43 protein-coding genes and 1 riboswitch are annotated in these 57,671 nt (G+C 56.5%); of the genes, 16 read left to right on the forward strand and 27 right to left on the reverse strand.

What is annotated here, in order from left to right; translation table 11 throughout:
• Positions 1-334: 334 nt before the first annotated feature.
• Positions 335-928, reverse strand: coding sequence for a thymidine kinase (locus JT718_RS17675; protein ID WP_205504121.1), 594 nt, complete (start codon positions 926-928; stop codon positions 335-337).
• Between the two features lie 285 nt (positions 929-1,213).
• Entirely contained in the window at positions 1,214-1,534 is a 321-nt protein-coding gene (locus JT718_RS17680) for a 2Fe-2S iron-sulfur cluster-binding protein (RefSeq protein WP_205504122.1), read from the reverse strand.
• A 34-nt stretch (positions 1,535-1,568) separates the two neighbouring features.
• Here JT718_RS17680 and JT718_RS17685 point away from each other — a divergent pair, with 34 nt between their 5' ends.
• Positions 1,569-2,603 (forward strand): DUF8457 domain-containing protein, encoded by a 1,035-nt coding sequence (locus JT718_RS17685; RefSeq protein ID WP_205504123.1) that lies wholly within the window; start codon positions 1,569-1,571, stop codon positions 2,601-2,603.
• Positions 2,604-3,303: 700 nt separating this feature from the next.
• On the opposite strand, the gene rodA is transcribed toward JT718_RS17685, so the two are convergent.
• Genes rodA through JT718_RS17710 form a run of 5 tightly spaced genes read right to left on the reverse strand, consistent with a single transcriptional unit; the run spans position 3,304 to position 8,860 of the window.
• Positions 3,304-4,578 carry a rod shape-determining protein RodA gene (rodA, locus tag JT718_RS17690; protein WP_205504124.1) on the reverse strand — a complete coding sequence of 425 codons (1,275 nt, stop codon included), beginning with the start codon at positions 4,576-4,578 and terminating at the stop codon, positions 3,304-3,306.
• Positions 4,579-4,588: 10 nt separating this feature from the next.
• Positions 4,589-6,424: a penicillin-binding protein 2 gene (mrdA, locus tag JT718_RS17695; protein ID WP_205504125.1), complete on the reverse strand. Its 1,836-nt coding sequence runs from the start codon at positions 6,422-6,424 to the stop codon at positions 4,589-4,591.
• Entirely contained in the window at positions 6,421-6,945 is a 525-nt protein-coding gene (locus JT718_RS17700) for a hypothetical protein (protein ID WP_205504126.1), read from the reverse strand. The genes mrdA and JT718_RS17700 overlap by 4 nt, the downstream gene beginning before the upstream one ends.
• On the reverse strand, positions 6,938-7,819 hold the full coding sequence (gene mreC, locus JT718_RS17705; protein WP_205504127.1) for a rod shape-determining protein MreC: 882 nt from the start codon (positions 7,817-7,819) through the stop codon (positions 6,938-6,940). Before mreC ends, JT718_RS17700 begins: the two co-directional genes overlap by 8 nt.
• Positions 7,820-7,831: 12 nt before the next feature.
• Positions 7,832-8,860 carry a rod shape-determining protein gene (locus tag JT718_RS17710; RefSeq protein ID WP_205504128.1) on the reverse strand — a complete coding sequence of 343 codons (1,029 nt, stop codon included), beginning with the start codon at positions 8,858-8,860 and terminating at the stop codon, positions 7,832-7,834.
• Positions 8,861-9,057: 197 nt separating this feature from the next.
• Here JT718_RS17710 and JT718_RS17715 point away from each other — a divergent pair, with 197 nt between their 5' ends.
• Positions 9,058-9,357 (forward strand): hypothetical protein, encoded by a 300-nt coding sequence (locus JT718_RS17715; protein ID WP_205504129.1) that lies wholly within the window; start codon positions 9,058-9,060, stop codon positions 9,355-9,357.
• Positions 9,358-9,874: 517 nt separating this feature from the next.
• Here JT718_RS17715 and purH read toward each other — a convergent pair.
• From purH to JT718_RS17745, 6 genes are all read right to left on the reverse strand, one after another.
• On the reverse strand, positions 9,875-11,404 hold the full coding sequence (gene purH / locus JT718_RS17720) for a bifunctional phosphoribosylaminoimidazolecarboxamide formyltransferase/IMP cyclohydrolase (protein ID WP_205504130.1): 1,530 nt from the start codon (positions 11,402-11,404) through the stop codon (positions 9,875-9,877).
• Between the two features lie 33 nt (positions 11,405-11,437).
• Positions 11,438-12,265: a retropepsin-like aspartic protease gene (locus JT718_RS17725; protein WP_205504131.1), complete on the reverse strand. Its 828-nt coding sequence runs from the start codon at positions 12,263-12,265 to the stop codon at positions 11,438-11,440.
• A gap of 12 nt (positions 12,266-12,277) precedes the next feature.
• Positions 12,278-12,889 (reverse strand): phosphoribosylglycinamide formyltransferase, encoded by a 612-nt coding sequence (gene purN / locus JT718_RS17730; protein ID WP_205504132.1) that lies wholly within the window; start codon positions 12,887-12,889, stop codon positions 12,278-12,280.
• A 385-nt stretch (positions 12,890-13,274) separates the two neighbouring features.
• Positions 13,275-14,111, reverse strand: coding sequence for a TIGR03915 family putative DNA repair protein (locus tag JT718_RS17735; RefSeq protein WP_205504133.1), 837 nt, complete (start codon positions 14,109-14,111; stop codon positions 13,275-13,277).
• An 18-nt stretch (positions 14,112-14,129) separates the two neighbouring features.
• Positions 14,130-14,279: a hypothetical protein gene (locus JT718_RS17740; protein ID WP_205504134.1), complete on the reverse strand. Its 150-nt coding sequence runs from the start codon at positions 14,277-14,279 to the stop codon at positions 14,130-14,132.
• A 77-nt stretch (positions 14,280-14,356) separates the two neighbouring features.
• Positions 14,357-15,622, reverse strand: a complete 1,266-nt coding sequence (locus tag JT718_RS17745; protein WP_205504135.1) for a putative DNA modification/repair radical SAM protein — start codon at positions 15,620-15,622, stop codon at positions 14,357-14,359.
• Positions 15,623-15,802: 180 nt separating this feature from the next.
• Between JT718_RS17745 and JT718_RS17750 the strand changes: the two genes are divergently transcribed.
• The 10 genes from JT718_RS17750 (at position 15,803) to JT718_RS17795 (ending at position 31,176) form a co-directional block, all read left to right on the forward strand.
• On the forward strand, positions 15,803-17,698 hold the full coding sequence (locus JT718_RS17750) for a BamA/TamA family outer membrane protein (RefSeq protein ID WP_240337154.1): 1,896 nt from the start codon (positions 15,803-15,805) through the stop codon (positions 17,696-17,698).
• A gap of 161 nt (positions 17,699-17,859) precedes the next feature.
• Positions 17,860-21,684 (forward strand): PKD domain-containing protein, encoded by a 3,825-nt coding sequence (locus JT718_RS17755; RefSeq protein WP_205504136.1) that lies wholly within the window; start codon positions 17,860-17,862, stop codon positions 21,682-21,684.
• Positions 21,685-21,696: 12 nt separating this feature from the next.
• Complete coding sequence (locus tag JT718_RS17760) at positions 21,697-22,728, forward strand: PorP/SprF family type IX secretion system membrane protein (RefSeq protein ID WP_205504137.1); 1,032 nt, start codon at positions 21,697-21,699, stop codon at positions 22,726-22,728.
• A gap of 244 nt (positions 22,729-22,972) precedes the next feature.
• A complete protein-coding gene (locus JT718_RS17765; protein WP_205504138.1) occupies positions 22,973-23,806 on the forward strand; it encodes a CvfB family protein in 834 nt (277 codons plus the stop codon).
• A gap of 32 nt (positions 23,807-23,838) precedes the next feature.
• Complete coding sequence (locus JT718_RS17770; protein ID WP_205504139.1) at positions 23,839-26,343, forward strand: DUF5916 domain-containing protein; 2,505 nt, start codon at positions 23,839-23,841, stop codon at positions 26,341-26,343.
• A gap of 12 nt (positions 26,344-26,355) precedes the next feature.
• Positions 26,356-27,018 (forward strand): NAD-dependent epimerase/dehydratase family protein, encoded by a 663-nt coding sequence (locus JT718_RS17775; RefSeq protein WP_205504140.1) that lies wholly within the window; start codon positions 26,356-26,358, stop codon positions 27,016-27,018.
• A 305-nt stretch (positions 27,019-27,323) separates the two neighbouring features.
• On the forward strand, positions 27,324-28,109 hold the full coding sequence (locus JT718_RS17780; protein ID WP_205504141.1) for an SAM-dependent methyltransferase: 786 nt from the start codon (positions 27,324-27,326) through the stop codon (positions 28,107-28,109).
• Positions 28,110-28,247: 138 nt separating this feature from the next.
• Positions 28,248-28,757, forward strand: a complete 510-nt coding sequence (locus JT718_RS17785) for a hypothetical protein (protein ID WP_205504142.1) — start codon at positions 28,248-28,250, stop codon at positions 28,755-28,757.
• A gap of 312 nt (positions 28,758-29,069) precedes the next feature.
• Positions 29,070-30,215, forward strand: coding sequence for a fatty acid desaturase family protein (locus JT718_RS17790; RefSeq protein WP_205504143.1), 1,146 nt, complete (start codon positions 29,070-29,072; stop codon positions 30,213-30,215).
• A 178-nt stretch (positions 30,216-30,393) separates the two neighbouring features.
• Entirely contained in the window at positions 30,394-31,176 is a 783-nt protein-coding gene (locus tag JT718_RS17795) for an alpha/beta fold hydrolase (protein WP_205504144.1), read from the forward strand.
• A gap of 178 nt (positions 31,177-31,354) precedes the next feature.
• Here the strand turns inward: JT718_RS17795 and JT718_RS17800 are convergent, their stop codons facing one another.
• Positions 31,355-32,824, reverse strand: a complete 1,470-nt coding sequence (locus JT718_RS17800; protein ID WP_205504145.1) for a M64 family metallopeptidase — start codon at positions 32,822-32,824, stop codon at positions 31,355-31,357.
• A 207-nt stretch (positions 32,825-33,031) separates the two neighbouring features.
• A riboswitch (SAM riboswitch) is annotated at positions 33,032-33,139 on the forward strand.
• Positions 33,140-33,218: 79 nt separating this feature from the next.
• Here JT718_RS17800 and metH point away from each other — a divergent pair.
• Both metH and metF read left to right on the forward strand, forming a co-directional pair.
• Positions 33,219-36,908, forward strand: coding sequence for a methionine synthase (metH, locus tag JT718_RS17805; RefSeq protein ID WP_205504201.1), 3,690 nt, complete (start codon positions 33,219-33,221; stop codon positions 36,906-36,908).
• Positions 36,909-37,263: 355 nt separating this feature from the next.
• Positions 37,264-38,217, forward strand: a complete 954-nt coding sequence (gene metF, locus JT718_RS17810) for a methylenetetrahydrofolate reductase [NAD(P)H] (protein ID WP_205504146.1) — start codon at positions 37,264-37,266, stop codon at positions 38,215-38,217.
• 109 nt (positions 38,218-38,326) lie between these two features.
• Here the strand turns inward: metF and JT718_RS17815 are convergent, their stop codons facing one another.
• From JT718_RS17815 to cmk, 11 genes are all read right to left on the reverse strand, one after another.
• Positions 38,327-39,274, reverse strand: coding sequence for a DUF4249 domain-containing protein (locus JT718_RS17815; protein ID WP_205504147.1), 948 nt, complete (start codon positions 39,272-39,274; stop codon positions 38,327-38,329).
• A gap of 6 nt (positions 39,275-39,280) precedes the next feature.
• Positions 39,281-41,656, reverse strand: coding sequence for a TonB-dependent receptor (locus tag JT718_RS17820; RefSeq protein ID WP_205504148.1), 2,376 nt, complete (start codon positions 41,654-41,656; stop codon positions 39,281-39,283).
• A 160-nt stretch (positions 41,657-41,816) separates the two neighbouring features.
• The gene (locus JT718_RS17825; RefSeq protein ID WP_317195523.1) at positions 41,817-42,749 is read right to left on the reverse strand and encodes a succinylglutamate desuccinylase/aspartoacylase family protein; all 933 of its coding nucleotides are present in this window, start codon (positions 42,747-42,749) and stop codon (positions 41,817-41,819) included.
• Positions 42,736-43,671: a 30S ribosomal protein S6--L-glutamate ligase gene (gene rimK / locus JT718_RS17830; RefSeq protein ID WP_205504150.1), complete on the reverse strand. Its 936-nt coding sequence runs from the start codon at positions 43,669-43,671 to the stop codon at positions 42,736-42,738. Before rimK ends, JT718_RS17825 begins: the two co-directional genes overlap by 14 nt.
• Positions 43,672-43,688: 17 nt before the next feature.
• Positions 43,689-44,159, reverse strand: a complete 471-nt coding sequence (locus JT718_RS17835; RefSeq protein ID WP_205504151.1) for an ATP-dependent zinc protease family protein — start codon at positions 44,157-44,159, stop codon at positions 43,689-43,691.
• Between the two features lie 56 nt (positions 44,160-44,215).
• Positions 44,216-45,424, reverse strand: a complete 1,209-nt coding sequence (locus JT718_RS17840; RefSeq protein ID WP_205504152.1) for a PQQ-dependent sugar dehydrogenase — start codon at positions 45,422-45,424, stop codon at positions 44,216-44,218.
• 136 nt (positions 45,425-45,560) lie between these two features.
• Positions 45,561-46,373 carry an alpha/beta hydrolase gene (locus JT718_RS17845; RefSeq protein WP_317195524.1) on the reverse strand — a complete coding sequence of 271 codons (813 nt, stop codon included), beginning with the start codon at positions 46,371-46,373 and terminating at the stop codon, positions 45,561-45,563.
• 819 nt (positions 46,374-47,192) lie between these two features.
• Positions 47,193-49,775: a beta-N-acetylhexosaminidase gene (locus tag JT718_RS17850; RefSeq protein ID WP_205504153.1), complete on the reverse strand. Its 2,583-nt coding sequence runs from the start codon at positions 49,773-49,775 to the stop codon at positions 47,193-47,195.
• 340 nt (positions 49,776-50,115) lie between these two features.
• Positions 50,116-50,658, reverse strand: coding sequence for a DUF502 domain-containing protein (locus tag JT718_RS17855; RefSeq protein WP_205504154.1), 543 nt, complete (start codon positions 50,656-50,658; stop codon positions 50,116-50,118).
• A gap of 76 nt (positions 50,659-50,734) precedes the next feature.
• Complete coding sequence (locus tag JT718_RS17860; RefSeq protein ID WP_205504155.1) at positions 50,735-51,628, reverse strand: 4-hydroxy-3-methylbut-2-enyl diphosphate reductase; 894 nt, start codon at positions 51,626-51,628, stop codon at positions 50,735-50,737.
• Between the two features lie 63 nt (positions 51,629-51,691).
• A complete protein-coding gene (gene cmk / locus JT718_RS17865) occupies positions 51,692-52,408 on the reverse strand; it encodes a (d)CMP kinase (RefSeq protein WP_205504156.1) in 717 nt (238 codons plus the stop codon).
• Positions 52,409-52,706: 298 nt separating this feature from the next.
• On the opposite strand from cmk, the gene ade reads away from it, so the two are divergent.
• Together ade and JT718_RS17875 are read left to right on the forward strand one after the other, a co-directional pair.
• The gene (ade, locus tag JT718_RS17870; RefSeq protein WP_205504157.1) at positions 52,707-54,359 is read left to right on the forward strand and encodes an adenine deaminase; all 1,653 of its coding nucleotides are present in this window, start codon (positions 52,707-52,709) and stop codon (positions 54,357-54,359) included.
• A gap of 285 nt (positions 54,360-54,644) precedes the next feature.
• A complete protein-coding gene (locus JT718_RS17875; RefSeq protein ID WP_240337155.1) occupies positions 54,645-55,481 on the forward strand; it encodes a sulfite exporter TauE/SafE family protein in 837 nt (278 codons plus the stop codon).
• A gap of 331 nt (positions 55,482-55,812) precedes the next feature.
• Here JT718_RS17875 and JT718_RS17880 read toward each other — a convergent pair whose 3' ends face one another.
• Both JT718_RS17880 and JT718_RS20760 read right to left on the reverse strand, forming a co-directional pair.
• Positions 55,813-56,244, reverse strand: coding sequence for a response regulator (locus JT718_RS17880; RefSeq protein WP_205504158.1), 432 nt, complete (start codon positions 56,242-56,244; stop codon positions 55,813-55,815).
• Complete coding sequence (locus JT718_RS20760) at positions 56,241-57,518, reverse strand: sensor histidine kinase (protein WP_205504159.1); 1,278 nt, start codon at positions 57,516-57,518, stop codon at positions 56,241-56,243. Before JT718_RS20760 ends, JT718_RS17880 begins: the two co-directional genes overlap by 4 nt.
• Positions 57,519-57,671: the final 153 nt, after the last annotated feature.

Raw genomic sequence — 57,671 nt, forward strand, 5'->3', positions numbered from 1 at the left:
GCACGCATGGCAGATCACCCTTTTTTGTCATCCTGACAGGATCTTGTGAGCGAACAGTAGTAGCGTTTCTCCATTGCTTTTCTAGTTCGCTCACAAGATCTTTCCAAGATGACAAATGTAAGAAGAACGCTCAGGAATGCGTGCGGACACGAGCTGCAAGCTCGCGCCAGCGGATCTGCTTTATCGTTTCCAGCAGATCGGCATTGCGGTATTAAGTAATTGTTTTTTTGAATGAAACCGAAAAGCCGTTTTATGCCTGTTTTCATCAAAACAAGCATAAAACGGCTTTGCAAATCCTGACTCAAGACTCAGGACTATAGACTCAGGACTCTCTTTACAGTTTTCCCTTCATGCCTTCCACAAAGCAGTGGCGGCAGCGGGCTTCGTAGGAATCTGTTTCGCCCAGGAGGACTTTGTCCTGGGAAACGGCGTTGCGGAACGAGTAAGAGGCGATTTCGCCGCATTGCACGCAGACGGCGTGTACTTTGGTCACGTACTCGGCTACGGCCAGGAGCGAAGGCATCGGGCCGAAGGGTTTGCCCAGGTAGTCCATGTCCAGACCGGCCACAATCACGCGCACGCCGTTGTTGGCCAGTTGTACGCAAACCTCGGTGATGGCCTCGTCAAAGAACTGGGCCTCATCTACCCCCAAAACATCGCAACCGCTGCCGGGCAGCAGCATATCGGCGGCAAGCTGCACCGGTGTAGACCGGATGGCAGTGGCGTTGTGCGATACCACGTCAGATTCATGGTAGCGGGTGTCCATGGCCGGTTTAAAGATTTCTACCCGTTGCTTTGCGATCTTGGCCCGGTTCAGGCGCCGGATTAACTCCTCGGTCTTCCCCGAAAACATGGACCCGCAAATCACTTCTATCCAACCGCGCTTCTGGGCCTGTTGGCGGTTTCCCACCCGGGGCTCTATGAACATACTTTACTTAATGAGTGATTGAGTGAATGGGTGAATGAGTGAATGGGACTCAATCACTGAACAAAGGTACTAGCCAAGGCGCCTCTGCTAATGCACAATTTTTCCACACAGTTATCCAATTCACTATTTATCAATATGTTAAATCATGAGAAATGAATTACAGAAGAGAATTGGATCAATTAAGAATTTAAAGGGGGCGTTGAGTGGACAATGATTTTTGGCTGCACCTGACATCTTCCAATTTCCACATCTCCAAATCATCAAATCCATCATCCACTCAATCACTCAATGAGTATAAGAAAGGTGCGGGAGCTTCGTTTGGTTAGGAACGCGGCAGGTCACGGGACCGGTGAGTTGGGCCTGACAGGTGAGGCGCTCGTTGGGCTTGAGGCGGCCGTTGTTGCGGAAGCGGGTCTCGGGGGCGGTGTCGGGCAGGAGGTTCTCTGCGCCTTCCAGCACCACCATGCGGCAGGAAGTACAGCGCCCTTTGGCCCCGCAGGCGTGCATCCAGTCAATGCCGGCCACGTGCAGGGCTTTCAGCACCGTCTGCCCCGGCGCTACGTTTACCACTACTCCGCCCAGATTCTGAACCGTTAATTCGGCCATATTTCGCTATATTTACCAGCGTATGCTTCCTCCAATGAAAGACAAATATAATCAAATACGTCTGGCGCAGTACAGCCAGGCTTTGGCGCAACGCCTCACCGAAGAACATTTTGCTCAACATGAGGCGGTTACCGCGCAACAGCTGATATCCTTTACCCCCATCAAACAGGTAAATCTTTACATGATCCGGGAGCTGCTCACGCTCTGGAACCATGAGATGGCCAACCTGCGCAGCCCTTACTTTGATTTTGAACACCCCGAGGTGAAAGACGCCCTGGTGCAGTTCATGAACGTGCTGTCGCGCAAGATCTCCATCAAACGGCCGCACTTTGAGCCCCTGCTGGTGAAAGCCATCCAGGACACGTTCCGGGCGGTGCTGGAGCCCCTTACCGTGTTTGAGGAGAAGTTTCTGCGCCTGGATGAGCTCACGGTGGCCAAACTGCAGGAAACCCTCAAGTACCAGGACGTAGACAAAGAGCTGTACCGCCAGTTCCTGGAGACGCTCTCCCCGGGCACCCTGGACCGCGCGCAGATCACCTCGCAGCTGACCCGTTTCCTGGCCGACCGGGATGCCCAGCGCATGACCCTAACCGACCTGGTGGCGAAATTCAATGACCTGCAGCCCCTGCGGGCCGAAGAACTGTTTGCCCCGGCTCCGTTCACGGCCCCGGCGGTGAGCACCCAGGTAGCCCCGGCGCAGCCAACCTTCAGGCCAGCCCTGGCGGCCGAACCGAAACTGAACGAGCGCTTCCAGACCGAGCAGAAGCCCACGCTCAACGACCGCCTCAAGCAACCCACTTCCAGCACCCTCGCCGACCGCCAGCAAGAGCAGAAAATAGGCTCCCTGCGCGATGCCATCTCCATCAACCAGCGGTTCTCGTTCATCAACGAGCTCTTTGACGGCGATAACATGTCTTACCACGCCGTGATCAAGCAGCTGGATGAGTACAACAACCCTGACCAGGCCAAGCAATACCTGATCAAAGAAGTGGGCAGCCGCTACAACTGGAGCCGCAAAGAAGAGCACGTGCAAAAGCTCACCCGCCTCATTGACCGTAAATTCGCCTAGTCCGTTAACCGGCCCTTTCTAGGAAAACAGCCCCAAAACGCCCGGCCCCTTTTTGAAGAGGAGCCAGGCGTTTTTGTTTGGGGAATTTCTATGCTGAAAAGTTTACCACGAAAGGCGTTTCCGTCCCCTAGCAGAGGAGTTGGTGCAGACACGCGTAGGACCTGCGGACACTGCAAGGCCAAGCGGTAGTCCTGAGTCTTGAGTGCTGAGTCCTGAGTGGGAATGTGTTTTAGGGGGCTTTTTGGAGAATGAGGTGGGAACGAGGGAACCCACCCCTACCCCTCCCAGGAGGGGAATTGGGCTATTCCGCTTTGGACTTGCTTTGCCAAAAACAGGGGTAAAACAGTAAAGAAATACAGTTTAATGACGAGAAATCTGCTCCATCGTCTGCAACCGTCGCCTTCAGAATCTTTTTAGCCATGGGAGCTTATTAGGTGTTACTTTCACCTAACAGTAGCCGAAAACTCCCCTCCTCGGAGGGGCAGGGGGTGGGTTCAGATACGTTCCAGACCACTTTTTCCCAAATAAACCTAAATACCCATTCCCCACTCAGGACTCAAGACTCAGGACTAATTGGTTGACCTCATAGGGTTCGCAGGACCTGCGAGCGTCTTCCTTAGATTCCCGTTTTTAGACCATTTTCTAAAAAACAGCCTAATATTACGAAACTGCCTTGCTTCAAGCTACCTGATACAGAGTTCTATCTTCCCAGGTCCAGCTTGCGATGAGCGTCAATGGCCAGCAGGATAAACAGCAGGATGGTGAACGACCACAACGAGGAACCACCGTAGCTGAAGAAGGGCAGCGGAATGCCCACCACCGGGGCCAGCCCGATGGTCATGCCCACGTTCACCAGGAAATGGAAAAAGATAATAGACGCCACGCAGTAGCCGTACGTGCGGCCAAAAACCGACCGCTGCCTTTCTGCCACAAAGATGATACGAGTAAGCAAGGCCATGAACAGGGCAATGATGATGAGGCTGCCAATCCAGCCGTGCTCCTCGCCAACGGTGCAGAAGATAAAGTCAGTGCTTTGCTCGGGCACGAAGTCAAACTTGGTCTGGGTGCCCTCCAAAAAGCCTTTCCCGAAGAAGCCGCCGGAGCCAATGGCAATCTTGGACTGCGTCACGTTCCAGCCCACGCCCAGAGGGTCAATCTCGGGGTCTACCAGTACCTTGATGCGGTTCTGCTGGTGCTCCTGCAAGACGTTGTCAATGAAGTAGGTCACGCTGAAGACCATGGCCAGCACGGCCACCCAGATGCCCACGAACGTAGGCAGGTAGCGCTTCACCCGGTGGAAGTTCATCCAGAGGTATCCGCCCATGAGCAACGTGACAATGCCAGCCAGGTACCATTGCGGGATCAGCAGCGTGAGCACGAACACAAACACGGCCACCGCGCCAATGATCAGGATGAGCGGCGACATGCCCTCGCGGAAGAAGGCCAGCGTAAAGGCCGCGAACACCAGGGCCGAGCCGGTCTCGTTCTGCAGGATGATGATGCTGGGCGGCAACAGGGCCAGCCCTGCCAGTTTGGCCTGGTCTTTCCAGTTCTGTTGCCGCAGGTTGATGCTGCTCATGAACTTAGACACCGCCAGCGCCGTGGCAAACTTGGCGAACTCCGCGGGCTGCAACCGCACCGACTCTGTGATTACCAGCCAGGAGCGCGAGCCTTTGATCGGCGAAGCCAGCACCAGCGTCCCCAGCAGGACCAGGATCACAAACCAGTAGATGCCGTAGGCCAGCGAGTCATAGGCTTTGTAGTCAATGGCAAACAGCATGATAATGATCACCCCCGACGTGCCGATCCAGGCCAGCTGCTTTCCCGAGTTCAGCGAAAAGTCAAAGATACTGGTCACGTTCTCTGGGTTGTAGACGGCGGCGTAGATGTTCATCCAGCCCAGGATCACCATGAGGGCGTACAGGCCAATGGTGACCCAATCTATGTTCTGCGATATGTTATAGGAAGTGCGCATTTGTTACGTTCTAATCGCCCCACTTGTAGAAGCTTCCGGTCATCATGTCGTGCTCCCATCGCTTGCGAGAGGCGGTCTTGATGGTATCTGTGAGGTATTTCTCCACCACCAGACTGGCCATGGGCGCTGCGGCAATGGCCCCGCTACCGGCATTCTCCACGTACACGGCAATGGCAATCTTGGGGTCATCTTTGGGCGCGAAGGCAATAAACACCGAGTGGTCTTTGCCGTGCGGGTTCTGCACCGTGCCCGTTTTGCCGCAAATCACCACCCCAATATGATTTAAGCTGGCGTAGCGGGCCGTACCAGACTCCACCACCCGCTGCATGCCCTCCACCACCGGCGGAAAGTGCCTGGGGTCAACGGAAGTATAGCGTTTCACCGAGTATTCTGGCAGAGGCTTGCCGTTCTCGCCCACGGAGCGCACAATGTGCGGCGTGTAGTAGTAGCCCCGGTTGGCCAGAATGGCGGCAAAGTTGGCCATCTGCAGCGGTGTTACGCCGGTCTCGCCCTGCCCAATGCTGACCGAGTAAATGGTAGGAAACTTCCAGCCCTTGCTGCCATAGATCTTGTCATAGAACTGGGAGTTGGGCATCAGGCCCCGCTTCTCGTTGGGCAGGTCAATGCCCAGTTTGGTGGCAAACCCGAAGGTCTTGATGTGCTGGTTCCAATCGTCCAGGCCCAGTTTCACGTCTTTGTAGACATTGCTGGATCTGCCCCTGTTCACCACCGAGCGGAACACCTGGTAGAAGTACGGATTGCAGGACTGCTCAATGGCAATGCCCAGGTTGGCCGGGTACGGGTGCCGGTGCGAGCATTTCACCAAAGACCAATTGCAGGGGAATCCGGTATCTGCGCTAATGGTGCCCTCTTGCAGGGCAATGAGGGCCTGCGCCAGTTTAAAGATAGAGCCCGGCGGATAGGTAGCCATGAGCGGCCGGTTAAAGAGCGGCTTCACGGGGTCGCGGAGCAGCTGCATGTAGTTGTTGCCCAGTTCTTTACCCGTTAGCAAGGAGGGGTCATAGTACGGCGCCGACACCAGCGACAGGATTTCGCCGGTTTTAGGCTCAATGGCCACAATACTGCCGGTTTTGCCTTCCATGAGCTTTTCGGCGTACTCCTGCAGTTTCAGGTCAATGGTGGTGATCAGGTTCTGGCCCGCCTCTGACAGCGTGTCATACGCGCCGTTCTTGAAAGACCCTTTCTCAATGCCGCGCACGTTCACCATGGTGTACTTCACCCCGCGCTTGCCCATGAGGTACTGCTCGTACTCGCGCTCCAGGCCGCTGATGCCCAGGTAATCGCCTTGGCGGTAGCCGTGGTACGCCGTGTCTTCCAGTTGCCGCGGGCTGATTTCGCCAATGTACCCCAGGCCGTGAGCCAGGCTCTTATGCGGGTAACCCCGCACCGTACGCGCGTTGATGTAGAACCCCGGAAAGTCTACCAGATTGTCCTGGATGGCGGCAAACTCCACGTTGGTGAGGCGCTGCAGAAACGGCGAGGGCCTTACGTAGGAGTATTGCTTGGCCGTCGTGATTTTCTCGCGGTACTCGGGCAAGGTAATGCCCACCAACTGGCAGAATTTGAGGGTGTCAATGGCTTTGGCTTCCTTGGGCACCACCATGAGGTCATACACCGGCGTGTTTTCTACCAGTAGCTTCCCGTGGCGGTCGTAGATGAGGCCCCTAAACGGATACTGCACCACCCTGCGCAAGGCATTACTTTCGGCGGCCGTCTTGTAGCTGTCGTCCAGTACCTGGATGTAGAAAAGTTTGATGAGATAAACCGCCCCTATCGCTAAAAAGATTGCCTGGATAACGTATTTGCGGCCTTCTAAGTATTTCATCTAAAACCTCTTGCCCTTCGCTCAAAAAATAACATTTGGAAAATTACCAGCACCGTTCCGGTGAACAGGGTACTGGCCAGTATCTTGGCTAACGTAAAACCTATCAATTTAAATCCGTTGAGCTCCAGAAAAAATAGGGTGAAGTGGTGCACAAAGATGAGCGCCAGGCCATACGTCAGGAACCAGCGCCACCCCATTGACGTGAGACTGGCGTGGTCTGAGGGCTCATACCCATCGCGCGGCGTGATCAGTTTCAGCATAGACGGGCGCAGGTACGCCAGGAGCACGGTAGCGGCAGAATGCACCCCAGACGTGTCATAGAACAGGTCAATGGTGAACCCGCAGATAAACCCCAGCAAGAGCAGCAGCACCTTGTCTATCTCAATGGGCAGGAACAGGATAAACCCAATATAGACAAAGCAGAACCCGGTCTCAAACAGCACCAGGTTGCGCATGAGCAGCACCTGCAGGCTCATTAACACCACAAACTGGACCAAGTGTATGAACCTAAAACTATTCATTGGCTTCGGTTATGCCTGACCTGAGCAGGAGGCTGTCTAGTTCAGGCTTGCGTTTGTTCTCCACCACGTACACGTACGACAGCTTTTCAAAGTCAACGCTCAGCCGTACCACAATGGTGTAAAAGCTTTTATCCAATTCCTTTCTCACACTGATGACCCGGCCCACCATGATGCCCGGCGGATAGATGCCTCCGGCCCCCGAGGTGATCACGGAGTCGCCTTTGTAGACTTTCTCGCTCAGCGGAATGTAGTGCAGGCTGGCGGTCTCGGGGTTTTCGGTGTCCCACCGGATGGAGCCCAGGCTCTTGTTGCGCTTCAGCTTCACCGAGATAAGGGTCTGGGAGTGCAGCAAGGAGGTCACCGTGGCATAGTGCTTTGACACCGCCTTTACCCGGCCCACCACGCCGTTGGCCGTTAACACGCCCATGCCCGGCCTAATGCCGGCATCAGCGCCCACGTTCAGGGCCAGGTGGTTGTTGAGCCCGCGCACCGAGTTACTGGTCACCCGGGCGGGCCGGTACACAAACACGGCCGGCCCCAGCGAGTCAAGGGCGGTGGTATCTGCGGGCACAAAAACAGAGTCTTTCACCGCGCCCAGACTGTCGTTGAGCTGGTGTTCCTGCAGTTGGGTGAGCTGCGCCCGCAGTTGGGCGTTCTCCTGCGCCAGGCTTTGGTTTACCTCCGTCAGGCGGAAGTAATCGGCTACCTGGCTCTGGATTTCCAGCACCTTGCCCACGTAGTAGTTAGAAGACTGGTAGAACGCGGCATTGTGGTACGCGTTGCTGCGGTACAGAAGGTACAGTGAGAACCCCTCCAACAGCAGGAACAGCAGAAAAGCCCTAATCCGGAAGATGAAAATAAAGAGTTTCCGCATGGGCGCGCGTGCTTAGCTCAACAGCACGTTGCGGAAGCCCTCAATGTTTTTCACGGCCGCTCCGGTACCGCGCACCACGGCTCTCAATGGGTCCTCGGCAATGTGGATGGGCAGTTTGGTCTTGGCCGCCAGGCGCTTGTCCAGGCCACGCAGCAAGGCTCCCCCGCCAATGAGGTGAATCCCGTTGTCGTAGATATCGGCAGAGAGTTCTGGTGGGGCAATCTCCAGGGCCTTCAGTACCGCTTCCTCAATCTTAGAAACTGATTTATCCAGCGCGATGGCGATCTCCTGGTAGGTTACTTTGATCACCTTCGGGATACCGGTCATCAAGTCACGGCCTCTGATCTCAAAGTCGGCCGGCGGGTTGTCCAGTTCGGTCAACACGGCGCCCACCTCAATCTTGATCCGCTCGGCAGAACGCTCGCCAATCAAGAGGTTGTGCTGCCGGCGCATGTGGTCCAGGATGTCTTTGTTGAACGTGTCGCCGGCCACCCGGATGGACTGGTCGCACACAATCCCGGACAGGGCGATCACGGCAATCTCGGTGGTTCCGCCCCCTATGTCCACCACCATGGTCCCGATGGGCTGCTCCACGTCAATCCCAATTCCTATGGCGGCGGCCATCGGTTCCTGAATCATCCAGACCTCACGGGCATCGGCGTGCTCGCAGGAGTCCTTCACGGCGCGTTTCTCCACCTCAGTGATGCCCGAAGGAATGCACACCACCATGCGGTAAGAAGGCTGGAACAAACGCTTTTTGCCTTTGTCAATCATCTTGATCAAACCCCGGATCATCATCTCGGCCGCAGTAAAGTCCGCGATCACGCCGTCTTTCAGGGGGCGGATGGTCTTGATGTTCTCGTGGGTTTTCTCGTGCATTTGCTGAGCCTCGCGCCCTACCGCCAACACCTTGTTGGTTCTGCGGTCCAGCGCAATAATGGAAGGCTCGTCCACCACTATTTTATCGTTATGAATGATGAGGGTATTGGCCGTACCCAAATCAATCGCTATATCGGCAGTGAAAAAATTAAATAATCCCATTCTTAGTTTGTGGTGCGCCCTCTGAAGAACACTATATATGAAAACTAATTTCTTTACGAAGTATTACAATGGCGCAAAATTACGTATTTCCCGCTAATTATTACGCTTGAGCTTGAGACAGTTCCGCTTTTTGCTTTTTTTCCCGGAAACGGGCAAAAAGCGCCCTGCCCCGCCCCGCCTTCTCCAACGGCGGCAAGGTGCTTCTTGTTTTCTTCTGCGCCGCGGCTTGGCAGTTAGCCAAAGGGGTATCGCCTGGTGCTTCCGGCAAAAGTTCTATTGTTTTTGATGATGTGTTGGTCTTTCTGCAGGCGTGTGGTGTGTTTTTGCTGGCATGGCAGCAGCTTGTCTATGAACTGCCGTTTGTCTATGAACTGCCGTTTGTCTATGAACTTATGGGCTTAGTTGTTTCATCTTTTCTGATAAGCGCTCATGGCCGCGGGGCCCCGTCTTTGCCCCTCGCACTGCCCTTGCGGCCCATGCTTGCAGTTTACTCTTAGCTTCTGCCCTTCAAGGGCCACAAGCGAGGCGCTCGAGCCAAAGACTGGAATCGGGATCTTCCAACTGTGGACTTGCATAGTGGCGATCTCGCATTGACGCAGTGCGCTTCAGAACGCCAGACCCCACAAGTTTTGAAAACCTGTGAGGTCTCCCCTTTTCGCCACGGTACTCAGCAATAGATCTTACTTTCTATGGCGCGGAAGTTACTTCCGTACCTAACATGCTCCTACAGAAAGTAAAAAGGCACGGAAGTGCCATAGGTTCTTCCATTTCCTTTATACATTCCATGGTTCAAGTCTTTGACTTGGACCTACCATGCGGGCAGTTTGCAACTGCCTTGCTTTCGCTGGCGCGAGCTTCCAGCTCGTGTCCGCACGCATTTCTGATCTGGTGCAAGTTTATAAATGAACCTTCCGAAGTTGCAGGTTTTAGCCCTATTTTCCCGAAATCAGCCCTAAAACAAAAAGCCCAGCCTCTCAAAGAGAAGCCGGGCTTTTATCATCTGTATGGGTGAGATTAGTGTTTAAAGTGTCGTACGCCGGTCATGACCATGGCCATGTTGCGGGCGTTGCAGGCGTCAATGGAGTCTTTGTCTTTGATGGAGCCTCCGGGCTGTACTACGGCGGTGATCCCGGCTTCGGCGGCAATCTCTACGCAGTCCGGGAACGGGAAAAACGCGTCTGAGGCCATCACGGCACCTTCCAGCTCAAACCCGAAGCCTCTGGCTTTCTCAATGGCCTGGCGCAAAGCGTCTACGCGCGAGGTCTGCCCCACGCCGCTCGCCAGCAACTGGTTTCCGCGGGCCAACACGATGGTATTGGACTTGGTGTGCTTGCAAACTTTCAGGGCAAACTCCAGACCTTCCACTTCTTCTGCTGACGGAGCGCGGTCGGTGACGGTTTTGAAATCAGCGGCGGTCTCGGTGGCCAGGTCTTTGTCTTGCTCAATTACGCCGTTCAACAAGGTTTTGAACAGCTTGGTTGGCAGTTGCACCGGTTTCTGGCGCAGCAGGATGCGGTTTTTCTTGGAACGAAGCAGTTCCAGGGCATCGGCATCAAACTCCGGCGCGATGAGCACCTCGAAGAACAGTTTGTTCAGTTCTTCGGCGGTAGCCAGGTCTACGGTTTTGTTGGTAATAATCACCCCCCCGAAGGCAGAGACCGGGTCGCAGGCCAGGGCATTTACGTAGGCTTGTTGCAGGGAATCGGCTACGGCCACGCCGCAGGCGTTGGTGTGCTTCAGGATAGCCACGGCAGGCTGATCGGCGAATTCAGCCATCAACAACACGGCGGCGTTTACGTCTACCAGGTTGTTGTAAGACAGCTCTTTCCCGTTCAGTTTGTCAAAAAGAGCATCTAAATCGCCGTAGAAGAAACCTTTCTGATGCGGGTTCTCGCCGTAACGCAGGGTCTGGCTGGTGCGCTCGCTCTGCTTGAAAGCCGGCGCCAGTTCCTGCCCCTGGCTCATGTAATGGAAGATGTGGGTATCATAGTGCGACGACACATCAAAGGCTTTGGCGGCAAAACGCTTACGGTCAGCGATGTCTGTGCTGCCGTCTTTGGCTTGCAGCAATTCCACCACTTCGCCGTACTGCTCGCGCGATGACACGATCAACACATCCTGGAAGTTCTTGGCCGCGGCGCGGATAAGGGAAATACCCCCGATGTCGATTTTCTCGATCACGTCTTCCTCTGAAGCGCCGGAAGCCACGGTTTCTTCAAACGGATACAGGTCCACAATCACCAGGTCAATAGCCGGAATCTGGAACTGCTCTACTTCCTGCTGGTCTTGCTCGTGATCACGGCGGTGCAAAATTCCCCCGAAAATCTTCGGATGCAGGGTTTTCACGCGCCCTCCAAAGATGGAAGGATAATCGGTCACGCTGTCCACGGCCACCACCTCGGCGCCCAGGCCTTCCAGGAACGTCTGCGTACCGCCGGTAGAATAAAAGGTAACCCCTTGTTTCTGCAGCTCACGCACCAAGGGCTCCAGGCCATCTTTGTAGTAAACAGAAATCAGGGCTGATTTGATTTTAACGGAATTCATATAGCTAGTGAATAAATAGGTTCTGTTGAATGGTTAATCTCTCCACACCTGAAGCTTTTTCAGGTCCAGGTAATAGGTGTTCTCTTTGATGAAGCTGAAGTTGAGCGCTCCGTCGTACAGGATATCTTTTACCGTGGCGGGTGCCGGCAGGGCTTTTCGGTGCAGGGTCAACGGCACGTTCTGCAGCTCGGTTCCCGGGGCCGACGAAGCCTTGAGGCCCAGCACCTGCACCGTAGAGGGGGAAAGCAGAATATGGCCCAAATTTCCCGAATCAAAGAGAAACCATAGCTTTTTATTGGAGCCCTGCACTTCCAGGAAAAGGCTCAGCTCATTTCCGGCCAAGCCATTGGCAAACCGGCTGTTCAGCAAAGTCAGGTTCTTACGCCTGGCGGCGAAGCTCTTCTCGTCTTCTACCGTGAGTTGATTGTTCTTGAGATCGATGCCCAGAATCTTTCCGGAAAAAGTTTTGAGGGAAATAACGCCGTCTAGTTGCGGCAAGCCTTTGGGCAGGATGCTCATGAGGTCCCAAACGGCCACTTGGTTCTGGAACAAGAGTTGTCCGCTCAAAGATAAGGTTACGCTGTCGCTTTTCTGGAATACCACTTTCTCGCCGCTCATGCGGTACGCCGAAAGCTGGCCGTACGGAGTTTTCCCTAATGCTTGGGCTATCTGGGGGGAAATGATGGTTTCGCCGCCGCCCGTATCAAACAGGAAGCGGTAAGGCTTGCCTTCTATGGTTACCCGCACGGCTTTGAGGTTTCCGGCGTACACCTCCAGCGGAATTTTACTTTGCGCGTAGGTCCGCAGTTGACACACCAAAACCAGCAGGAGCAGGAGAAAGGGGCGTGCCAGGTGCGTCATCACAGTTATAGGTTAGGCAGTGGGCGTTTTAGGGCTGTTTTTACCAGACGTGAGCAATTCCTCTACTACGCGGGGCAGATGCCGGTGCTCCAGCGTCAGGACCCGGGCGGCCAGGGTCTCGCAGGTATCATCGGGCTGTACGGGGCAGCGCTCCTGGTAAATGGGCGCGCCTTCGTCGTAGTGCTCGTTCACGTAGTGGATGGTAATACCCGACTCGGCTTCCTGCGCGTTGATCACGGCCTGGTGCACGTGCTGCCCGTGCATGCCCTTGCCCCCGAACTTGGGCAACAACGAAGGATGAATGTTGATGATCTTGTTGGGGAATGCCTGCACAAACCCCGACGGCAGCAGCCAAAGGAAGCCCGCCAACACAATCAGATCTGGGTTGTAGGCCTGTACCTGCTCCAGCACCTCGCCGCTGCGCAAAGCCGCGCGGTCAAATACCCCCGTGGGCACCCCAAAGTTCTGGGCGCGCTGCAAAGCGAAAGCATCTGGGTTGTTGGAGAAAAGCGCCGCCACCTGAATCTGCGGGTGGTGCTCAAAGTGCTCCAGCAGGCGCTGGGCATTACTCCCGGAGCCGGAAGCGAAAATAACGATGTTCTTTTTGTCTGAAGAGGTACCCAAAACTGCCTGTGCTGTCAATGGAAGAGCAAAGATAGTGTTTCTGGGGTATTTTCAGGAAAATAGCTAAAAAACGTTCTAAAATGCTTTATGTCAATTGATACAGAAAATTCGCCGCTGCTTTGCTAAGTGCTCCTCGCTCGCCTCTGGCGAGTGTGGGTTATTGGGCGGCGTCTCGCCGCCAGGCACATTGTACTTCATTAAACAAAATACCCCAATGCGGCCAGAGGCCGCCCGATAGCTCACACTCGCCAGAGGCGAGCGAGGGAGAAAGCAATGCAGAAACTAGGCTTAAGGAGGCTAGCCACAATTCATCCCTATTCCTAAGAAGCAACTTAATCCCGTTTTGGCCTGATTTCTAGAAAACAGCCCTAAAACCATCCACAACCTACGGGTTCAACTGCCTAAGCTCCGTGGGTACCTGTTTGTTCTGGATGGGCTGATGCGCTTGTTGCCGGGGCTTTTTTTCGGTGAGGTATTTCCAGTAGCGTTTGGGCATGTGGAGCAGGTGCAGCTTTTTGTTCTTCCGTTCCGGGATGTTCACATGGTCAAAGTAGGTTTGCCAGAGTTGCTGGTACAAGGGTTCCACTTCGGTGAGGATATCCGGGGAAAGCTGGCCTTGCCGTAGCCCGCGTGGCGCTTCCTCTAGGGAGACCAAACTCACTTGCTCCAGGTCATAATAGGCTCCGTACTGGCGGCGCACGTCATAGATGAGCCAGGGCTGATCGGCGTAGCGTTTCTCAAAGTGGGTGATGATGAGCGGCAGCACGTTGAAGTCTGGGCTGATGGGCGCCAGAAACAAGCCATCCTGGGTGCGTTGAAACCGGATGAAGGCTTCCATGCGGTGTTTTTCCCGGAACATCTGCTTGCCAATGGCCGCGATCTTCTGCACGCACGCATCCGCGAAGTTCTCTTCCACCCCTTTCTGCTGGCTAGAGAATACCAGTCGGGCGAACCGAAAAATCAGCATCTCAAAGCCGGGCTGCTCCCAGAGGTACGTTTTGTACACGTTTTCCCAAGCTTCTTTGGAAAGCTTCCTCCCCAGGCCTTCCCACACGCGTTTGGCTTTAGCCTCATCAGTAGGCACAAAAAGATGCGTGGCGAAGATACCCGGCGGCGCCTCCCCTTCTCGGCCAATCTGGTCAGGCCAGGCTTTGCGCTCATACGCCTCAAACACCACCGTCAGGAGGCCTTCAAAGGAACCGTCGTAGGTATAGAAATGCATGGCGCGGTGTTTACTTTGTTAGGAAGCGATGCGGATGGAAGTGCGTCGGCCGGTTCCGTTGTTCTCGTGGCGTTGGGCTGAGATCTGGCGCAGATACGGCACCAGGGTGCTCAGTTTGCAACGGAAAGAAACAGGGGCTACGGTTTGGCGGTTGGTGATGGCTGGCATAGTGATAGACGTATGAGGTTTTACAAATACAATTCTTTTTCTTTTGGTTGGCGGGAGAGCAGCGGGCGGGTGGTTTCTTAGCCCGCTTGCTGAAACAGGTCCAGTTGGCTGCCCCATAGGTTGGCTCGGCTCCCCTTCTCCCCGAAAATGATTCTTCTCCGGATTGCTTCTTCGTCCCATTCTCTCGTTTCCAAACTGCGCCCTCCGCAGGTGATAAAATACTTGGCCCGTTTCAGCACCACCCCAATCTGGCGCAGGTGCTCCCAGGTTAAGTGGGCAAAGCGGCGGGCCGCCACTATTTTCTTAGCTGATTTAATCCCGATGCCCGGCACCCGCAGAATCAGCTCATATTCTGCCGTGTTGATCTCCAGCGGAAACACGTGCCGGTTGCGCAGCGCCCAGGCCAGTTTAGGATCAATCTGCAGGTCCAGTTGCGGGTTCTGCTCGTCTACCAGCTCATTCACCCCAAAGCCGTAGAGGCGTACCAGCCAATCGGCCTGGTACAAGCGGTTCTCTCTTATAATAGGTGGCGTACTGAGGATGGGCAGGCGGCTATCGGTCACTACCGGCACGTACCCCGAGTAGTACACCCGCTTGAGCTGATAGTTCTGGTACAGGCCGTCGGCCAGGGTCAGGATCTGGCGGTCGCTTTCGGCGGTGGCCCCTACAATCAATTGGGTGCTTTGTCCGGCTGGCGCAAACGAAGGCGTTGATTTGAACAGTTTCTTTTCTTCCTTCACCAGCACCAGTTGGTCTTTGATGTGACCCATGGGCGTGAGCACTTCGGTGAAGTTCTTCTCCGGTGCCAGGCTCTGCAGGCTTTGCTCGGTGGGCAACTCAATGTTCACGCTCAGTCTATCGGCGTACAGGCCAGCCTCTTTTACCAGTTCCTCGCTGGCCCCTGGTATGGTCTTGAGGTGGATGTAGCCGTTGAAATTATGCTCCTTGCGCAGCTTCTTGGCAACCCGCACCAGGCGCTCCATAGTATAATCAGCGTTTTTGAAAATGCCGGAACTCAGGAACAGGCCTTCTATGTAATTACGGCGGTAGAAGTTGATGGTAAGGTCTACTACTTCCTGCACCGTGAAGGCGGCGCGTTTTACGTCGTTGCTTTTGCGGGACACGCAGTAAGCACAGTCAAAAATGCAGAAGTTGGTGAGCAATATTTTTAGCAAAGACACGCAACGCCCATCCTCTGTGTAGCTGTGGCAGATGCCCATTCCTTCGGCATTGCCCAACCCTTTGCCCTCATTTTTGCGTTTACCGCCGCTGGAAGAACAGGAAACGTCGTATTTTGCAGAATCTGCCAAAATACTTAGTTTTTCTACAAGCGAAGTCTGCATCTGCTATGTGGTTTAAGTCCCTGATTACGTTAGCAAGTTAGCACAAAGCAGGTTAAATAACTAAATATTTTAGCCACATTTTATCAACACCCTGTGGATAAAACTAACCACAATAGCATTGTTTTCCCCATTGTGGTTTTTCCCGGAATTTGCCGTATTTTAAGAGATGGAGTATAAGGTATGAAGACGGCCAGTACAAGTTTCAGGTACCCCAGGCTGCTGTTGCTGCTGGCAATGGCGTGCTGGTGCACTTGCTTTACAGCCGTTGCCCAGGAAACCCCGCCCGTTTCCAAACCAGACTCCGTCCAGGCCCCTGCCGATACTACCAACCCCAAAAGCTTCCTGCAGTCGCTCAAGCGCATTAGCCAGAAGAAGACGCTCTTTGGCCGGGCCGTGAAAGCGCTGGTGGTCCTGAAGCCCCGAAGAGTTGATGGGCCAATAGAGAACGAACTGCTGCCCCAGGCCCACGAGAAGCACAACTACAAGGTAGTGCGCAGCATTTACTTCAAGCGGCTGGACGCTTTTGGTTACTCCATCCATGACACGCTGGCCCTGCCCGACAATGCTTTTGAGCGGCTGGGCAACGCCCTGCACATGCGCACCAAGCAGGGCCTGCTGCGCAACCAGATCCTGTTCAAGGAGGGCGATCTGCTGGAACCCCTGGCCCTGTCTGAATCGGAGCGTTTGCTGCGTCAGACGGCCTACCTCCTGGACGCCCGCGTGCTGGTGAACGACTCCACTTCCACCAGAGACAGCGTGGACATTGTCATCATTACCAAAGACGTCTTCAGCATCAGCGGGTCGGGCTCGGCCAGTACCTCGGGCACCCGCCTGGCCCTGCGCGACATCAACTTCATGGGCGTGGGACACCAGATCAGGACCAGTTACCGGTTTGGACTGTCAGAGCCGCAAAGCTGGCAGTTCTCGGGGAGCTACTTTATCCAGAACATCTCCAACACGTTTATCTCGGCGGAGTTGCTCTACCAGAACACCCATTACTACAAGCAGCAGAGCATCAGCTTCCGGCGTGATTTCTTCGCCACCAATACCCGCTATGCTGGCGGAGCCTCGGCGGGCTGGTACCAGACCCTGCAGCCCAACTACTATGAAGAGGACCCTCAGCAGCCCGACCAGCCCATTCCGCACACGCCCCTGGACTACAACATCCAGGACTTCTGGATAGGCCGCTCGTTCGGGCTGAAGTCGTATGACCTGGCCCAGGAAAACCCGAGCCGGCTCATTACGGCGGCCCGGTTCATGAACATCAAATACACCCAGGGAAGCCTGCCCACCATGCAAAGCGCCCGGCTTTACCTTACTTCCTTTGGGTACAGCTTTAGAAGGTATTACAAAGACCAGTACCTGTTTGGGTTTGGTAGAACGGAGGATATTCCGGCGGGCAACCTGCTGGCCATCACGGCCGGGTTTGAGGACGGGGCGCTCAAGAACCGCCTCTACCTGGGCGTGAAAGGCGCCTTTGGCAAGTACCAGCCCAGCTTTGGCTACCTTTACGGCGGCCTGGAGTATGGCAGCTACCGGCACAACAACTCCTGGGAGCAGGGGGTGCTCACCTCAGAGGCGCTGTACTTCACGCCTTTGTACCGGCTGCGCAACTGGCGCTGGCGGCACTTCCTCTGGAACCGCACCGCCATAGGCATGCGCCGCCCCGATTTGTTTGCCCTGGACATTGACCAGGAAGACGGCATCAGGGGCTTTAGCTCGGCCACGGTGCGGGGCTACCGTAAGTTTGTGCTCAACTACGAGACCAACCTGTTTACCCCGCTAAGCCTGCTGGGCTTCCGGTTGGCCCTGGTAGGCTTTGCCGATGCGGCCTGGCTTACCAGCACCCAGAACAAGTCGCCTCTCAAGGAAAAGCCGTACACCGGTTTTGGGCTGGGCCTGCGTTTCAGGAACGAGTACTTCACGTTTAACACCATCCAGATCCTGCTGGGCTATTATCCGCGCCTGCCCGAAGTCAACGGGCAGCAGGACTTCAAGATCTTCCAGACCACCCGGCAGTACTATGACTTCAACGACCTGAGGTTTACCCAGCCGCTGATCTCTGAATTCAGGTAGCGTTTTGGGCCTATTTTCCTGAAAATGCCTTGTTTCGGCTATATGGTATTGAAATAAGCAACATTTTTCTTAATATCACCCTAGAGTCATCCTTGTAGCCTAACGCCCTCTTTACCACCCTACAGGCTCGTCCACTGGTCTAACGCTGAACGCCATAGAAAATGAAGTTACCCCCTTACATTTTCAAGACCCTCTGCTTGTGCCTTCTGCTGCTAGGGCACTTGGGTACGGCGGCCCAAAGCACCTCCAACAAAGGCCGGGATTTCTGGCTGGGCTACATGGCGCACATCCAGAACGAGTCCGGGACCAATCCGCAGGGCGGCATCTCGCAGATGAACCTGTATGTCACCTCAGACGTGGCCACCACCGTGCGGATCTCGGTGGGGCAGGCTCCGGCCTCTTCGCACCAGGTAGCCGCCAACGCGGTCACGGTCATTCCCATCAGCCCATCGGTGGCGTACGTGGGTTCCAGCGAGGTCATTGAGAACAAGGCCATACACGTCACCTCTGATGCGGCGGTGGTGGTCTACGCCCACATTTACCACCTCAATAAATCGGGGGCCACCCTGGTGCTGCCTTCCAACACGCTGGGGCGCTCCTACTACGCCATCAGTTACACCCAGAGCGATCTGTCAGATTCCCGGGCGGCCTCCCAGTTGATGGTGGTGGCCCTGGAAGACAACACTACCATTGAGATCACGCCCACGGCCCCCACGCTGGGCGGCCAACCGGCGGGCAGAACGTTTTCGCCGCCCCGGCCCCTGAGGAAGGGCGAAGTGTACCAGGTGCGCTCCAGGCAGGACCTCACGGGCACCAAGATAGAATCGGTAGACGCGGGGCTGGGCTCCTGCAAGCGCATCGCGGTTTTCTCGGGCAGTTCGTACACCGCCATCCCCGAGCCGTTTACCTGCCCCGACATGCTCAGCGGCGACAACCTGTACCAGCAGCTCTACCCGGTGAGCGCCTGGGGCAAAAACTTTGTCACCGCGCCTTTCCTGAGCAGGTCTGCCGGGGACATCTACCGGGTACTGGCTGCCGAGGACAACACCGTGGTCACCGTCAACGGCCGTTCCTCCACCATTCACCGGGGGCAGTTCCATGAGTTTGAGAACCAGACCGCCAACTACATCTCGGCCTCCAAGCCGGTGCAGGTGACCCATTACACCAAGTCGCAGTCCTGCGATGACGTGCTCAGCGACCCCGACATGGTGCTGGTGAACCCGGTGGAGCAGACCCTGAACAGCATCACCCTGTATTCCTCGCCCAATTTTCAGATTTCGAGCCATTTTATCAATATCACCATGAAAACGGCCAACGTGGGTTCCTTCCGGCTAGACGGCCGGCCAGTGCCGTTTTCCCCGGTGCCTGCCAACCCGGCCTACTCCTACTCGCAGAACCGGGTGGCCAGCGGCAACCACACCCTCACCGCCGACAGCGGCTTCAACGCTTCGGCCTACGGGTTAGGGAACTATGAATCATACGCCTACTCGGCGGGGGCCAACGTCACCAACCTCAACCAGAACATCACGGTGCTGTCAGACAGCCTCTGCGAGGGGCGCAGCATTCGGTTCAAAGGCTTTGCGGTGTACCAGCCCCTGTCCTGGAAGTGGTATTTTGGCGATGGCTCCACCTCAGACGAGCAGAACCCCACCCACGCTTTTCCCAGGGCGGGCAAGTTCACGGTCTCCCTGGTCACCACCAAATCCAACGGCAACGACTGCGACTCGCAGGATTCTACCTATATAGAGGTGGAGGTGTTCCCCAACCCCAAGGCAGACTTTGCCTATGACGTGGCCTGCTCCAATGACAGCACCCGCTTCACAGATAAAACCCAGCTCGGTTCGGGCAGCCTCAAGGAATGGCGCTGGGATTTTGGCGACGGCACCACCTCTACCAGGCAGAACCCCAGCCATAAGTTTAAGAGCCCCGGCACGTACAACGTCAGGCTTACCGTCACCAGTCAGGGCTCCTGCGTGAGCGACACCACCCGGCAGGTGACCATCCTGGCCCCGCCTGCGGCTCGCTTCAACTGGAACAAAGTCTGCGACAAGGAAGAAATGGCGTTCCAGGACCAGACTACCGTGCCGCAGGGCACCGTGGCGCGCTGGGAGTGGGACTTTGGCGACGGCTCCTCCCGAAGTTCGGCACAGAACCCCAGGCACCTCTTCCCGCAGCCGGGCACCTACACTGTGCAGCTGAAGGCCTTCTCCAGCCAGGGCTGCGTAGACTCTACCCGGCAAACCGTGGTGGTGAACCCCAGACCCGTGGCCGCCTTCACCCTGCCCGACCTCTGCGTGCAGGACGAGGCCGTTTTCCAGAACCAGTCCACCCTGGCCTCGGGCAACATGACCTTCCGCTGGGACTTTGGCGACGGTACGTTTTCTACCCAGCGCACGCCGCGCCACCGCTTCACCCGCGAGGGCGACTATACCGTGAAACTGGTGGTGACCTCAGACCAAGGTTGCCAGGACAGCGTTTCCCACACCTTCACCATTAACGCGGCCCAGCCGGTGGCTGCCTTTACGGCTTCCTCGTTCTGCCAGGAGCAGGGCGTCACCTTTACAGATGCCAGTACCATCTCTTTTGGCAAGATTCTGCGGCGGCGCTGGAGTTTTGGGGATGGCACCTCTTCTGAGGAGCTTACTCCCCGGCACCAATACACGCAACCGGGCACTTACCAGGTTACCCTGCAGGTGTGGTCTGGCCTGGTCTGCACCAACTCCGTGACCAAGACCATTGCGGTGCTCCCTAACCCGGCCTCCAGCTTTACGGCCCCCACGGTTTGCCAGGGCACCGAGACCCCATTCACCAACACCACCAATGCCAGGGGCAGCGGCACCCTCGCGTACCGCTGGGACTTCGGGGACGGCACTACCTCCACCGCTGCCAGCCCAGCCCACCGGTACGCCGCGCCTGGCACCTACCAGGTCACCCTGGCGGTGACCGGGGCCAACGGTTGCGCCCAGACCTTCTCCGCCCCGGTGACCGTGACGCCTACTCCCAAAACGGACTTCTCGCCCACGGTGGGCTGCGTGGCCAGCGCCGTTACGTTCCAGGACATGACCAGCCTGGCCAGCGGCAGGCTTACCTCCTGGGCCTGGGACTTTGGCGACGGGGCTACCGCTACGGTGCAGAACCCGTCGCACCAGTACGCCCGGGCGGGCACGTACACAGTGCGGCTTACCACCACCTCAGAGCTGGGCTGCGCCAACACCGTGACCAAAACCATCCAGATTGCCCCCGTTCCGGTGGCCCAGGCCGGGCCAGACCAGCTTATCTGCGGCAGCACCTTCACTACGCTGGCCGCCAACGCGCCGGCGCCGGCTACCGGGCTCTGGACGGTGGTGCGGGGCGCGGGCGGTTCCTTCTCCAACCCCACCAGTCCCACATCGGGCTTTACCGGCACCCTGAATGAGACCTACGTGCTGCGCTGGACCGTGAGCAGCAGCCCCTGCGCCAACGCGGTGGACGAGGTGGAAATCAAGTTGATGCCCACGCCGCAGGTAGACGCCGGGCGCGACCTTCTGCTGGTGGAAGGCGAGAGCGTGACCCTGCAGGGCAGCGGCCAGGGTGCCCTTTCCTGGAGCCCGGCCACGGGGGTAAGCAATGCCACCATCGGTACCCCCATGGTGACTCCCCTGGAAACCACCACCTATTACCTCAACGTGGTCTCGGCGGCGGGTTGCCCCAACCAGGACAGCGTGAAAGTGACCGTGATCAAGCGGCTGCAGATTCCTACTGCTTTCTCGCCCAACGGCGACGGACAGAATGATACCTGGGTCTTGGAGGGAATTCAGGATTACCCTAACATCCTGATTGAGATCTACAACCGCTGGGGGCAGGTGGTGTACTCCACCCGCGGGTACCCTTCGCCCTGGGACGGCAAACGGAACGGCAGTGACCTGCCCATTGGCGCGTACTATTACCTGATAGACCCCAGCAACGGCCGGCCCAAGATCTCGGGGCCGCTCACCATTCTGCGCTAACCAGCCAAGCCCATGAACCTAAGACGCCTGCTTCTGCTTTGCCTGGTTTTGCTTCCCCTGCTGGTGGGGGGGCAGCAGATCCCGCATTACAGCCAGTACATGCTCAACCCGGTGCTCATGAACCCAGCCGTGAGCGGCACCGACAACTACCTGGATGTGCGGGCCGGTTACCGCAACCAGTGGGTGGGCCTGGAGGGCGCGCCCACGTCCTATTACCTGAGCGGGCACATGCCGCTTTCCCGCCTGGACTACATCACGCCGCCCACCACTTTCCGCCCGCAGGCGGCTACCCAGACCCGGCACAAGGCCCGCTGGCGGCCCGAGCACCGCAGCACCGCCCAGAAAGCCCGGCCGCACCACGGCATTGGTCTGCTGGTGCAGGCCGACAAGGCCGCCGGCCTGAAGCGCACCGAGTTCCAGGTACTGTACGCCTACCACCAGCCCATCAGCCCCACCCTTAAGCTGGCGGCGGGGCTGGCCGCCGGGCTCACCCAGTTTGGCCTGAACCGCGACCGGCTCACCTTCGGGAGCCCCGGTGACCCGGTGATCAACGCCGACGAGTACAACCGGCTCTTGCCCAACGTGGGCGTGGGGGTCTTGCTCTACAGCAACCGGTTCCTGGCGGGCGCCTCGGTGGTGCAGGTGCTGCCCACGCCGTTCAGTTTCCGCGACACCCGCCCGGCTACGCCCGCCCGGCAGCAACGGCACTTCTTCGCGCACGGCGGCTACCGGTTTGCGGCCAACCGGCACATCAGCGTCATGCCCTCGGTGGTGGTGAAGTACGCCGGTCCCAGTCCGCTGGCGGTGGACCTCAACGCCAAGGTCTTCTGGCGCGACCAGTTCTGGGTGGGCGGCTCTTACCGGTTCCAGGATGCGGCCGTGCTCATGGCGGGCTTTCAGTACAAGCAGAAGTTTCACCTGGGCTACGCCTATGACCTTACCACCTCGGGCCTGAACCAGGTGAGCTACGGGTCGCATGAGCTGGTGCTGGGCCTCATGCTGCGCAACCGCCGCTCCATCTATTCCCCCTCTCAGTACTGGTAAGAGCGTTTGGGGGCTGTTTTCCTAAAAAGGACCTCAAAACAGCCTGGTCCGCCTTGCGGTCTGGATGCCGAAGCTACCCATATCCCCTTTTCCGGCAGGTGAGCGCCTGCGGATACCCTTCCGTTTTGGGCCCGTTTTAGGCAAAACGGGCCCAAAAAGAAACTGCGGTAAAACTTTGCTTTGCCGTTGATAGGTGCCGCCTAGATTCTATACCTTTGCTTTTACCTTTAACCCTTTATTTGGTATGCTGCACTTAGGCGATTACAACTACCTGGAGATCTTGCGCGAGCTGGAACACGGCGTTTACTTAGGCTCTGACGACGGCGATGTCTTGCTGCCCCGCAAGTACGTGCCCGAGGGCAGCCGCCCCGGCGACATGGTCTCCGTGTTTGTGTACCGCGACTCTGAGGACCGCCTGATTGCCACCACTCTGGAGCCCAAGGCCAAAGTAGACCAGTTTGCCTGCCTGCAGGTGCGCGACGTGAACAACTTCGGCGCTTTCCTGGACTGGGGCCTGGAGAAGGACCTGTTTGTGCCCTACAAAAACCAGCACGACGCCCTGCACCCCGGCCAGTGGACCCTGGTGTACGTGTACCTAGACGAGAACTCAGACCGCCTGGTGGGCTCCACCAAACTAGGCCCTTTCCTCAGCTACGAACCCATTACGCTGGACGAAGGAGAGGAAGTGCAGCTCCTGATTGGCCCCGAGAAAGCCCTGGGCTACCAGGTGATCGTGAACAACAGTTACCTGGGCATGCTGTACCGCAACGAGGTGTTCCGCCCCCTGGAGCCTGGCGCGTACACCACCGGGTACGTGAAGAAAGTACGAGAAGACAACAAGCTAGACGTAAGCCTGCAGAAGCAAGGCTACGACGAAGTGGAGCAAGCCGCCCAAACCATTCTGCAGAAACTCAAGGCAAACGGGGGCCACCTTCCGCTCACCGACAAAAGCGCGCCTGATCTGATTTACCAGACCCTGGGTATGAGCAAGAAGACCTTCAAGAAAGCAATTGGCGCCCTCTACAAGAAAGGCACGGTGCAGTTGCAGCCCGAAGGCATTCAGCTGACTTCTTCCTGAGCAACATTCTCACCGGTAGCTCTTCCACCTACATGCGACACCTTTTCTTCTTAGCTCTTTTGCTGGGCAGTTGCCCTGTGCTGCACGCCCAAACGCCCGCTAAAGAGAAAAAACAACTCACGGCCGTGAGAACCACCACGCCGCCCAAGGTAGACGGTCTGCCCACGGAGGAAGTATGGCAGCAAGCTCCAGCCGCCACCAATTTCACCCAGAACGAACCGGTCAACGGCGCGCCCTCGCGGCAACGCACCGAGGTACGCATCCTCTACGACGATGACGCCATTTACGTGGGTGCCATGCTCTACGACCCGGCCCCCGACTCCGTGCTGACCCAGCTGAGCCAGCGCGACGGCGGCCAGGTAAACGCCGATATGTTTGGCGTGTACTTTGACACCTACCTTGACAAGCAGAACGCCTTTGGCTTTGAGGTGTCGGCGGCCGGCGTGCAGACCGATTTCAAGTCTACCAGCAACGGCGATGACTTTGCCTGGAACGCCGTGTGGGAGAGCGTGGTGGCGCGCCATGACCAGGGCTGGTCGGTGGAGTACCGCATCCCGTACTCGGCCATCCGGTTCCCCAAGAAAGACGTGCAGGCCTGGGGCCTGAATTTCTGGCGTTCCACGCGCCGCTACCGCGAAAGCGCCTTCTGGAACTACGTAGACCCCTCGGTACAGGGCTGGCTGAACCAGTTTGGCGTCCTGAACGGCGTGCAGGGCCTGGAGGCGCCGCTCAGGCTCTCGCTCATGCCCTACCTGTCTGGCTACGCCGACCATTATCCCCAAGACCAGGCTGGCAAGAAAGACCTGAAAACCACCCTCAACGGCGGCATGGACATCAAATACGGCATCAACGACGCCTTTACCCTGGACATGACGCTGGTGCCCGACTTCGGGCAGACACAGTCAGACGCGCAGGTGCTCAACCTCTCGCCGTTTGAGGTCCGTTTTAACGAAAACAGGCAGTTTTTCACCGAGGGCACCGAGCTGTTCAACAAAGCGGGGCTGTTCTACTCCCGCCGCATCGGGGCCCAGCCCCTCAACTACGGCAACCTGGCCTACGACCGGAATTATTACGGCCGCGACGGAGAGGAAGTGGAAATAGTGGAAAACCCCGAGAAAACCAGTTTGCTGAACGCCACCAAGATTTCGGGGCGCACCAACAAAGGCCTGGGCATTGGCTTTTTCAACGCCGTGACGCGCAACACCTTTGCCACGCTCCGGAGCGAACGCGTGCAGGAGGAGTTTAAGGTGCTTACTGACCCCGCCACCAATTACAACGTGCTGGTGCTGGACCAGACCCTGCCCAACACCTCGTACGTCACGCTCACCAACACCAACGTGACCCGCAGCAAAGGCTTCTACAACGCCAACGTGACCGGGCTCATGACCCGCCTCTCCAACAAGAAGAACAGCTACACCCTTAACCTGGCCGGTAACCTGAGCCAGAAATACCACAAAGACCAGGTACCCGAGGGCACCGACAAGGTAGAGCTGGGCCATTTCTACTCGGCCAGTTTTGGGAAGACTAGCGGAAATTTCCAGTTTAACGTGCGGCACACTGCCGAGAGCCACACCTATGACATCAACGACCTGGGCTACCTGGACAACAACAACTCCCGCGAAACCCAGGCGCACGTGGCCTACAACATCTACAAGCCCTTCTGGAAACTCAACAACATGTACAACGCGCTGGGCGTGCAGCACCGCATGCTCTACAAACCGGCCGCGTTTACCCAACTGGCCTACTTTCTGGAAACCAACGCCACCACCAAGAACTTCCTTTCGTTTGGCTACACGCTGGTCTGGCTCCCCAAGGACGGCTATGACTACTTTGAGCCCCGCTCCTACAAAGACGGCGTGCCTGACCGCAAGTGGCGCAAACCTGCCGGCTGGGAGCTAAACTCCTATATCTCCTCAGACTACCGCAAAAAATTTGCCCTTGACCTTAGCTTTGGCTTTTACCTGGCCCCGGAGTATGACCAGTTTGACAAATGGGTGGGCGTGAGCCCCCGCGTTCGGGTCAATGACAACCTGCAGCTGATCTACCGCCTTGACTACAACCACGCGCCGCGCGATTTCGGGTTTGCCGGCACCGGCCTCCAGGACAGCATCTTCTTTGGCCGGCGCGAGGTGCAGACCGTGAGCAACACGGTAACGGGTACCTACATCTTCAACGCCCGCACGGCCCTGAACCTGAACATGCGCCACTACTGGTCTAACGCCACCTTTGACCGCTATTTTCTGCTGCAGGAAGACGGCAACGGCACCCACCTGGGGTACCGGCCGGCCTCGCCTTCGGCCCTGCCGCGCAACTTCAACGCCTTCAACATTGACCTGGTGTACAGCTGGCGGTTCGCGCCGGGCAGTGAGGTGAGCGTGGTCTGGAAAAACGCCATTTATGACAGCGCCCTGCCCACCAGAACCCACTATTTCCTGAACCTGCGCAACACCCTTCAGGCCAAACAATTGAACAGCTTCTCCGTTAAGGTCTTATACTACCTGGATTACCAGGAGATCAGGCGAGTGCTCAAAACCTAACCTTTCCCTTGTATGGTGTCTCCTAAAGTTGCGCTTATTGCCGGTGCCAGCGGCCTGGTAGGCAGCCACTGCCTGCAGTTGCTGCTGCAGAGCCCGCGCTACCACAAGGTGATCTCGGTGGGGCGCAAGCTCATTCCCCTGGAGCACCCCAAACTGCAGCAACAGGTGGTAGACTTCAACCATCTGGAGAAGCACCGCCACAGCCTCATCGCCGATGACGTGTACTGCTGTCTGGGCACCACCATTAAGAAAGCGGGCTCACAGGAGAAATTCAGGCAGGTGGACTACACGTATGTGGTAAACCTGGCCAAGATCACGGTGTCGCACTTCGCCAGTCAGTTTCTGGTGGTGTCAGCGCTGGGGGCCGATGCCAGCTCCCGCATTTTCTACAACCGGGTCAAAGGCGAAATGGAGCAAGCCGTTAAGGCGCTTCCGTTCACGGCGGTGCACATCTTTCAGCCCTCGCTGCTCCTGGGCAACCGCAAAGAGGTGAGGCTGGGCGAGAAGGCAGCCTCGGCGTTCGCCAACGTGTTCGGCTTCCTGTTCAAAGGTCCGCTGCGCCCGTACAAAGCCATTCAGGCCCAAGCCGTGGCCAAGGCCATGCTGGAGGCCGCCAAGCAAGACGGCGGCGGGGTACTGGTGCACTCCAATGAGCAGATGCTGCAATACAGTTGATGAGTAATGGTTGGAGAACCCTATTTCCCCAACAAAAATACAGGAGAAAGGTAGCGTTGTTACCCTGTAACAGGGTGCCTCAACGAAACAGAAACGCTCCGTCTAACACAGGCCTTAATCCAGGGCATAAATGGTTCAGGAAAGGAGTAACGGTTAGCGCTTCGTAGAACCACGTCGTTACAGGGTAACGACGCTACAGTTCTGTTCTGGGGCTGTTTTCTGAAAAACAGCCCCAGAACAGAAAAATCTTCTGGGGCCAACTTCCTCTTTTCTGGTGCGTACTGTGTGCAAACCTTACGCAAACCATGGACTCTGCCCAACCTCAGATCAGGCACCACTTTCCGCGCAGCACCCAGTATGACCCCAAGTGGGTGCGGGAGCACTCCATGGGCGAGAACGTGCTCTTTAACCTGGAAAGCATCACGCCTCTTATTCCGTTTAAGAAAGGCATGCGGGTGCTGGACCTTGGCTGCGGCAAGGCGGCCAGTTCTATCTTCCTGGCCAAGGAGTTTGACGTGCAGGTGTGGGCGGTAGATGAGGCCATCTCGGCCACGGCCAACTATGAGCGGGTGCTGGAGGTCCAGCTGGACAACCGCATTTTCCCCCTGCAGGCCGATGCCCGTTCCCTGCCTTTCCCCGAGGAGTTTTTTGACGTGGTGCTGGTGATTGACTCGTACACCTACTTCGGCACTGACGACAAGTACCTGCCCTACATCTGCCGCTTCCTGAAACCCGAGGGCTACATTGGCATTGTGGACGTGTGCTTTACGGAGGAGATTGAGACCCTGGACCAGGTGCCCGACTTTCTGCGCGAAGATTACCAGAATTACTGGTACTACATCCACTCGGTGCCGTGGTGGCGGAAGCTCTGGGAAAAGACCGGCCTGGTAGAGGTTACCGTGGCCGAGCTGCTACCCGCCGCCCAGATCATCAGGGAGCAGTACGTGCGCGATTTTGAGGAACACGGCCAGAAAAAAGACCCGTTTGCCCGCGCCCTGAAGAAAGACACCCACCAGAAAATCAGCTTCTTCAGGCTGGTGGGCCAGCGCACCCAGAAAGACGCGTACCTGCAGTCTTACAAAAAAGCGTAACTTTGCGGCACTGGCCTTCTGGGGTTATCCTTTGGGCCGGTTTTGACTGTTTTTCTCCACAGGTAAAATATTAGGGGTTTCTGGGCAGTTGTATAGACGCACGCGTGGCTTTCATCTTTTGCAAAGAATCTTTTTACTATGAAGAACAAACATCTTATTTTTGGGCTGGGGCTGCTGTTGCTTAGCTTTGCCAACCTAAAAAGCGCCCAGGCGCAAACGGTAGGCATCGGCCTTCGGGTGGGTGGCTACGCGGCGGGGATCTCGGGGAAATATTTTTTCCGGGATGACTGGGCCTTTGAAGGAATCCTGGGAACGGGGTTCGGCCGCAGGGGCTTTCAGGTGACCGGCCTGTTTGAGAAGCACGCACCGGCCTTTGGCGTAGCGGGGCTACAGTGGTTTTACGGCGGGGGGGCCCACATTGGGTTCTTCAAGGGCCGGTACTACCACAGTCCCTCCAGCAGACATTATGACGATTCTTTCAGAAAGACCCTCACAACGGTGGGGATAGACGGTATTGTAGGTTTGGAATATCAGATTACGGAGATTCCGGTGTCAGTAGGTATCGATTTTAAGCCATTTTTCGAAACCAACCGCGATGGACTCTTCCTGTATGGTGACGGAGCTCTGACCGTGCGCTATACATTCTAATGCTTCCCCGAACCTACTTGAAAAGCCTGCCTCGTGCAGGCTTTTTCATTTTCTGCCTTTGCCGTTTTAGGGCCTTTTCTGAAAAACCGGGCGTAAATCGCACCTCTCTTTTCTGAGCGGCAGAACAGAGCAGGGCACCCGCTTTGGCGCAGGCGGCATCCTGTTTTGGCTACCATGACACTTTCTTGCAGGCAAACACGTTAACAAGGCAGCGGCCCTTCCCTTGGTCTGCCATTATATGTTTATCTTTCGTGCAAATTCCTCCCGCACCCGTGCTTTAGAGGCGATCCCTGCTCCAACTTATTCCATTGCATGTCCTCTAAGTTAAAGTTCCTCAATACAGAAAAGTCTACTTTTTATGCCACCACCCGCCTACGGGTAGACGCTTATCTAAAAGAAAAAGGCAGCTCCAGAAATGCCAACGGTGCCATGTGGCGCAAGATCGCCTTCTATCTGACGGTAACCGCCGGCTTGTATGGCCTTATTCTCTCTAACCAGTTCTCTGTCTGGCCTATGTTTGGGCTGGCGCTGCTGCTGGGCGTTTTCAGTGCCCTTATTGGGTTCAATGTGTGCCATGACGCCATCCACGGGTCGCTTTCTGCCAGCGGCAGGGTCAACAAGATCTACAGTTTTGTTTTCAACCTGATTGGCGCCAGTCCCTACGTCTGGAACCTGACCCACAATGTGGTGCACCACACCTACACCAACATTCCCGGTCATGACGAAGACATTGAGGTAGCCCCCGGCCTAATTAGGGTAAACCCCGAGGAGAAAGTGACCAAGGCGCAGCGGTTTCAGCACATTTACGCCTTTGGGCTCTACAGCCTTTCTTCCCTGTCCTGGGTGCTCAGGAAAGACTACATCAAGTTCTTCCAGAAACAGATTGGGGCACAGGCCACGGCCAACCACCCCAGGAAAGAGTACTACAAACTTTTCCTGTACAAGGCTATCTACTACGTGCTGTTCATGGTGCTGCCGCTGGTAGTCTTAGACATTACCTGGTGGCAGTTTGTCATTGGGTTTGTGGGCATGCACCTGGCCGAAGGGCTGGTGATGGGCCTGGTGTTTCAGTTGGCGCACGTGGTGGAAGGGACTGATTTCCCCGCCCCCAATGAAGACGGCAACATGGAAGAAGCCTGGGCAAACCACCAAATGCGCACCACCGCCAATTTCGCGACCAGGAGTAAAGTGGCCGGTTTCCTGCTGGGCGGCCTGAACCAGCAAATTGAGCACCACCTCTTCCCCAAGGTCTGCCACATTCACTATCCCGGCATTTCGGCCATTGTAAAGGCTACCGCGCATGAGTTTGGGTTACCGTACATTGAGAGCCCTACCTTCTCCCAGGCCTTAGGCTCGCACTACCGTATGCTCAAGAAGTTGGGCTGGCAGGCGTATCAGGAGCAGGAGCTTTCCCTGGCCGCAGAAAAATCAGAGAAAAAGCTCTTAGTTGCCAGCTAAGCCATTGCCCGCTGAAGTGAAACCAGCCTAATCAGGAAGTGTAACGCGGTGGATTGTTTAATGTGGTTCAGCACAAACGAACTCTGAATCTTGCTGATGTGGGGGCACTGTCCTCCTCCTGGGGAAAGTTCTGGCGAAAAAGCAGCAGAAGCTGCAAACGATCTAACCTGATTTTTTGATGACCTCCACCCACACCAGCGCCTTGGCAAACACCAACGGGATGAATCTTTATACCGAGTTCCAGCACGAGCATGCAAACCGCCCCACCCTGGTCTTCCTGCACGACTCCCTGGGTTGCTTACAGCTCTGGCGTGATTTCCCTGAAAAACTAGCCCAGGCGGCCCAATGCAATGTTTTGGTATATGACCGCCTGGGCTACGGAAAGTCGGCCCCCATGCCATCGCACGAAAGACCCACCAATTATTTGGAGCTAGAGGCAGATGTCCTGAATAACCTTCTCGCCACGCTAGAGATAACCGACGCGATCCTGTTTGGCCACAGCGACGGCGGCTCCATTGCCTTGATTGCGGCAAGCAAGTACCCGGAGAAGATCAAAGCCATTATCTGCGAAGCTGCCCACATTTTTGTGGAGGAGCTTACCCTAAACGGGATTTACGCGGCCATGCAAGCCTACAACACCACCAACCTGCCCGAGCGCCTGCAGAAATACCACGGCGATAAAGTGGACACCATTTTCAAGGCTTGGACCCACACCTGGACCCGCAGCGATTACCGGCAGTGGAACATAGAGCATTTTCTGCCCGGCATCACCTGTCCGTTGTTGTTTATCCAGGGTGAGGCAGATGAATACGGTACTTTGGCGCAGGTAGAAAAAACCGTCAGTCAGGTAAACGGCCCAGCCGAAAAATACCTCATCCCCAACGCTGGCCACACTCCGCATAAACAATACCCCCAACTGGTGTTAGACAAAGCCATTGAATTCATACACCGGTTGGCTTAAGTCTAAAATCTAATGCCACCTGAAAAGCTTGCCACGTGCAGGCTTTTTCTACTTATACTGGTTTTTAATTTTAAGCAGTTTTTTAAAAAACAGACTCAAAACATGAGCATGTTAGCACAGGAGAAATAAGCAAAAACCTCTTAACCTTCCATGATAGGAAATTACGAAGGCCTAGCAATTATTTTTGAACTACTAACTGTTTTGTCAGGGTAGTTGAGCCTACCTGCATACGGTATAGATAGAGACCTGCACCCAAGCTCTTTGGCCTCCAATCAACTTGATGTTGGCCTTGTTTGAACGCCCCTTCTGTGACGACAGCCACTTTCCTACCCAAAATATCATGAACAGTAAGGCGAACATTAGAAGGCTTTGGCAGGTGAAATTTAAAAGTAGTAATCTCCTGTACCGGATTAGGAAAATTCTGACCCAATACTATGTTGGCTATATTCAAATCGCCAGGAGAAGATAAAGGCTCTGGCACATGAATCTTCCAGGTACGGGTTTTGGTAAGTTCCGGCAGAATCACAGGGTCTCGCACATAGGGGGTTCCATCTTTCACCCGCAACTCTACCGTGTGTTCGCCTACGCCCAGCCCGCTCCCTGTCACTGGTAATTCCTTGGCCCCGGTTTTCACTAACACCCCATCTATAAACCATTCTAATAACAACCCGTGCTCTGGTAGAGGGGCGTCCAGGCTCAATTGCAGGCTTTCAGTGCTTTTCAAAATCAGGTCTTCCGCTGCCGGAAGAAACTTCCTGATCCTGGTCATGCGGTTAGACCACCGCTCATCTTGATAGATAAAGCTGATGATGGCTTCCTTGCAAACCGCACAGAAATCGTGCTCTGACGCGCGCATTTTACACTCCAGTTGCGGACGATACCAACCCTTCTCTTGGATGGCCCCCTCAAACAGACCTACTTTCTCTTTATACTGGTCAGTTTGCGGAGTTGGCAACGGGGTTCCGGCCTCTATCCAATGCTTCCATTTTATTTGCTCCCGCTCTACTTTTGAGGTAACATTTCGAGCCTCGTGAGGCGAATGAGCAGGTTTTATGTACTCATCTGCCAGAAAGAATTGGTGACCTAACTCATGCACCACTGGCGCAAAATCAGAGCCTCCCCGGGCTGTCATGTCACTGGTGCCAGCATCCATCTCATCATTGATCAGCATCATATAGAATGGGTCCAGATACCCCATCTTCTCATACATCCACCACTTAAAATCACTCCAAGTATAACTGCCATCTGCATTAGGCTTTATACAGACACCTATTCCCACACAGTCATTATAAGTGGCATTGAAGTGCGTGTCCCTCACTTTACCCCAACCGTACCAATCTATTCCTGAGTCTTTAGAAGCAACCGAAACGGCCAGCACATTGAAATAACTCTTATACTCTTTGAAGGGTGAGGCAGCGAAAATCTTATCCGTCACCCGCTGAGCATCAGCTAAAAAGATGGGAATTTCTTCTTCTTTATACCCTTCAGACACAACAATAATAGTCATTCTTCTATCTAAAGGACCATTCTGCAGCAACGGATGAACCGTGTATTGGGCTTTGGCAGTGTGGCTTGCCCCTAACAAAAAGCAACCAATCACCATCTGCAAAAGCGTTATCCGGCAAAGAGCTCTGTACATAAAGAACATATATTGTGGTATAAGCTGAGATAACTTTCTACCTCTTCTGGTAATGACACATAAGGATATACAACGGGGCAACTGTACGTCATTCTATGGACATGCCAAACCACCTTTCCCCCTAGCGGCGGGCATAAAGTAGTTCTTCTATTATCCCTATTTAAACTGACAATGTGGAGATTTGCAGAATCCAACCCTAGCCGCTACCTTTGCAGATGCTTATCAAGAAAGACGGAGGGATTAGGCCCTGTGATGTCTTAGCAACCCAATTCAGTTGGGTGCTACTTCCTACCCGCTGCACCTATGCGCCGGGGGAGATAAGTGACGGATATTCCTGCACACCTGCCCGCCACTTTCCTCTGCCCTTTCTTGAGCCGCAACTAACCCTTTAGGTTTGCACAAGATGACCCGCATTGAGGAAGAAGTAAAAAAACGCATATTAGTCTTAGACGGTGCCATGGGTACCATGATCCAGCGGTACAACCTCACCGAGACTGATTACCGCGGCGAACGGTTCAAAGACTACCACCTGGACGTGAAGGGCAACAACGATTTGCTCTCCATCACCCAGCCGCACATCATCAAGGAAATCCACAGCCTCTACTTTGAGGCTGGCGCCGATATTGCGGAGACCAACACCTTCAGCGGCACCTCCATCGCCATGGCCGACTACGACATGCAGGACCTGGTGTACGAACTGAACTACGAGTCGGCCCGCATTGCCCGCGAAGCCGCCGACGAGTGGACCGCCAGAACCCCGGATAAACCGCGTTTTGTGGCCGGAGCCATCGGGCCCACCAACCGTACGGCGTCTTTATCACCAGACGTGAACAACCCCGGTTACCGCGCTATCACCTATGATGAGCTGGTAGAAGCCTACACCGAACAGGTAAGAGGCTTGGTAGACGGAGGGGTGGATTTGCTTTTGGTGGAAACCATTTTTGATACCCTCAACGCCAAGGCGGCTTTGTTCGCCATTGACCAATACAGCCAGCAAACGGGCAAACGTTTGCCGCTGATGGTATCCGGCACCATTACCGACGCCAGCGGTCGTACCCTCTCCGGTCAAACCGTTGAGGCATTTTTGTACTCCGTGTCGCACATGCCGTTGCTGAGCGTGGGCTTTAACTGCGCCCTCGGGGCGAAACAATTGCGTCCGCACTTGCAGTCTCTGAGCAAAGCATCTAAATTCCACATCAGTGCCTACCCTAATGCTGGTCTTCCCAACGCCTTCGGGGCGTACGACGAGACGCCGGAGCAGATGGGCCAGCACATCCGCGATTTCCTGGAGAACAACTTCGTGAACATTGTGGGGGGCTGTTGCGGGACCACACCGCCGCACATCAAGGTGATTGCTGAGATTGCGAAAGAATACCCGCCGCGTCCATTGCCGCAATTGCCAGCCGTTCCTACGTACTCGGGCCTGGAGCCGCTCACGGTGTACGAAGGGTCTAACTTCGTGAACATCGGCGAGCGTACGAACGTGACCGGTTCCAAGAAATTCGCCCGCCTCATTCTGAACGAGCAGTACGAGGAAGCCCTGGCCATCGCCCGCCAGCAGGTAGAGAACGGTGCCCAGATCATTGACGTGAACATGGACGAAGGCATGCTGGACTCTGAGGCGGCCATGACCTTGTTCCTGAATTTGATTGCCTCTGAACCAGACATCGCGCGGGTGCCTATCATGATTGACTCTTCCAAATGGAGCGTGATTGAGGCCGGTTTGAAGTGCGTGCAGGGCAAAGCCATCGTGAACTCTATCTCCCTCAAAGAAGGCGAGGAGAAATTCAAAGAGTACGCCCGCAAAGTGCGCAGCTACGGAGCCGCCGTGGTGGTCATGGCCTTTGACGAGGAAGGCCAGGCCGATAACTACGAGCGCCGCATCCAAATATGTGAGCGTGCCTATAACATCCTGACCAAAGAAGTAGGCTTCCCCGCCGAAGACATCATCTTTGACCCGAACATCCTCACCGTGGCTACGGGTATGGAGGAGCACAACAACTACGCCGTAGACTTCATCAACGCCACCCGCTGGATTAAGCAAAACCTGCCGGGCGCCAAAGTGAGCGGTGGGGTGAGCAATATTTCCTTCTCGTTCCGGGGCAATGACCCGGTTCGCGAGGCCATGCACTCTGTGTTCCTGTACCACGCCATCAAAGCCGGCTTGGACATGGGCATCGTGAACGCGGGTATGCTGGAGGTTTACGAGGAAATCCCGAAAGACCTGCTGGAGCGCGTGGAAGACGTGATCCTGAACCGTCGTCCGGATGCCACTGAGCGCCTGGTGGAGTTCGCCGAAACGGTGAAAAACAAAGGCAAGGAGGTGGTGCGCGACGAGGCTTGGCGCCAGGAACCGGTGCAGCAGCGTTTAACGCACGCTTTGGTGAAAGGGCTGGTAGAATACATTGACCAGGACGTAGAAGAAGCCCGCCACCTGTACAGCAAACCGCTGGAAGTGATTGAAGGTCCGCTCATGGACGGCATGAACGTAGTAGGTGACCTGTTTGGCGAAGGCAAGATGTTTTTGCCGCAGGTGGTGAAAAGCGCCCGCGTGATGAAGAAAGCCGTGGCGTACCTGCTGCCTTATATTGAGCAGGAGAAGGAACGCGCCGCTGCTGCCGGCGACACCTCTACCCGCCAGACCAACGGCAAAGTCTTGATGGCCACTGTGAAAGGCGACGTGCACGACATAGGCAAGAACATTGTGGGCGTAGTACTGGCCTGCAACAACTACGAGGTGATTGACCTGGGCGTGATGACGCCTGCTGATAAGATATTAGAAGCCGCCCGCGAGCACAACGTGGATGTGATTGGCCTCAGCGGCTTGATTACGCCTTCTCTGGACGAGATGGTGCACGTGGCCCGCGAGATGGAGCGTCAGAACTTCAACATTCCGTTGCTCATTGGTGGCGCTACCACCTCCCGCGCGCATACCGCTGTGAAGGTGGCCCCGGCTTACAATGGCACCGTGGTGCACGTTCTGGATGCTTCCCGTAGCGTACCCGTAGTTGGCAACTTGCTGAGCCCCGAGAACAAAGAGAAGTTCGCGCAGGAAACCCGCCTGGAATACGACCAGATGCGCGAAGGCTACCTGAGCCGCCAGAAGGAAAAGAAATACCTGCCCCTGCCGCAGGCCCGCGCCAACAAATTGCCAATCGAGTGGAAAGCAGAAGACGTGTACACCCCGGCTAAAACCGGCGTACAGATATTCCAGAACTTCCCGCTGGAGGAACTGGTGCCGTACATCGACTGGACGCCCTTCTTCCAGGCATGGGAACTGCACGGTAAATTCCCAAAACTGCTGGAAGATGCAGTAGTGGGTGAGGCCGCCACTAAATTATACGCTGATGCCCAAGCTTTGCTCAAGCGCATTGTAGACGAGAAACTGCTCACCGCCAACGGCGTGGCTGGCTTGTTCCCGGCTAACAGCGTAGGCGACGATGACGTGGAAATCTACACCGATGAACAGCGCACCCAGGTGTTAACCTATTTCCGGACGCTACGCCAGCAAGGCCAGAAAGGTCCGAACGTGCCCAACTTAGCCTTGGCTGATTTTGTGGCACCTAAGGAAACCGGACTGGCAGATTACACCGGAGGTTTCGCGGTAACGGCGGGTATTGGCTTAGATGAACTGGTACAACAGTTTGAAGCCGACCACGACGACTACCACAGCATCATGGCCAAAGCCCTAGCGGACCGTCTGGCCGAAGCTTTTGCGGAGAAGTTGCACGAGATTGTACGCAAGGAGATTTGGGCGTATGAGCCGGAGGAAAGCCTCAGCAACGAGGATTTGATCAAGGAAAAATACCAGGGCATTCGTCCGGCACCGGGTTATCCGGCCTGCCCAGACCACACCGAGAAAACGACGCTGTTTCAATTATTGGACGTGGAGAAACATACCGGCATCACCTTAACCGAGAGCCTGGCCATGTACCCAACCGCGGCAGTGTCTGGCATGTACTTCGCGCACAAGCAGTCCCGCTACTTCGGGTTGGGCAAGATTGAGAAAGACCAGGTAACGGATTATGCGCAACGCAAAGGCATGAGTGTGGAGGAAGTAGAGCGCTGGCTGTCGCCTAATTTGAATTACTAGGTTTTCAGTTTCGGGGCCGTTTTGAGGAAAACAGCCCCGAAACAACACATTTGGAGAACCCTGCTTTGAACTGAGATTATTCTACTTGCTCGTTTTCTAACAATGATTCTCCTCCCCTTCTGTCATCCTGGAAGGATCTTGTGGGCGAACTAGACAGGCATTGAAGAAACGCTATTACCGCTCGCTCACAAGATCCTTTCAGGATGACAAAGAGGGGGAGAGACAGGATAACAAAAGAAAAAGCAAAATAAACATCAATGAGGCGAGATGCCTTAGATACCTTCCGCTTCCTAAAGGCAAGCGAGAACAAACAAGAAAAAAGGCAAACGCCTATAAGCTACCGACACTACGTCAAATGAAAGTTACCGAGCACTTAAAAAACGCCAACAAAACCCTTTTCTCGTTTGAGATTCTGCCGCCGGTAAAAGGCACCAGCATCCAGTCTATTTATGAAGGCATTGACCCTTTAATGGAGTTCAAGCCGCCCTTCATCAACGTGACCTACCACCGCGAGGAGTACGTGTTCAAGGAGCGCGAGAACGGGCTGCTGGAGAAAATCACCATTAGAAAGCGGCCTGGTACGGTGGGAATCTGTTCGGCCATCATGAACAAATACCACGTAGACGCGGTGCCGCACATCATCTGCGGGGGCTTCAGCCGGGAAGAGACCGAGAACGCCTTGATGGACCTTAACTTCCTGGGCATCGACAATGTGCTGTTGCTGCGCGGCGACGCCGTGAAGACCGAGCCGGGTTTCCGGCCGCACAAAGACGGGCACGCCTACGCCTCTGACCTGATCAAACAGGTGGTGCAACTGAACCACGGCGTGTACCTGGACGAAGAAATGGAAAACCCCGTGCCTACCGACTTCTGCATCGGGGTGGCCGGCTACCCCGAGAAGCACATGGAGGCTCCCAACCTGGCCACCGACCTGCGGTATTTGAAACAGAAAGTAGACCTGGGCGCCGACTACATCATTACGCAGATGTTCTTTGACAACCAGTGCTTTTTTGATTTCGTGAAGGCCTGCCGCGCCGCCGGTATCACAGTCCCTATCATCCCGGGCCTGAAAACGCTCACTACCAGAAACCAGCTCAACGTGCTGCCGCGTTACTTCAACATTGACCTGCCCGAGGACCTGGTAAACGCCGTAGAAGCCTGCACCAACCCCAAAGACGTGAAGCAGGTGGGCATTGAATGGACCATCCAGCAGTGCAAAGAGCTGATGGAATTTGGGGTACCGTGCCTGCATTTTTACACCATGAGCAAGTCTGAGGCTACCGCAGCCGTGGCCAGAGCCATTTTCTAGGGCTGTTTAGAAAGTATTTTCTGGAAAACAGGTCCAAAACAGAAAGGCCACTTACCCCAGGTAAGTGGCCTTTCTGTTTTGGGGAGCAACTTTTCATTTACCATAAACCCTAAAGCCTGATCTTGAACCTGGTGGCGGTAATGCCCCCAAAGGTGCCGTACCCGTTCCTGACGTTGCTGTGCAGGTTCAGGGGCTCCGCGAAGGGGTTGTCTTCCTGGTAGTTGTTTTTGGAGCGCTCGTACAGGTACAGGTCTGCGGTGATGTGCTGCAGCGTTACCTCCAGGTGCGTGGGCGGTATGCCGCCGCCAATGTACGACTCAATCTTGCCGGCGTAGGCGATCTCGTCCTGGCGGGCCCACCCGTCGTCAAAGACCTTGAACAGCTCAATGCGCTCCACCTCCTCGCCAAAGATGTCGCCGTTGTCGTTGGCGGTGTACACGTTGCCTACTACCCGGTCCTGGTCGTCCAGCAGTTTCACAAACAGGCGGTAATAGTTTCTCTGGTCGGCAATGTCCTTGAACTGGATGCGCAGCATGCCTGAGAAGTTGAATTGGTCGTTCTTCCGGTCGGGCTGGAAGGAGACGCCGTTCACCGGCACCACGGCAGGCTGCACCAAGCGGCTTTCGATAGCCTCAAACCCGGGGGCCTGCACGGTGAGCGCGTACTCCTGCCCCGGCTCAGGGGTGAAGGGGTTGGTAGGCCGGTACAGGCCCTGGTCAGGGTTGTAGTCAAAGGGCGAGAACGCGAAACCCTGCCACAACACCCCGTTTTTGTCCCGGATGGCAACGGTGGCATCTTTCACCAACCCGTTCCGCCACAGGTCTTCGCCCGACAAAACCGTCTGGCTGCGCCCGATGAACATGCTTTGGTTGGGCTCCTCGGTGTTCAGGTTAAACTGCACCGTGAGCTTGGGCGTATGCGCCGGCACCTCAATCTCCACGTCGGTCTCGCAACCGCCCAGCGCGCCGGCCAGAACCAGCCCGAACAAACCCAGGGCCCTCGCTTTCCTGATTCGGGGCTTTTTTCCGGAAAAGAGGGCAAAAACAACTGCAAACATGGTCTTCTAGAACTTAAAGGTTTTGCTGATGGACGGCAGCACCGGAAACAGGCTTATCTGCTTGAATTTGGAAGGGTCGCCCTCCTTCTTGCCGGCTTGCACATAGATAAAGTAAGGGTTCTTGCGGTTGTAGGCGTTGTAGAAGCTGAGGTTGTTCACCACCTCGCCCCAGCGCTTCTTCTTGGTGTGGCTCAAACTAAGGTCGGCGCGGTGGTAGGCGGCCATGCGGTAGCCGTTGCGCGCGCCGTAGTCGTTGTAGGTTTGGGTGCCGCCGTAGCCGCCCTCCCAGGCCTCGCCTACCATGTAGCGGGCCTCGGGCAGGGTAATGGCGTTGCCGGTGCCGTACACCCACGTACCCGACAGCGTGAGGTTGGGCTTGAGCTGATGGATCACCACCAGTTCCACGTCATGGCGACGGTCATAGCGGTACGGGAACGTGGCGCCCTGGTTCAACTCCGGGAACCGGCGGTTAGACCACGCCAGGGTGTAGCCAATCCAGCCGTTGGTGCGGCCCGTTTTCTTGTGCAGGAACAGCTCCAGCCCGTAGGCCCAACCTTTGCCGGTGGTTACCTTGGTGTCCCAGCTGTTGGAAATGCCAATGAACGAGGCGCCCTCTTTGTATTCAATAAGGTTGTGCATGGTCTTGTAATAGCCCTCCAGGCTCAGCTCCAACCGATTTTGGGCAAGGGCGCGGGTGGCGCCCAGGGCCAACTGGTGGCTCCGCTGGGGCTTGATCTTATCGGTGGAGGGCACCCAGAGATCGGTGGGCAGACCAATGCCGCTGTTGGTGAGCAGGTGGATGAACTGGGTCATGTTGGCGTACGAGGCCTTGAGGCTCAGCTTCTCATTGGCGATGAACCGCACCGAGGCCCGGGGCTCCACCGAAGAGTAGAACTCCTTGTTCACCGCAAAGCCGTTGGCCCGCACGCCCACGTTCACCTTCACCCGCTCACTGAGGCGCAGGTCATCTTCCAGGTAAAGGCCCACTTCCTGCGCGGTGGTTTTCTGGGTGTTCACGTTCAGGTCCTCGGCAGCGCCGCCGTTGTTGTCGCGCACCTGCAGGGCGCCCGGCTGAAACTGGTGGTGCACATACTGCCCGCCGAACCGGATGTAATGGCTGGGGTTGGGGATGTAGTCAAAGTCCAGCTTGGCGCTCAGGTCGCGGATGTTGGAAAGGTACTTCAGCTTGTAGTCATAGGTCTGGCCCTGGTAGGTAGACTGCTCCTCGTTGCTGATGTCAAACTGGTACTTGGTGAAGGTAAGGTGCGTGTTGAGGAAGAGGCGCTGGTTCATGATGCGGTTCCAGCGGAACGCCGTGGTAAAGTTTCCCCAGCCCAGGCCGGCCCGGCTTTCTTCCGCATCGCCGCTGCTGCGGGCGTAAGAGCTGTAGAACTCATCGTAGCCGGTGTAGGCGCTCAGGTACAGGCGGTCTTTAGGGCTTACCTTCCAGTTGAGCTTGCCGTTGAGGTCATAGAAATAGTAGCCGCCAATGCCGTCTTCCTTGTTCATGAAAGGGCGGGCCAGAAGGTCAATGTAGGTGCGGCGGCCCGAGAAGATGAACGAGGCCACGTCTTTCTTGAGGGGCGCGCCCACCGTGAGCCTAGAGGCGATCAGACCGATGGAGCCTTCGCCGTCTACCTCGTTCATGTTGCCCTCCTTCATGGAGATGTCCAGCACCGAGGACAGCCGGCCGCCGTAGCGGGCCGGGAAACCGCCTTTCACCAGCTCCACGTTGTTGAGGGCCTCGGCATTGAACACCGAGAAAAACCCGAACAGGTGCGAGGCGTTGTACACCGGCACCCCGTCCAGCAGAATAAGGTTCTGGTCTGGCCCGCCGCCGCGCACGTACAGCCCGCTGGTTCCCTCCCCGCCCGACTGCACCCCCGGCAGCAACTGCAGCGCCTTGAGCACGTCTACCTCGCCAAACAGGGCGGGCACCGCCTTTATCTGCGCCACGCTCATGGTAATGGTGCTCATGCGGGTGCTTTCGCGGGCGTCTTCCTCTTTGGTGTTGATGATCTCCACCTCACGCAGGGCCGTGGTGGCGGGCGTAAGCAACAGGTTCTGCTGCACGTCTTGCCGGAGGTAGGTGGTGAACAAAGTGCGCTCATAGCCCACGTAAGAGGCCATGAGTTTCACAGAGTCTTTGGGCAGGGTGAGGCTGTAGAAACCATAGGCGTTGGTGGCGGTGCCCTCGCCGGTAACGGCGTTCAGGATGGCTACGCCAATCAGGTTCTCGCCGGTTTTGGCGTCGCGCACGTAGCCGCTGATGGTGAATTTCTGCCCCAATCCGGTGAAGGGCAGCAACAGGAAAAACAAGCCAACCAAGAACCGGACACTGCGTTTGTCCACCGGCACTTGTAACCACGAAGAGAAAGACATTCAGGAAAGTTTTGAGATAACGGGTCGCCGCAGGCGTGGAGTGTCTGCCGCGTAGGTAAAAGACCGCCAAAACCGGTTTTGCCCCTACCCCTTCCTGAAATTTTCTCTGGGCCCGTTCTGGGCCAGATTTTCCCAAAACAGCTCTAAAACGCCCCCGGCTTTACTCCACTCCTATGTGCAGGATGGCATCGCCCTGGTTCACCACGGGCATGTGGTTCAGGCCGATGACATAGCCGTTCACCGGCGAGGTGATGGGATGGCTGGCGTAGCCGTATGGGTCGGCCACGGTGCCCACCTGCTGGCCCCGGCTAATGGCCTGCCCGTTCTTCACAAAACTGCGGAACAGCCCTGCCCGGCGCGCCCTGATCCAGGTGGTCTTCTTGCAGACAACCGGCGGGTGCGACACCGGCACCGAGGTATCGGTCATGCCCAGATGGTGCATGACCCTGATGGTGCCTTCAATGCCCGTGTTAATGCTGGTTTCGTCCAGGCGCAATGACTCGCCGCTCTCGTACACAATAATGGATTTGCCCAATTTGGAGGCCTCTTTGCGCAGGGAGCCGGGCCGCAGTTTGGAGTCCAGGATGAAAGGGGCGCCAAACGCCTGGGCCAGGGGCTCGTTGCCCTCGCCCTCCAGCTCACACCGGATCTGCGGAAAGTTGGAGCGGCTGGCCCCACCGGTATGGAAGTCAATGCCGTAGTCTACCAGGGGCAGGACCTCACGGGTAAAGCGGGCCGCCACCCTACTGGCCAAAGACCCCGTGGCGCTGCCCGGAAAACTGCGGTTCACGTCTTTGCCGTCGGGCACCTCGCGCGAGAAGTTGAGGAACCCGTAGATGTTGAGGATGGGAATGGCCAGAATGGTGCCCCGCAAAGGCTGCAGCATGCGCCGCCTGATCATGCGCCGGATGGTTTCAATGCCGTTCACCTCGTCGCCGTGCATGCCGGCCATGAGCAGCAAGACCGGCCCCGGTTCCTCAGACCGGAACACGTGGATAGGAATGTCTATCTGGGTACCGCTGGGCAGCCGCGAGATGTTCAGCCGGATGAGCAGGTCATCGCCGGGGCGAATCTCTATGTTATTGATGATCATCTCCGCCATCCGGGGTCTTGGGCTTCTTGGTTTTCTTGGCTTTTCCTCTGTTGACCAGCAACTCTGTGTATTCAATGATCTTGCCGGCAATGTCTTGCTGGGTGGCTTTCTCAATACCCTCCAGGCCGGGCGAGGAGTTCACCTCCAGAATAAGCGGCCCGCGGCGGGACTGCAGCATGTCCACGCCCGCCACGTCCAGGCCCAACGATTTGGCGGCCAGCAGGGCGGCGGCCTTCTCGGCGCGGCTCAGCTTGATGAGGCTGGCGCTGCCGCCACGGTGCAGGTTAGAGCGGAACTCGCCCTCCTTGCCCTGGCGCTTCATGGCCCCCACCACCTCGCCGTTCACCACAAACACCCGTATGTCGGCGCCTTTGCTCTCGGCAATGTATTCCTGCACAATGATGCGGGCTTTGAGGTTGTGGAACGCCTCAATCACCGACTCGGCGGCTTTCTGGGTCTCGGCCAGTACCACACCCAGGCCCTGGGTGCCCTCCAGCAGTTTGATCACCAGCGGCGCCCCGCCTACTTCCTTGATCAGCTCCTTCACTTGCTTGGAGTAGTTGGTGAAGGCGGTCTTGGGCATGCCCAGGCCGGCCCGCGCCAGGATCTGGAGGCTGCGCAGTTTGTCCCTGGACCGCAGAATGGACTGCGAGGCCACCACGCTTTTCACCTTCATCATCTCAAACTGGCGCACCACGGCCGTGCCGTAAAACGTCACCGAGGCCCCAATGCGGGGGATGATGGCGTCAATGCCGGTGAGCAGCTCACCTTTGTAGAGGATGTGCGGGTCGCCCTTCTCCATGACTAGGTCACAGCGCAAATGGTCCAGGACCACCACCTCATGCCCCCGTTGGTGGGCGGCTTCCACCAACCGGCGGGTTGAATACAACTTTGGATCGCGCGAGAGAATCGCAATTTTCATACAGGAAGCTCTAGAGGTTATTTTTTCTTTCTGACTTTGTTCTTGGCCTTGAGCGACAGGTTCTTTTTGGAAACGTCTACGATAAAACGTTTGCGCAGCAAGGTCCGGCCCAGGAGCACGGGATATTTCAGGTCACTGCGGTCTGAGAGGGTGAGGTCTGTCTCAATCTCCTGCCCGTGAATGACCACCTTTGTACGGATTACGTAGCGTTCCTGCACATCGCCAAACGAACTTTTTACGTTGCGCAGGTCAAAGTCTGTGAACTCAAAGGCTTTGTGGTTATAGGCGGGGTGGCGCTCATCCAGCAGCTCAAAGTGAATGGCCCGCTGCCCGTTGGGCAACTCCACCTCCCTTATGTTGTTGCAATGGATGGCCGAGGTGTAGGCCCCGGTGTCTATCTTGGCCTCCACCTCAAACAAACCCAGGTCAGGGAAATCTACCATCTCCCGCCGGCCAATGATGCTCTTTTCAGGCTGGTCTTTTTTCATACCCAATAGCGTAGGCGTTTCAGGCCCCTTTTGGCCAAAGCGGCCCTAAAACAGGTTTACTTTTGGCCGGTATACGTGATGCGGTAAATGCAGTCGTTCATGTCATCAGACACCAGCAGGGAGCCGTCTGGCATGACCTCCACGTCTACGGGGCGGCCCCACTCTTTGCCGTTTTGGAGCCATCCGGCGGCGAACGGCACAAAACTGCCCTTGCCCTGGGCATCGGTGCGGTAAAGGCTTACGCGGTAGCCAATTTTCTCGGTGCGGTTCCAGGAGCCGTGCTCGGCAATGAAGATCTGGTTCTGGTAGTTCTCGGGGAACATGGTGCCGGTGTAGAACTCCATGCCCAGGGTGCCGCCGTGCGGATTTAGCTTCTGCACCGGCGGCGTGTAGTCGGCGCAGTCTTTGCCTTTGCCGAACTCAGGATCCAGCACTTCGCCGGCGTGGCAGAACGGGTAGCCAAAGTGCATGCCTTTCTTGGGGGCGCGGTTCAGCTCGTCAGGCGGAATGTTATCGCCCATGAGGTCGCGGCCGTTATCGGTGAACCAGAGTTCCTTGGTTTGCGGGTGCCAGTCAAAGCCTACGGTGTTGCGCACGCCGTGGGCGAACACCTCCAGCCCCGAGCCATCGGGGTTCATGCGGCTGATGGCGGCGTACACCGGCTCTTTCCTGAGGCAGATGTTGCAGGGCGCGCCCACGGGCACGTAGAGTTTGTCATCCGGCCCAAAGGCGATGTACTTCCAGCCGTGGTGCTCCTCGGTGGGGAATTTGTCATAGACCACCTGGGGCGCGGGCGGGTTCTTGAGGTTATCAGCGATGTTGTCATAGCGCGTGATGCGGCTGATCTCGGCCACGTACAAAGACCCGTTGCGCAGGGCCACCCCGTTGGGCATTTTAAGGCCGCTGGCTAGGGTGATCACCTCGTCTACCTTGCCGTCTTTGTTCTTGTCTGGCAGGGCGTACACGCTGCCCCGGTCGCGGGAGCCTACGTAGAGCGTGCCGTCCGGGCCCAGGGCCATGGAACGGGCGTTGACCACGTTGCGGGCGTAGTAGCTGATCTGGAACCCGTCTGGCAGGGTGATCTGCGCCAGGTTGGCATCGGTGGCGGGCTGTTCGGTGACTTCCTCAGAGAGGGTGTCTTGCGCGGCGGTGGAGGTTCTTTCTCCTTCTTCGTTGGCATCGGGCTTGCCCGAGTTGGAACAGGCTAGTTGGCCCAGGAGCAGCAGCACACAGGCGCTCCATGTGAGGGGTGCAGGCAGTTTCATAGTTTTAGATTGTACTGGGTGGCAGCAGGGAATCTGGCCGAGGTGGGCACCGCTCCCAGATTCCCGTTTTAGGGGTAATTTGGCAAAAGTACACCAAAAACCGAATTCTCTTTCTGAGGGGTATACGCAAAGAAACTTACTTGGCTGTCTCGGCGCGGTGTTTCCTTAGCCACATGGCCACGGTGTACAGCAAATTGGTGTGGCCGGTCTGCAGCACCACCAGGTGGTGGCGCTTGAGGGCGTTCAGAAACACCTGCAGCCGTTTCTGCGAGATGATCTGGTCATACTTGCCCAGGAACACGTTTACCTCAATGTTGCTCTGGTTGAGCAGGCGCACCATCTTGCGGGTGTCAAAGGTAAGATTGCTGAAGCCGGTCCAGCTGCGGTACACGCGCAGGCGTTTCTGCGGCGAGTCCATCTGCCAGTTGGCGAACTTCACCAGCCCCGAGTTTACCCAGCGTTTCTGCTCCAGCCAGCTGAGCGTCTGGAAAAAGCGGGTGGGCCGCAGCACAATGCGTTTGAACAGGCCCTGCAGCCAGCCGGGGTACGTGGCCAGGCTGTAGAGCAAATGCGTTTTGATGCCGTCTGGGGCAATGAGGTAGAGCTCGTCCATCTGCGGGTGGAACTTCTCCAGCACGGTAAGCGCGAACTTGCCCCCCATGCTGAAGGCCATCACCGAGAAGCGGCTGATCTTTTCCTTTTCCAGCAGGGCCTGCACAAACTCCTGCAGTTTTCTTTTGGAGAGCGGCTGGTCTGCCTTGCTCAGGGTGCTTTTGCCATGAAAGAACAGGTCTACCGCAAACACGGTGTAGTCTGGGTGCAGCACCCGGGCCATGGTGTCATAGTAATGGCTCTCCTGCCCGTACCCGTGAAACGCCAGCAGCGCCTTAGGCCCATGGCCCATGACGCGGTAATGCAGCTTGGAGGATCTGAGTTGGATAATGGGCACGGTTGCAAACGCTTTAGCTCTGACAAAAAGGGTTCTCTTGGCGAATTACCTTACGTAATCTTTAAACCAAAGATAAAGAGGGAATGCAAAGCCCGTACAATTTCAGGAAGTTGGTAGCAGGCCGGGAATTTATACCAAAGAGGGGAGCAAAGAATCATGTCACCGCCTGATACACGGTAACAGATTCTGCTTCAACTGATAAAGACTGGCTTAAAAAAAGGGCTACACAGCGCTTCTTCCCGAAGCATCAGCCGGCTCCATTAACTCCCGTCCGTAGTACACCAGCTCTTTCTGACCCGGACTTTCCGATACGGTACAGTAATAAACCCGTTTCACGTAGCGGCGCACGGTCAATCGCTGGCTGGGGTTTGCCTTCGCAACAACTGCTGCTCCTGCTGGATATATATTTTCTATCATCTTGAAAGATACGATAATAAAAGGAGCTTCGCTAATCACTGTTTTACAAGGAGTAGAAGCAAAACCTGAAAAAGTCACGGAAGAAGTACAGCTGAACCTTTACGGAACGAATCTTCACTGGAAAGCCGAAAGGAAAGTACCCAAGTAAGTCTTTGATGATGTCCCAAGTACTCAAGCCCTCTACCCCTTGTTGGTGTCTTCACCAACAAGCAGAAATGCCCTCGCGCCCGCGACTGTGGGCGTAAACACTACCGGGAGCGGCCGCCTACCAGCTATCGTGCGTAGCCAACCATGCCAAACCTACTGCTATTGATATAAAAAAACCAAGAGCGTTTCAGGGCTGATTTTTCAAAATCAGCCCTGAAACGCTCTTGTGGAGGCGGGAGAAATCTTACAATCTCCCTACTGGATTGCAGGCTTGTTCTCTACCGTGGTCACGCGGCTAGACCGGCCGGCCGCGTCAAAGACCGCCAGTTTGATGGTACCCTTCTCAGCAATGGGCCCAGTGTAGGCTTTGCTTTTGGCGGTAGGCTCGGCTCCGTTAGTGGTGTACCGGATGGTGAGGCCCGGCAACTGCACGTTGGCCACTACCTTGCCGTTCTGCGTGGTGGCGCCCGCCGTGGGAATGCGGTAGTTGAACCCACCGGCGTAGTAGTTGAGGCGGGGCAGCTCGCGCTTGCCCAGCACGTTCGCAAACTGGGACCAGGCCTGGGCATAAGCCGCCTTGCTCTGCGCCGATTCTGGGTTGGAGGCCCAGCTGGGGTCAGGGGCCCAGGCTCTTTCGGCCAGGCCCAGGATCTTGGGCAGAATCATGTACTCCAGGCGCTCCGGCGAGGTGATCATCTCGCTCCAGAGCGGGGCCTGCAGCCCCACAATGTTGGCGCGGGCCTCGGGCTTGAGCTGCTCTTTGCCGGCAAACATGGCCTGGGAGGTCAGCGGCTGGTTGTTGTCGTCTACCTTAATGCTCTTCATGTAGTCGTACGGGATGAAGTAGAACGCTTTGTCCACATCGGTGTAGCCGCCCCAGTACAGGCCCGGCTCGTCGTACGCTTTCTGGTAGGCCAAGTCCATGTAGTAGTGCGACACGTTGGTGAGCACCACCTTGTAACCGGCGTTGGCCATGCGGTAAGGCAGGTCCAGGTTGGCGCCCTGGTTGTTCCAGACATCCACGTGGAAGTTCTCCTTCACAAAGTCTGGGTTGGCCACGTAGCTCAGGCGGCCGTTGGTGCGCACTTTGCTCAGGCCAATTTCCTCCCAACCCGACAGGTACAGGCTGCGGGCCTTGAGCATGGCGTTCAGTTTCCCGAAGAAGTAGTACCACAGGTCATCCACGGTTTTCAGGCTGGGGTCCTTGGCCATGAGGGCTTCTACCGCCGGCGATTTCTGCCACACGCCGTTGGGCACCTCGTCGCCCCCGAAGTGGATGGTCTGGATGGGCGCACCGGCTTCTTTGTACATGGCCAGCAGCTCATCGGTCACTTTCTCCAGGAAGTTATAGGTAGAGGGCAGCGCCACGTTCATCACGTTGTCGTTGAAGTACTGCACCGAGCGGTACACCGATTGGTCCTGGGGGTCGTGGAGCAGGTACTGTTCGGCCTCGGCCTTCTTGCCCTCCTTCATCAGGCGCTCGTAGCGGGCGTCCATGGATTTAACGGCGGCGCGGGCGTGGCCGGGCGTCTCCACCTCCGGAATCACCTTGATGTGGCGGTCGCGGGCGTATTTCAGGATCTCCACGAAATCTGCCCGGGTGTAGTAGCCGCTGCCAGTGCGGTTGTTCACATCGGGGCCCGAGCCGTAAGAGGGCTGCAAAAATTCCTTCTCCCCCACCGAGTGCCCGCGGCGGCCGCCCACCTGCGTGAGTTCGGGCAGGCCCGGAATCTCAATACGCCAGCCTTCGTCGTCGTTCAGGTGGAAGTGGAACACGTTGAGCTTGTAGAGCGCCATCAGGTCCAGCAGCTTGAGCACTTCTTCCTTCTGGTGGAAATTGCGGGCCACGTCCAGCATAAAGGCGCGGTGTCCAAACCGGGGCTCGTCTTTCACCTCCACGCCGGCCACCGCCACTGAAGTTTGTTTTTTGGCCAGGGCCGATGGGGGCAGCATGGTTTTGAGCGACTGCGTGCCGTAGAACGCGCCGGCCGCACTGGAGACCGAGATCACAATCTCCTGCGGCGTTACCGTCAGCTCGTAGGCCTCGGGGCCCAGGCCGTCTTTTTTCTGTAGCTTAATGGCCTTGCCCGTACCCGCGGACTTTACCTCGGGCTTCTGCCCGAAAATTGTGCCCAGGTAAGTGGCCAGCGCCGCAGCTTCGCGGGGAAAGGCAGTGCTGACTACCGGCACTGCGGCCGTGAGCGTGATTCCTTTGCCGGTTTCTTTGTACTGCGCCGGGGTGGGGAACACCTTGGGGAGCCGTTCGGCCGGAAGGTCTTTGATGCTGCTGTTCTGCTGGTAAATGTCCTGGGGCTCTACCCAGCCAATGCTGTTGTGGGTGGGCTTCTTGATGTCTACGTTCTCCAGGCTATACCCCTTGTTGGGCTCTTTGTCCCAGACCAGGTAAAAACCCCGGGGGGCCCGCGACTCATTCACAATCTGCCCGGCCGCCACAAACTCTATGCGGGCGCTGGCCCCGGGGGCCAGGGACTTGAACGTACTGGTAGGCACCATGCGCAGGAAATCGCCGTTGATGGGCTCTACCTTCACGGGGGCATCAGGGGCTTTGGGCTTGAACGAGGGCGTGCCGTGGAAGTACAGCCCCCAGCCAGCGGCGGGCAGCTCTGTTTTACCGGTGTTTTTGATGGTAAGCGCCGAAAGCGTCTGGTTCTTGCCCTGGTGTTTCTCTTCTATGACTTGCCAGGTGAGGCTTACCTGGTTGGTGGTAGTCTTACCCACCGGCGCCTGCGCCTGGTTGGCTTGCGGAGCGTTCTGCGGCGTTTGCCCCGAGGAGCAAATAGACAGCAGGCTCATGGAGAGAACAAGGAGGTGTTTCATGTGGGGGTGTCAGTTGGTTGCCAAGTTTCCCGGGCAGGCCCACCCTCAGGGGCAGGATGGCCTTGCCGGCTTTAAAACGCTAAATATATCACAACCCGGTGACAATCCTGAAACTACGCCCGCATTATCTGGCTTTATCAGTATTTCCCGCGAAAATGCCCCAGATTTGCCCCGGCCCTGAAACAAGGGAGCCGTTTCAAGCCCCTTTCCTGAAAAACGAGCCCAAAACGGCGGAAAGTACTCTTTTTATCCCTGGCCTTGTTTCAGGCCTTTTCCCCGAAAACTGCTAAGAAACAGCACGTACGACCCTCAGCTGAAAACCGCAGGCTGCCGCCGGTGGCTAGAGTTTGGACACCCCGCCGGATACCACAAATTTCATGACCTCGCTGCTGGGAATCTCCAGGTAGGTCACGTTCTCGCGGGCCACCAGGAACAGCTCGCCCGAGAAGTTATAGGAGTGCGGGAAATACACGGCCACTTTGTCTGGCAGGTGCACGGCTTCCATGGAGAGCTGCGTCACAAATCCCAGTTTGTAGGTATCGTTGTACTGGGTCATTTTCACCAGCACCGGCTGGTTGAATTTCTGGTTCTCGCCCACAAAGGCGTCAAACAGGTCTTTGAGCGAGGAGTAGATCATGTTCACCAGCGGCAGCCGGCTCATGATGCGCTCAGTCAAGACAAAGAAGGGCTTCACGAAGAACGAGGACCCGATAAACCCCACCAGCGTCACCAGTGCTACAATGAGCAGCAGGCCCAGGCCCGGGTAGTTGAGCCAGAAAAGGTCATCCAGCCAGTTCACCACCGACAGGATGATGTAAATGGTTAAACTAATGGGCGCTACAATCAAGAAGCCATTCAAAAAATAGCGTAGGAGTTTTTTCATACACAGAAGAGTAGTAAAAAAGCCCCGTTTCCGGGGCTTTCAAATATACTGATTGTCTAATGTTTTGGTTCAGGAATTATGCCTCCACCGGGTGTTCGGCCTGAATGGCATCTGCCACTTGCTGCATGAGCCACATGGGTGTGGACGTAGCCCCGCAGATGCCCACCGAGGTGGCTTCTTTGAACCAGTCCATATCCAGTTCCTCGGCGTTTTCCACAAAGTAGCTGTTGGGGTTCACGCGCTGGCACACGGCGTACAGCGCTTTGCCGTTGGAGCTTTTCTTGCCGCTCACAAAGATGACCACGTCATGCTGCTGCGCGAATTTGTCTAGCTGCGGCTCCCGGTTAGAGACCTGGCGGCAGATGCTGTCATTGGCATCCAGGTCCAGCACGGCTAACCCAGAGGCCTTCACCGCGGCTACCCGCTCCTCAATGAGCTCCTTCATGCGGTAGAAGCCCTTGGTGCTTTTGGTGGTCTGGCTGAACAGGGTGATGGGCCGGGTGTAGTCCAGTTTGTCCAGGTCTTCCTCGGTGGTGATCACGATGGCCTCGTTGCCGGTCTGGCCCGCCAGACCAATCACCTCGGCGTGGCCCTGCTGCCCGTAGAGCACAATCTGGCCGTTGTTGGCCTTGGTGGAATCGTAGGCGTGTTTTACGCGGTTCTGCAGCTTGAGCACCACCGGGCAGGAGGCGTCAATCAGCTCCAGGTTGTTGCGCAGGGCGGTCTCATAGGTTTCGGGCGGTTCGCCGTGCGCCCTGATCAGCACCTTGCAGTCTCTCAGCTCACGTAACTGCTCGCGGTCAATGATGCGCAGGCCTTTGCTGTACAACCGCTGCACCTCCATGCTGTTGTGCACAATGTCGCCCAGGCAGTATAACTCAGATACTTCTTCCAATTCATCCTCCGCCATCTGTATGGCGAATTCTACCCCAAAACAGTAGCCTGAATTTTTATCAATGGTTACGTTCATATGTAAGACTCAAGTATGAAGCTGTGCTCAGCAGGCCAGATCAAAAACCATACCCGGTTCTGCCTACTTCTTTAAAAAATCTGTGGAACCGGCAAGTTCTTTCTGCAGCAAGGCCGAGGCTACCAGATCCAGCACGAAGTCTACCTGCTCATCAATGGTGATGTGCGAGGTGTCCAGCAGGTGGGCGTCTTCGGCGCGGCGCAGGGGGCTCTCGGCGCGGGTAGAGTCAATGTGGTCCCGTTTCTTGAGGTTCTCCACAATCTCGTCAAACGGCACCATCTGGCCCTTTTCCAGCAGTTCTTCCTGGCGGCGCTTGGCCCGGGTTTCCACGTCGGCGGTCATGAACACCTTTACCTCGGCGTCGGGGAACACGGCGGTTCCTATGTCACGGCCGTCCATCACAATGCCGCGGCGCTTGCCCATCTTCTTCTGCTCGGCCACCATGGCGTGCCGCACCGGGGCCAGCACGCTCACTTCGCTCACCCGGTCAGAGATGTACATTTTCCTGATCTCGTCTTCCACGTTCAGGCCGTTCAGGAACGTCTCGTTGCGGCCGGTCTTAAGGTTGCGGTGAAAGGTAACTTCTATGTTATTGAGCGCTTCCTGCACCTTTTTGGGGTTGGTGAGGTCTACGTAATGCTCCAGGAAATAAAGGGTAACGGCCCGGTACATGGCACCGGTGTCAATGTACGCGTAACCTAGTTCTTTTGCCACTTGCTTGGCGGTGGTGCTTTTGCCGCACGAAGAGTGCCCGTCAAGGGCCACAACAATCTTCTTCATACCAGTGCCTTAGGGTAATTAGTCATTAGCAATCTTTGGTGGGGCAGGGAATTCCCTTGCCCGCGCGCTGATGGCGCTGAAAACTCTTGGTTTTCTTGCTCAGCGACGTTGTCTTGCGCGTACAGGCCGGGCTCACCGCCCCCAGCAGCAAGCACCACAGTAATCCAAGCGAAAAAATCTTTCTCAAAACCATTAACTTTGGCCGCAAAGATACACGTATTCTGCCGGAACCGCTATGGGTTTTTACGTGCCCTCCGGTTTATGGCTCATTTTCCCCACAACTTCTCAAAAAGGTACTATGGCTAACCCAAGATTCTTCAAAGTAAGCGGCCACATTGTAGACGTGCTGCGCCAGGAAACCTACCAGGGCACCCTGGAGATCATGGATGGCCACATTGCCCGGATTGTGCGGGAGCCCGTAGCTGACACCCAGTACCTCTTGCCCGGCTTCATTGACGCGCACGTGCACGTGGAAAGCTCCATGCTGGTGCCGGCTGAGTTTGCGCGCCTGGCGGTACCGCACGGCACCGTGGCCACCGTGTCTGACCCGCACGAGATTGGCAACGTACTGGGCCTCAAAGGCGTGGAATACATGCTGGAGAACGGCAAGAAAGTGCCGTTCAAATTTTACTTCGGGGCTCCTTCCTGCGTGCCGGCTACCCCGTTTGAAACCGCCGGGGCCGAGATCACCCCCGACGACATTGAAGAGCTGTTCCAGCGGCCCGAGGTAAAGTACCTGGCCGAGATGATGAACTGGCCCGGTGTCCTGAACGGCGATGAAGGGGTCATGCAGAAGATCACGCTGGCCCAGAAGTTTGACAAGCAGGTAGACGGCCACGCCCCCGGCCTGCGCGGCGAAGAAGCCCGAGCCTACGCCGCCGCCGGCATGACCACCGACCACGAGTGCTTCACCGCCGACGAGGCCCGCGACAAACTGGCCGCCGGCATGAAGATCCTGATCAGGGAGGGCAGCGCCGCCAAGAACTTTGAGGCCCTGATTGAACTCCTGGCCGAGCACCCTAACCAGATCATGTTCTGCTCCGACGACAAGCACCCCGACAACCTGGTGGAAGGCCACATCAACCAACTGGTAAAGCGCGCCCTGGCCAAAGGGCATGACCTCTTCCACGTGCTGCGGGCCGCCTGCGTGAACCCGGTGCAGCACTACAAACTGGAGGTGGGCCTGCTGCAGGAAAAAGACCCGGCCGATTTTATCGTGGTAGACAACCTGCAGGACTTTACCGTGCTCAGGACCTACATCAACGGCAAGCTGGTGGCCGAGAACGGGAAGAGCCAAATTGAGTTCACGCCCAGTGAGGTCATCAATAATTTCCAGACAGAAACTAAAACGGTTGAGCAATTTCAGATACCGGCCGGCGATACCGTGAAGATCAGGGTCATTGAGCCTTATGACGGGCAACTCATTACCGGCATGCTGCTGCTGGACCCAAAGAAAGAAAACGGTTTCCTGGTGAGCGATGTACCGCAGGATGTCCTGAAGATGACCGTGGTGAACCGGTACCAGAATACTGAGCCCGCCCTTGCCTTTATCAAGAACTTCGGGCTCAAGCGCGGCGCCATCGCCTCGTCGGTGGGCCATGACTCCCACAACATCATTGCCGTGGGCTGCGACGATGAGAGCCTGTGCCGCGCCGTGAACCTGCTCATAGAAGCCAAAGGCGGCATCTGCGCGGTAGACGGTGCGCGGGAAGAGATCCTGCCGCTGCCAGTGGCCGGCATCATGTCGCCGGAGGACGGGTATTGGGTAGCCGAGCAGTACGCCAAGCTGGACCGCGCCGCCAAGGACCTGGGCAGCACCCTCACCTCGCCTTTCATGACCCTGAGTTTTATGGCCCTTTTGGTGATTCCGGCCCTGAAGCTCAGTGACAAGGGTTTGTTTGACGGGCAGCACTTTAAGTTTGCGGAGGTCACCAGCGCCCAGGCGGAGTAGGCTTGCCAGAAAGCGGCCTTCGGTTTAGAAGACGTGCCTGGTTTCTGCCCGTTTTCCTGAAAACAGCCCCAAAACACGGGCTGGCTTGAACAAATAGTAGTTAGACAGAAAACTATTCTGGGGCGGGGCAGTAAGTAAGTTACAGGGGCCTGCTCTGCGCAATCACCATCCAGCCCAGCCGGCATGTTCTGTACCAGGGCCTGGGCGAGAGTGAAAGCGCCGGCGCGCCCACTCCCCCTGAAAGGTTCCCGATTCTTTTACCTTTGACGCTAGTAACGGCACCACTTGATCACAGCGCTACTCCTTTTCCTGACCGGCATTGCGGTAAGCACCTTTGGCACCCTCATTGGTTTTGGGGGCGGCGTGTTTCTGGTCCCAATCCTGATCATCTTTTTTCAGTTTCCGGTGGAGTTGGCCATTGGCACGGCCATGTCGGCGCTGCTGCCGGCGGCGCTGGTGTCTTCCTTCCTGAACTTCCGGGAGAAGAGCATTGATTATGTGGTGGCTTCCCTCTTTCAGTTTCCGGCCATGCTGGGCACGGTGGTGGGTGCTTTTCTGGTGGCCTACATGCCGGTGCTGCAGATGCAGGTGCTGTTTGCCTTGTTTGTGCTGGCCGTGGGCACCTACATGCTGGCCACCTACAAGAAGGAGCAGGAGCGCAAGCGGGGCATGATGTACCGCATTAACCGCATGCCTACTTCGTTCATCCGGAAGAACCACCCCAAGCACCTGGCCTACCGGTTGAACGGCAGCCTGATGGCCTTTTTTGGTTTGTGCATTGGCACCGTTGCGGGGCTTTTTGGCATGGGAGGCGGCTTTCTGCAAACCCCCATCATGATCAGGGCCTTCAAGATTCCGCCCCAGATCGCCATTTCCACGTCTTTGTTCATTATGGCCGTCACCAGCTTCTCGGGGCTTGTGTCGCATTATTGGCTGGGCAACATTGACTGGTACAAGAGCATGCCCCTGATGCTGGCCTTCGCGCTGGGGGCCGTGCTGGGCACCTGGGTACGGGGCCACAAGTCTACCAGCCAGCAAGCCTCCGAGCGCCTGATTGGGATTGGCCTCATGATGGCCGGCCTGAGCGTGCTGGTGCACATCACCCTCAAGTACCAGTTCTAGCCACCCCCTGCGCTTCTACCCATCGGCTACCTACTCCCTACCCTTGCGTTTAGTCTTTGGCGCTCAGTTGCGGGGCAGCAGAAAAAAAGAAAGCCGCCTAACCAAAGGTTAAACGGCTTTTTATGATTAGAAAGTGAGATGCGGATGGGATTGGGCAATCAGCAGAAAACAGGTGAGCCTTTCCCACCATCGCGTTACCCTTATGAACTCGCCTACAAGGCTGCAGGTACGTTCCTGCGGGCACAAGCGGCTCTTTCCACGCGGTTTTCGGCCTATTTTCCCAGAAACGGCAAGGAAATCCTCCAGCGGAAGTGCTCCCCAGGAGCTCATCCTATTCCTGAACCTGGGGGAAGTACGTGTCCAGGAGGCCTTGCACCTTCTCGGTGGTGAGCGGTTTGGTCAGGTAGGCGATCTTGCTGGCGGCGGCCCGCTCGGTGTCCTGGCTGTGCTCTGAGGTAGTGAGCAGGGCCAAAACCACGTCCTTGCGGAAGTCCTCGTTCAGCTTCTCAAACAGAGACAGGAACTCAAAGCCATCCATCACGGGCATGTTAATGTCCAGCAGGATGAGGGCCGGCTTGAAGTACTCAGAAGAAGCCGCGTCATAGTGGCCCTGGCTCACGCTGTACAGGTAGTCAAACGCCTGCTTCCCGTTCCTGAACTCCCTGATCTTCTCAGACACCTGCATTCTGGTGAGCAGGCGGTGGTTCAGGAAATTGTTGGTGTCATCGTCGTCAATGAGCAATATGCCCCTCAGTTTTTTCATACCCGTGCTCCGGTGTGTTGGTCATGGTTTACAAAATACAGCAGGAAGGTAGTTCCTTCGCCAGGAACGCTTTGTACTTCTACCTTGCCCTGATTGTTGTCCATGATGCGTTTAATAATATAAAGTCCTACGCCGCTGCCTTCTACGTGGTCATGGAACCGCCGGAACAAGGAGAACAACTGCTGCCCGTACTGGTTGAGGTCCATACCGATGCCGTTGTCCTGCACCTTCAGCACCACGTAGCGGTCCTGAAGCTCTGTGGAGAGAAAGATGTGCAACGGCCGCTGGGGCTCACGGTATTTGATTGAATTAGAAATAAGGTTCTCCAGCAAGCTGAAGAGGTTGTCGCGGGAGAAGTACACCGTTGGCGTCACTGAGAAGTTGGCGGCCAGGCTGGCCCCCGACTCCTGCAACGGCTCCTGCAGTTTCTCTTTTACCTGCTCCAGCACGTCGGCAAAGTGCACCATCTCCAGCTGCTCCCTGGTGAGCGGTTTCTGGATGCGGCTCACCTCGGCCAGGTTGTTCAGCTTGCGGTGAATGCGCGCCACGGAGTCATCTAGCCGCTCAAACAGCTGGCTCAGCTCGGGACGGTCGGTGGGCAGCTCTTCCCTGATGGCCTGCACCAGGCCCGCCACGTTCAGCACCGGACCTTTCAGGTCGCGCGAGGCGTAATACACAAAGTCATCCAGGTCAGCGTTCTTCTTGATGAGCTCGTAGTTGGCGGCAATCAGGCGCTTCTCGGCCAGCTTACGGCTCTCAATCTCCCGTTCCAGCTCGCGGTTGGCCGTGATGGCCTGGGCACTGCGCTCACGCACCCGCTGCTCCAGCTCCTGCTGTGATTCGCGGAGGGCTTCTTCGGCCCTGAGGCGTTCCTGCACCTGCTCCTGCAGTTTGGAGTTGTCTCTGGTGAGCTGCCGCAGGCTGGGAATGGCCATGAGGCCCGGTATGGCCTTGAACAGCAGAATGGCCGCCCCCAGCGCCATGACGCCAAAGATTAGCCGCACTACCAGCAGGAGATCGCCGGTGCCGTCCCCGTCCCAGATGTTGAGCGAGTGCACGCCGCCGCCCATGAGGCCAATCACCCCGAAGAGCAGGAGCACCAGCTTGCGTTCCCGGTCATCGCGCTTAAAGGCCAGGTAAAACAGCACGCACGCCACCAGCACGTAGGCCGTTACCACCAGCACCTCTCCTACCAGCACCAAACCATCTGGCCCTGAGGCTCCGGCCTGGGCACCTATAAAACCGGTGGGGGAAGTTTCCTGTGTGAGAAGCACCAATGTTAGTTGAGGGATTTGATCTGACTTGAACGGCTGGTTGCCCGGCCATGTTACTGCGCCTACGGGCAAGCACCCATTTTTGTTGTATCCCAACCAGCCGCCCGCTTTACGCAAGCCTGGCTGGTTGGGGGCTCTTTCCTGAAAAACAGC

It is taken from the genome of Rufibacter psychrotolerans, from assembly GCF_016924645.1.
GTDB lineage: Bacteria > Bacteroidota > Bacteroidia > Cytophagales > Hymenobacteraceae > Nibribacter > Nibribacter psychrotolerans.

Excerpts from the sequence above, each read along its gene's own strand:
- JT718_RS17675 (WP_205504121.1), bottom strand. The coding sequence starts at position 928 with ATGTTCATAGAGCCCCGGGTGGGAAACCGCCAACAGGCCCAGAAGCGC.
- JT718_RS17680 (WP_205504122.1), bottom strand. The coding sequence starts at position 1,534 with ATGGCCGAATTAACGGTTCAGAATCTGGGCGGAGTAGTGGTAAACGTA.
- JT718_RS17685 (WP_205504123.1), top strand. The coding sequence starts at position 1,569 with ATGAAAGACAAATATAATCAAATACGTCTGGCGCAGTACAGCCAGGCT.
- rodA (WP_205504124.1), bottom strand. The coding sequence starts at position 4,578 with ATGCGCACTTCCTATAACATATCGCAGAACATAGATTGGGTCACCATT.
- mrdA (WP_205504125.1), bottom strand. The coding sequence starts at position 6,424 with ATGAAATACTTAGAAGGCCGCAAATACGTTATCCAGGCAATCTTTTTA.
- JT718_RS17700 (WP_205504126.1), bottom strand. The coding sequence starts at position 6,945 with ATGAATAGTTTTAGGTTCATACACTTGGTCCAGTTTGTGGTGTTAATG.
- mreC (WP_205504127.1), bottom strand. The coding sequence starts at position 7,819 with ATGCGGAAACTCTTTATTTTCATCTTCCGGATTAGGGCTTTTCTGCTG.
- JT718_RS17710 (WP_205504128.1), bottom strand. The coding sequence starts at position 8,860 with ATGGGATTATTTAATTTTTTCACTGCCGATATAGCGATTGATTTGGGT.
- purH (WP_205504130.1), bottom strand. The coding sequence starts at position 11,404 with ATGAATTCCGTTAAAATCAAATCAGCCCTGATTTCTGTTTACTACAAA.
- JT718_RS17725 (WP_205504131.1), bottom strand. The coding sequence starts at position 12,265 with ATGACGCACCTGGCACGCCCCTTTCTCCTGCTCCTGCTGGTTTTGGTG.
- JT718_RS17735 (WP_205504133.1), bottom strand. The coding sequence starts at position 14,111 with ATGCATTTCTATACCTACGACGGTTCCTTTGAAGGCCTCCTGACGGTG.
- JT718_RS17740 (WP_205504134.1), bottom strand. The coding sequence starts at position 14,279 with ATGCCAGCCATCACCAACCGCCAAACCGTAGCCCCTGTTTCTTTCCGT.
- JT718_RS17745 (WP_205504135.1), bottom strand. The coding sequence starts at position 15,622 with ATGCAGACTTCGCTTGTAGAAAAACTAAGTATTTTGGCAGATTCTGCA.
- JT718_RS17750 (WP_240337154.1), top strand. The coding sequence starts at position 15,803 with ATGAAGACGGCCAGTACAAGTTTCAGGTACCCCAGGCTGCTGTTGCTG.
- JT718_RS17755 (WP_205504136.1), top strand. The coding sequence starts at position 17,860 with ATGAAGTTACCCCCTTACATTTTCAAGACCCTCTGCTTGTGCCTTCTG.
- JT718_RS17760 (WP_205504137.1), top strand. The coding sequence starts at position 21,697 with ATGAACCTAAGACGCCTGCTTCTGCTTTGCCTGGTTTTGCTTCCCCTG.
- JT718_RS17765 (WP_205504138.1), top strand. The coding sequence starts at position 22,973 with ATGCTGCACTTAGGCGATTACAACTACCTGGAGATCTTGCGCGAGCTG.
- JT718_RS17770 (WP_205504139.1), top strand. The coding sequence starts at position 23,839 with ATGCGACACCTTTTCTTCTTAGCTCTTTTGCTGGGCAGTTGCCCTGTG.
- JT718_RS17775 (WP_205504140.1), top strand. The coding sequence starts at position 26,356 with ATGGTGTCTCCTAAAGTTGCGCTTATTGCCGGTGCCAGCGGCCTGGTA.
- JT718_RS17780 (WP_205504141.1), top strand. The coding sequence starts at position 27,324 with ATGGACTCTGCCCAACCTCAGATCAGGCACCACTTTCCGCGCAGCACC.
- JT718_RS17785 (WP_205504142.1), top strand. The coding sequence starts at position 28,248 with ATGAAGAACAAACATCTTATTTTTGGGCTGGGGCTGCTGTTGCTTAGC.
- JT718_RS17790 (WP_205504143.1), top strand. The coding sequence starts at position 29,070 with ATGTCCTCTAAGTTAAAGTTCCTCAATACAGAAAAGTCTACTTTTTAT.
- JT718_RS17795 (WP_205504144.1), top strand. The coding sequence starts at position 30,394 with ATGACCTCCACCCACACCAGCGCCTTGGCAAACACCAACGGGATGAAT.
- JT718_RS17800 (WP_205504145.1), bottom strand. The coding sequence starts at position 32,824 with ATGTTCTTTATGTACAGAGCTCTTTGCCGGATAACGCTTTTGCAGATG.
- metH (WP_205504201.1), top strand. The coding sequence starts at position 33,219 with ATGACCCGCATTGAGGAAGAAGTAAAAAAACGCATATTAGTCTTAGAC.
- metF (WP_205504146.1), top strand. The coding sequence starts at position 37,264 with ATGAAAGTTACCGAGCACTTAAAAAACGCCAACAAAACCCTTTTCTCG.
- JT718_RS17815 (WP_205504147.1), bottom strand. The coding sequence starts at position 39,274 with ATGTTTGCAGTTGTTTTTGCCCTCTTTTCCGGAAAAAAGCCCCGAATC.
- JT718_RS17820 (WP_205504148.1), bottom strand. The coding sequence starts at position 41,656 with ATGTCTTTCTCTTCGTGGTTACAAGTGCCGGTGGACAAACGCAGTGTC.
- JT718_RS17825 (WP_317195523.1), bottom strand. The coding sequence starts at position 42,749 with ATGATCATCAATAACATAGAGATTCGCCCCGGCGATGACCTGCTCATC.
- rimK (WP_205504150.1), bottom strand. The coding sequence starts at position 43,671 with ATGAAAATTGCGATTCTCTCGCGCGATCCAAAGTTGTATTCAACCCGC.
- JT718_RS17835 (WP_205504151.1), bottom strand. The coding sequence starts at position 44,159 with ATGAAAAAAGACCAGCCTGAAAAGAGCATCATTGGCCGGCGGGAGATG.
- JT718_RS17840 (WP_205504152.1), bottom strand. The coding sequence starts at position 45,424 with ATGAAACTGCCTGCACCCCTCACATGGAGCGCCTGTGTGCTGCTGCTC.
- JT718_RS17850 (WP_205504153.1), bottom strand. The coding sequence starts at position 49,775 with ATGAAACACCTCCTTGTTCTCTCCATGAGCCTGCTGTCTATTTGCTCC.
- JT718_RS17855 (WP_205504154.1), bottom strand. The coding sequence starts at position 50,658 with ATGAAAAAACTCCTACGCTATTTTTTGAATGGCTTCTTGATTGTAGCG.
- JT718_RS17860 (WP_205504155.1), bottom strand. The coding sequence starts at position 51,628 with ATGAACGTAACCATTGATAAAAATTCAGGCTACTGTTTTGGGGTAGAA.
- cmk (WP_205504156.1), bottom strand. The coding sequence starts at position 52,408 with ATGAAGAAGATTGTTGTGGCCCTTGACGGGCACTCTTCGTGCGGCAAA.
- ade (WP_205504157.1), top strand. The coding sequence starts at position 52,707 with ATGGCTAACCCAAGATTCTTCAAAGTAAGCGGCCACATTGTAGACGTG.
- JT718_RS17880 (WP_205504158.1), bottom strand. The coding sequence starts at position 56,244 with ATGAAAAAACTGAGGGGCATATTGCTCATTGACGACGATGACACCAAC.